Annotated in this window: 36 protein-coding genes and 1 tRNA gene (2 of these 37 running past the window's edge); 12 read left to right on the forward strand and 25 right to left on the reverse strand. The window is 70.1% G+C overall.

The window, feature by feature from the left end:
* Both IFU11_RS14270 and IFU11_RS14275 read left to right on the forward strand, forming a co-directional pair.
* Nucleotides 1-2,357: the 3' portion of a transglycosylase domain-containing protein gene (locus IFU11_RS14270; RefSeq protein ID WP_191941637.1), read on the forward strand. It extends 196 nt beyond the left edge of the window; 2,357 of the gene's 2,553 nt are visible here — the last part of the coding sequence; its start codon lies beyond the left edge, outside the window; it ends in the stop codon at nt 2,355-2,357.
* 148 nt (nt 2,358-2,505) lie between these two features.
* The gene (locus IFU11_RS14275) at nt 2,506-3,480 is read left to right on the forward strand and encodes a metallophosphoesterase (protein WP_244631813.1); all 975 of its coding nucleotides are present in this window, start codon (nt 2,506-2,508) and stop codon (nt 3,478-3,480) included.
* Between the two features lie 455 nt (nt 3,481-3,935).
* On the opposite strand, the gene IFU11_RS14280 is transcribed toward IFU11_RS14275, so the two are convergent.
* The 4 genes from IFU11_RS14280 to IFU11_RS14295 all read right to left on the reverse strand — a co-directional run bounded on the left by IFU11_RS14280 (nt 3,936) and on the right by IFU11_RS14295 (nt 7,449).
* Nucleotides 3,936-4,009, reverse strand: a tRNA-Pro gene (locus tag IFU11_RS14280).
* A gap of 123 nt (nt 4,010-4,132) precedes the next feature.
* Nucleotides 4,133-4,672 carry a hypothetical protein gene (locus IFU11_RS14285; RefSeq protein ID WP_137243715.1) on the reverse strand — a complete coding sequence of 180 codons (540 nt, stop codon included), beginning with the start codon at nt 4,670-4,672 and terminating at the stop codon, nt 4,133-4,135.
* Between the two features lie 308 nt (nt 4,673-4,980).
* Nucleotides 4,981-5,526, reverse strand: a complete 546-nt coding sequence (locus IFU11_RS14290) for a hypothetical protein (RefSeq protein ID WP_137243716.1) — start codon at nt 5,524-5,526, stop codon at nt 4,981-4,983.
* Between the two features lie 123 nt (nt 5,527-5,649).
* Complete coding sequence (locus IFU11_RS14295) at nt 5,650-7,449, reverse strand: DUF4012 domain-containing protein (RefSeq protein WP_192019358.1); 1,800 nt, start codon at nt 7,447-7,449, stop codon at nt 5,650-5,652.
* A 179-nt stretch (nt 7,450-7,628) separates the two neighbouring features.
* Between IFU11_RS14295 and IFU11_RS14300 the strand changes: the two genes are divergently transcribed.
* A complete protein-coding gene (locus tag IFU11_RS14300; protein WP_192019359.1) occupies nt 7,629-8,066 on the forward strand; it encodes a VanZ family protein in 438 nt (145 codons plus the stop codon).
* Here the strand turns inward: IFU11_RS14300 and IFU11_RS14305 are convergent.
* From IFU11_RS14305 to IFU11_RS14330, 6 genes are all read right to left on the reverse strand, one after another.
* Nucleotides 8,042-9,352, reverse strand: coding sequence for a UDP-glucose dehydrogenase family protein (locus tag IFU11_RS14305; protein WP_079003131.1), 1,311 nt, complete (start codon nt 9,350-9,352; stop codon nt 8,042-8,044). The genes IFU11_RS14300 and IFU11_RS14305 overlap by 25 nt on opposite strands.
* Nucleotides 9,349-9,996, reverse strand: coding sequence for a thymidine kinase (locus IFU11_RS14310; protein WP_191941641.1), 648 nt, complete (start codon nt 9,994-9,996; stop codon nt 9,349-9,351). Before IFU11_RS14310 ends, IFU11_RS14305 begins: the two co-directional genes overlap by 4 nt.
* 72 nt (nt 9,997-10,068) lie before the next feature.
* Nucleotides 10,069-11,535, reverse strand: a complete 1,467-nt coding sequence (locus tag IFU11_RS14315) for a malate:quinone oxidoreductase (RefSeq protein ID WP_192019360.1) — start codon at nt 11,533-11,535, stop codon at nt 10,069-10,071.
* Between the two features lie 115 nt (nt 11,536-11,650).
* Nucleotides 11,651-12,382, reverse strand: coding sequence for an SGNH/GDSL hydrolase family protein (locus IFU11_RS14320; protein WP_192019361.1), 732 nt, complete (start codon nt 12,380-12,382; stop codon nt 11,651-11,653).
* A gap of 34 nt (nt 12,383-12,416) precedes the next feature.
* Nucleotides 12,417-13,484, reverse strand: coding sequence for an aspartate-semialdehyde dehydrogenase (locus tag IFU11_RS14325; protein ID WP_192005618.1), 1,068 nt, complete (start codon nt 13,482-13,484; stop codon nt 12,417-12,419).
* 115 nt (nt 13,485-13,599) lie between these two features.
* The gene (locus tag IFU11_RS14330; protein WP_079706865.1) at nt 13,600-14,886 is read right to left on the reverse strand and encodes an aspartate kinase; all 1,287 of its coding nucleotides are present in this window, start codon (nt 14,884-14,886) and stop codon (nt 13,600-13,602) included.
* 212 nt (nt 14,887-15,098) lie between these two features.
* Here IFU11_RS14330 and IFU11_RS14335 point away from each other — a divergent pair, with 212 nt between their 5' ends.
* Nucleotides 15,099-15,851 (forward strand): GNAT family N-acetyltransferase, encoded by a 753-nt coding sequence (locus IFU11_RS14335; protein WP_137243723.1) that lies wholly within the window; start codon nt 15,099-15,101, stop codon nt 15,849-15,851.
* A 261-nt stretch (nt 15,852-16,112) separates the two neighbouring features.
* Here the strand turns inward: IFU11_RS14335 and recR are convergent, their stop codons facing one another.
* The 7 genes from recR to IFU11_RS14370 form a co-directional block, all read right to left on the reverse strand.
* Complete coding sequence (recR, locus tag IFU11_RS14340) at nt 16,113-16,712, reverse strand: recombination mediator RecR (RefSeq protein ID WP_056014479.1); 600 nt, start codon at nt 16,710-16,712, stop codon at nt 16,113-16,115.
* A gap of 3 nt (nt 16,713-16,715) precedes the next feature.
* Nucleotides 16,716-19,538: a DNA polymerase III subunit gamma and tau gene (locus IFU11_RS14345; RefSeq protein ID WP_137243724.1), complete on the reverse strand. Its 2,823-nt coding sequence runs from the start codon at nt 19,536-19,538 to the stop codon at nt 16,716-16,718.
* Between the two features lie 134 nt (nt 19,539-19,672).
* Entirely contained in the window at nt 19,673-23,656 is a 3,984-nt protein-coding gene (locus tag IFU11_RS14350) for a family 43 glycosylhydrolase (protein ID WP_192019362.1), read from the reverse strand.
* Between the two features lie 195 nt (nt 23,657-23,851).
* Complete coding sequence (locus tag IFU11_RS14355; RefSeq protein ID WP_192019363.1) at nt 23,852-25,609, reverse strand: glycoside hydrolase family 35 protein; 1,758 nt, start codon at nt 25,607-25,609, stop codon at nt 23,852-23,854.
* Nucleotides 25,610-25,726: 117 nt separating this feature from the next.
* The gene (locus tag IFU11_RS14360; protein WP_191941649.1) at nt 25,727-27,079 is read right to left on the reverse strand and encodes an ABC transporter substrate-binding protein; all 1,353 of its coding nucleotides are present in this window, start codon (nt 27,077-27,079) and stop codon (nt 25,727-25,729) included.
* 134 nt (nt 27,080-27,213) lie between these two features.
* The gene (locus IFU11_RS14365) at nt 27,214-28,164 is read right to left on the reverse strand and encodes a carbohydrate ABC transporter permease (protein ID WP_085512471.1); all 951 of its coding nucleotides are present in this window, start codon (nt 28,162-28,164) and stop codon (nt 27,214-27,216) included.
* Entirely contained in the window at nt 28,164-29,087 is a 924-nt protein-coding gene (locus IFU11_RS14370; RefSeq protein WP_064296050.1) for a carbohydrate ABC transporter permease, read from the reverse strand. Before IFU11_RS14370 ends, IFU11_RS14365 begins: the two co-directional genes overlap by 1 nt.
* Before the next feature lie 150 nt (nt 29,088-29,237).
* Between IFU11_RS14370 and IFU11_RS14375 the strand changes: the two genes are divergently transcribed.
* Together IFU11_RS14375 and IFU11_RS14380 are read left to right on the forward strand one after the other, a co-directional pair.
* Nucleotides 29,238-30,278 (forward strand): LacI family DNA-binding transcriptional regulator, encoded by a 1,041-nt coding sequence (locus IFU11_RS14375; protein ID WP_229940350.1) that lies wholly within the window; start codon nt 29,238-29,240, stop codon nt 30,276-30,278.
* A 384-nt stretch (nt 30,279-30,662) separates the two neighbouring features.
* On the forward strand, nt 30,663-34,571 hold the full coding sequence (locus IFU11_RS14380) for a glycoside hydrolase (protein WP_192019364.1): 3,909 nt from the start codon (nt 30,663-30,665) through the stop codon (nt 34,569-34,571).
* Nucleotides 34,572-34,657: 86 nt separating this feature from the next.
* Here IFU11_RS14380 and IFU11_RS14385 read toward each other — a convergent pair whose 3' ends face one another.
* The gene (locus tag IFU11_RS14385; RefSeq protein ID WP_192019365.1) at nt 34,658-35,224 is read right to left on the reverse strand and encodes a GlcG/HbpS family heme-binding protein; all 567 of its coding nucleotides are present in this window, start codon (nt 35,222-35,224) and stop codon (nt 34,658-34,660) included.
* Between the two features lie 192 nt (nt 35,225-35,416).
* On the opposite strand from IFU11_RS14385, the gene IFU11_RS14390 reads away from it, so the two are divergent.
* Both IFU11_RS14390 and IFU11_RS14395 read left to right on the forward strand, forming a co-directional pair.
* Nucleotides 35,417-36,613: a sensor histidine kinase gene (locus IFU11_RS14390; protein WP_192019366.1), complete on the forward strand. Its 1,197-nt coding sequence runs from the start codon at nt 35,417-35,419 to the stop codon at nt 36,611-36,613.
* A complete protein-coding gene (locus IFU11_RS14395; protein ID WP_192019367.1) occupies nt 36,607-37,242 on the forward strand; it encodes a response regulator in 636 nt (211 codons plus the stop codon). Before IFU11_RS14390 ends, IFU11_RS14395 begins: the two co-directional genes overlap by 7 nt.
* 234 nt (nt 37,243-37,476) lie before the next feature.
* Here IFU11_RS14395 and IFU11_RS14400 read toward each other — a convergent pair whose 3' ends face one another.
* From IFU11_RS14400 to IFU11_RS14430, 7 genes are all read right to left on the reverse strand, one after another.
* Entirely contained in the window at nt 37,477-37,746 is a 270-nt protein-coding gene (locus IFU11_RS14400; RefSeq protein WP_056014456.1) for an HPr family phosphocarrier protein, read from the reverse strand.
* Nucleotides 37,747-37,825: 79 nt separating this feature from the next.
* On the reverse strand, nt 37,826-39,868 hold the full coding sequence (locus tag IFU11_RS14405; RefSeq protein ID WP_192019368.1) for a PTS fructose transporter subunit IIABC: 2,043 nt from the start codon (nt 39,866-39,868) through the stop codon (nt 37,826-37,828).
* Nucleotides 39,869-39,990: 122 nt separating this feature from the next.
* Nucleotides 39,991-40,992 carry a 1-phosphofructokinase family hexose kinase gene (locus IFU11_RS14410; protein WP_192019369.1) on the reverse strand — a complete coding sequence of 334 codons (1,002 nt, stop codon included), beginning with the start codon at nt 40,990-40,992 and terminating at the stop codon, nt 39,991-39,993.
* On the reverse strand, nt 40,989-41,777 hold the full coding sequence (locus IFU11_RS14415; RefSeq protein WP_192019370.1) for a DeoR/GlpR family DNA-binding transcription regulator: 789 nt from the start codon (nt 41,775-41,777) through the stop codon (nt 40,989-40,991). Before IFU11_RS14415 ends, IFU11_RS14410 begins: the two co-directional genes overlap by 4 nt.
* Before the next feature lie 399 nt (nt 41,778-42,176).
* A complete protein-coding gene (locus IFU11_RS14420; protein WP_192019371.1) occupies nt 42,177-43,202 on the reverse strand; it encodes an HTTM domain-containing protein in 1,026 nt (341 codons plus the stop codon).
* Nucleotides 43,199-44,167 (reverse strand): DUF5819 family protein, encoded by a 969-nt coding sequence (locus tag IFU11_RS20305; RefSeq protein WP_192019372.1) that lies wholly within the window; start codon nt 44,165-44,167, stop codon nt 43,199-43,201. The genes IFU11_RS14420 and IFU11_RS20305 overlap by 4 nt, the downstream gene beginning before the upstream one ends.
* A 117-nt stretch (nt 44,168-44,284) precedes the next feature.
* On the reverse strand, nt 44,285-52,546 hold the full coding sequence (locus tag IFU11_RS14430; protein WP_192019373.1) for a hypothetical protein: 8,262 nt from the start codon (nt 52,544-52,546) through the stop codon (nt 44,285-44,287).
* Between the two features lie 514 nt (nt 52,547-53,060).
* Between IFU11_RS14430 and IFU11_RS20650 the strand changes: the two genes are divergently transcribed.
* The 4 genes from IFU11_RS20650 to IFU11_RS20010 form a co-directional block, all read left to right on the forward strand.
* The gene (locus tag IFU11_RS20650; protein WP_192019374.1) at nt 53,061-55,949 is read left to right on the forward strand and encodes a helix-turn-helix transcriptional regulator; all 2,889 of its coding nucleotides are present in this window, start codon (nt 53,061-53,063) and stop codon (nt 55,947-55,949) included.
* Nucleotides 55,950-56,146: 197 nt separating this feature from the next.
* A complete protein-coding gene (locus IFU11_RS14440) occupies nt 56,147-56,791 on the forward strand; it encodes a SipW-dependent-type signal peptide-containing protein (protein ID WP_199862311.1) in 645 nt (214 codons plus the stop codon).
* 20 nt (nt 56,792-56,811) lie between these two features.
* On the forward strand, nt 56,812-57,459 hold the full coding sequence (locus IFU11_RS14445) for a SipW-dependent-type signal peptide-containing protein (protein WP_192019375.1): 648 nt from the start codon (nt 56,812-56,814) through the stop codon (nt 57,457-57,459).
* A 10-nt stretch (nt 57,460-57,469) separates the two neighbouring features.
* Nucleotides 57,470-57,671, forward strand: partial view of a signal peptidase I gene (locus tag IFU11_RS20010; protein WP_371742791.1) — the beginning only. The gene runs 1,112 nt beyond the window's last position; only the first 202 of its 1,314 coding nucleotides appear in the window; it begins with the start codon at nt 57,470-57,472; its stop codon lies off the right edge, out of view.

A 57,671-nucleotide genomic window follows, 5' to 3' on the forward strand; every position in this document is an offset into this window, starting at 1 on the left:
AGTCCAGCATCTACGCGACCGACAGCGCCGGCAACCCGCAGCTGCTCGCGTCCTTCTACCAGCAGAACCGCATCGAGGTCGGCTGGGACCAGATCAACCAGTTCGTCAAGGACGCGGCGGTCTCGGCTGAGGACCCGCGCTTCTACGAGCACGGCGGTGTCGACCTCACGGGTACGATCCGAGCCGTCGCGATCAGCGCGACGGGCCGCGACCTGCAGGGTGGTTCGTCCATCACGCAGCAGTACGTGAAGAACGTGCTCGTCCAGAAGGCCGAGGCCATCACCGACGAGGCCAAGATGAAGGCCGCGTACGAAGAGGCGACGAAGGCGACCCCTGAGCGCAAGCTCAAGGAGATGCGCATGGCCATCGGCCTCGAAAAGCGCTACGGCAAGCAGGACATCCTGCGCGGCTACCTCAACATCGCCGGCTTCGGCGGCCGCACCTACGGCATCGAGGCTGCGGCCAACTACTACTTCGCAACCTCCGCCGCCAATCTCAACCTCGAGCAGGCCGCGGCGCTCATGGCGATCGTCAACAACCCGGAGACCCTGCGTCTCGACCGTCCCGAGAGTGAGACCAACGGCGCAGCGAACGGGTACGCGCTCACCCTCGACCGGCGGAACTACGTCCTCGATCAGATGATCAAAGAGGGCAAGATCACGCAGGAGCAGTACGACGTCGCCATCGCGACGGCCATCACGCCCACCATCAACCCGGCGAGCACGGGTTGCCAGACGGCCGTCAACGTCGTCGCGGGCGCCGGGTTCTTCTGCGACTACGTCACCCGCGTGTTCCAGAACAACCCGATCTTCGGAGCGACCGAAGACGAGCGCTGGGCCGCGTTCAACCGTGGCGGTTACAGCGTGTTCACGACGCTCGACATCGAGGTCCAGAGCGCTGCACAGGCGGCGATCGACGAGCTCATCCCGCGGGTGAGCGACCAGCTCGACATCGGCGCGGTCGCCGTGACGGTCGCGCCCGGCTCGGGTCGCATCCTCGCGATGGCGCAGAACAAGGACTATTCCAACGACCCCGACGTCCTGGCGACCGGAGCGAACTACTCCGCGGTCAACTACAACACCGACGTCGATTACGGCGGTTCCACCGGCTTCCAACCCGGATCGACGTACAAGACCTTCACCCTCGCCGAGTGGCTCAAGGAAGGCCACGGGCTGAACGAAGGTGTCGACGGCCGGAAGCGCTCGCCTTGGGGAACCTTCAAGGACTCCTGTGCCGACGGTGGCACCGTGTACGCCGGTTCCGACTGGAACCCCGGTAACGACGAGGGCGGCAACGGTGGCCAGTACACCGCACTGCAATCGACGAAGCAATCCATCAACACCGGGTTCATCGCGATGGCGAAGCAGCTCGACCTCTGCGGCATCCGCAAGACCGCAGAGTCCATGGGCGTGCACCGCGCCGATGGCGGTCCCCTCCTGCAGTCTCCTGCGACGGTCCTCGGTACGAACGAGGTCGCGCCGCTCAGCATGGCGACGGCCTTCGCGACCTTCGCCTCGGGCGGCACCACGTGCGACCCGATCGCGATCGACCGGGTCGTAAAGCCCGACGGCACCGACATCCCAGTTCCCTCGGCGAACTGCCGGGTCGGACTCGAGGCCAATGTCGCCGCCACGGCGAACGTCGCACTTCAGGCGACCTTCAACGGCGGTACGACGAGCTCGTCCCGCATCGGCGACGGCATCCCGCTCATCGGCAAGACGGGTACCACCGACAACAACGAGGCCACCTGGATGAGCGGCGCGAGCACGAAGGCGGCGACCGTCGTCGGCGTGTTCAACGCGACCGGCCACGTCAACCTCCGCCGCACCTACTTCGACGCCGGTCAAGCCGCGACGATCCGACACAAGATCTGGCCGCGGGTGATGGAAGTCGCCAACGCCAAGTTCGGTGGCGAAGCGTTCGGCGACCCCGACCCGTCGCTCATCAACGGTCAGTCGATCCAGGTGCCCGATGTGGCAGGGAAGACGATCGAGGAAGCGCAGAAACTCCTCGAGGACGCGGGCTTCGGCTTCGCGAACGGTGGCGCGGCCGACTCGGTGCTGCCCGCGGGGCAGGCGGCGAGCACCAACCCGGCCGGCACTGTCCCGAAGGGTTCGATCATCACCGTCTACACGAGCAATGGGCTGCTTGCTGCCGTGCCTGACGTGAGTGCTGCTGCGAGCTATGAGGACGCGAGGGCGGCGATACAAGGCGCCGGGTTCGCGAACGTCGGACAGAAGTGTGTGGTCGACCCTGCGGCGGCGACGCCGAAGGTCACCGGGGTCGACCCCCCGGCAGGGACGGCGGCTCGCAAGGACGGCAAGATCACGGTGACGGTCTCCAAGACCAGCTGTTAGCGTCCTGACGCCAGCACGGAGGGCCCGATCGGATTCGATCGGGCCCTCCGTCGTCTGCGCGGGGCCCGCTCCGGGCGTCTTCGGAGGGGCCAGCGGGTACGCTCGTGGGACGGTCGGCACCACTCGGCGACCGAGAAGGAGACGAGCGATGGCGGCACCCATGAGCACCGGCGGCAGACTCGGAACGGCAGCGGCCGTCGTGGCAGGCCTCGGGGCCCTCACCTTCGGGTACGCGTCGGTGATCGAGCGCAACGCCTTCGCGCTGCGCAGGGTGACCGCTCCGGTCCTCCCGCCCGATGCTGAGCCGATCACCATGCTGCACCTCTCCGACCTCCACATGGCGCCCTGGCAGCGCCGGAAGCAGGCCTGGCTGCGGTCACTGGCTGATCTCCGGCCGGACGTCGTGATCAACACGGGCGACAACCTGGGACATGAGCAGGGCATCGACGGGATCCGGGCTGCGCTCTCGGTGTTCGCCGGGGTTCCGGGGGCGTTCGTGCACGGCTCGAACGACTACTACGGCCCGACCGCGAAGAACCCGTTCAAGTACTTCACGCAGACCTCCTCCAAGCACGTCTCCCCGACGACGCTCGACACGGGCGCGCTCGAGCGGTTCTTCATGGACGAACTCGGCTGGATCGACCTCAACAACGCGGTCGGTGAGATCTCGGTCCGCGGGACCCGCCTCGACCTGTTCGGAGTCGACGACCCACACAAGCACTTCGACCGCCTGGACACCTTGACGGCGCTCATCGACGAACGGCTGGACGCTGAGACGCTGGAGACCGACGACCCGTCGCTGGCGCACACGGTGACGGTGGGCGTGATGCACGCTCCGTATCGTCGGGTGCTCGACGCGTTCGTGACGCAGGGTGCGCAGTTCATCTTCGCGGGGCACACCCACGGCGGTCAGGTCTGCGTGCCGGGCTACGGTGCGCTCGTGACGAACTGCGACATCCCTCGCAAACAGGTGAAGGGGCTCAGCGTCTGGCGCCACGCCCTCCGCTCGGCGTACCTGAACGTGTCGGCTGGGATCGGGACCTCCATCTACGCGCCAGTGCGATTCGCCTGCCGGCCGGAAGCGTCGCTCGTGACGCTCCTTCCCCGTCGCACGGTGGTCTGACCGGGCCCGACTGCCCTTCGACAGGCTCAGGGACCAGGACTCTCTGGACCAAGCACCCTCCGCCGGTCGCTGAGTGCCATCCGCCGGTCACTGAGCTTGTCGAAGTGCGCCCTTCGACAGGCTCAGGGACCAGGACCCTCTGGACCGAGCACCCTCCGCCGGTACCGAGCACCGTCCGCTGGTCCCGAGCGCCCTCCGCCGGTCACTGAGCTTGTCGAAGTGCTGCCCTTCGACAGGCTCAGGGACCGGGAATCTCCGGGCTTTGCTGTCGGGGTAGCGGGATGTGCAAACCGCCAGCCCGGGGAAACAGAGAAGCCCGGCCAGACGATTTCTCGTCTGACCGGGCTTTGCTGTCGGGGTAGCGGGATGTGCAACCCGCCAGCCCAGCAGACCGCCAGCCCGGGGAAACAGAGAAGCCCGGCCAGACGATTTCTCGTCTGACCGGGCTTGTACTGTCGGGGTAGCGGGATTTGAACCCACGACCTCTTCGTCCCGAACGAAGCGCGCTACCAAACTGCGCCACACCCCGATGGCCCGAAGGCCTTGTCTAGGATAGCCGATTTTTCAGCGGCTGTTCGCCACTTCCTGGAATCGGTTGATCCCGGACCGGATCAGCCGGGCGCCGCCATCGCCGCCCGGCCGATCCGTGATCTCACGCCTGCTGGCGGCGACGCACGACCACGGTACCGAGCGCGGCAGCACCGACGGCGAGGAGCCCTCCGGCCACCCACGGGAGGGCGGTTCCGGCGAACCCGGTGTCGGCGAGGGCGTTGCCCCCGGCAGACGGGTCGGATGCCGATGCGGCGGCCGCAGCGGCGTCCGCGGGGTCCAGGACGGTGAAGTCGGACGAGTCGGTCACGGCACCCTGGGTCGCGGTCAGCGTGTAGGTGCCCGCGGGGTCAGCAGCCGTGTCGATGGAGACCTGGATGTCGCCGGTCTCGCCCGCGACGGTCGACAGCGTGCGAGCGGAGACACCGGCTGCGGAGGACTCGATGGTGATCGACACCGTCTGGTTCGCCGCCCAGAAGTCCGAGCACGAGTACGAGACGGCCGCGCCGCGCGCGACGCTCGCCGGCGTGATCGAGTTGCAGCTGCCAGGACCGTAGCTGTCGCCCTCGAGCGCGTTGGCTGCGGTGGGCAGCGCGACGACGGCGAGGAGGACGAGTGCGGCGGCGGAGAGAGTTCGTTTCATGTGCGGGCCCCTAGGTGTGCGGATGGCGCATGCGCTGCGTGATGCGACATGCGGACACGGCCTGGAGCCGAGCGCTGATCACTCGTGGCCTCCATGGCCGTCATCATGCTAGGGCAGCCGCCATCTCGCCAGGGCTGGAAAACCGCGGAATTCCGCGGATGTGACCACCTTTGGGGGTACGACCTGTCCGCCTGACGCCAAGCCGGGCGAGGACCGTGCCACGCCGAAGCCCAGGAGGGTGAGATGCCCTCCGGTCAGGCCGTGGTCCGAGCGGACGACCGCTCGGACCACGGATCCCGACTGACGGATCAGGCCGTCTTGCGGCGACGGATCGCCATCGCACCGATGACGCCGACACCCACGACGAGGAGGCCTCCGCCGATCCACGGCAGGGCTCCACCGTCGAAGCCGGTCGAGGCGAACTCGCGCTCCGAGACCTGGAACGAGGCGCTCTCGGTGGTCGCGCCCTGGGTCGCCGTGACCATGCAGGTGCCGGAGGCGGTCTTGCTGGTCTCGATCGTCACCGCGAATGCACGGGCGGCGTCGGTGTTGAACGTGCCGGACGTCGGCACGGCGCTCTGCTCGGCGGCCTGCTCGGTCGCGCCGGCGGTGTTGGGCTTCGCTGCGGGAATGCTGCAGCCGGGCCCGGCGACGGTGACCGTCACCGGAGTGCCGGGATCGAAGGTGCCGTCGCAGCGGAAGACGGTCGACTCCCCCTGGGTCACCGACACCGGTGTGAGGGTCGCACAGCCGGCAGGGCCGTAAGTGGACGAGTCGGTCGCTGCACTCGCGGCGGTCGGGGCCGCGAAGACTGCCAGGAGGCAGAGCGATGCTAGGGCAAGGGTGCGCTTCATGTTGATATCCCCAAGGAACGTCGAATACCCCCTGCGTCCGCCGATTTCGGGTGGGCGTCCGCGCGAGGTTCCCCAGGGTCACGAATTCGGGTGCGTGGCTTCCTGCGGTGTTGTCATGCTATGTCAGGAGCCGCACCGAGGGAAGGCTGAAATGGTCGTTTTGCCCGTGATTCCGGGGGTTGTGACCAGGTTTGGGGGTACGTCGGAGGCCTTCGGAGCGAGCACCGTGAAGACGAGTTCCGTTGTCGCCCCCGGAGTGAGGGTCACGTCGGTCTGGGCGTAGAGACGACCGTTCGGGTCGGTCACGGCCTTGACCGGCAGGTCCTCGCCGTCGCTCGCACCGAGCAGGGTTGCGCCCAGCGGACCGTGGATCACGACGCGCGTCGCGATGTCTCCCGCGGGGGTGCCGAAACGCCCGCCCGCGGTCACGTAGTCCGGCAGGGAGGTCGCGGCATCCGCCGGCGCAGTGGACGTCAGGGTGACGGCGACGACGTATTCGGCGCCGTGCTTCGTGCACCGGGCGTCGCGGATGTCGACGTTCGTCTCCAGGTAGTAGTCCATCTTCGCGCGGGTCAGGTCCTCGAGGTAGACCCCGGTGTAGACGGCCGCGTCGTCGGTCGTCGGCGGGATCCCGGCGAGGCTCGTCTGGGCGATCAACGCCTGTTCGGCGGGGACCGCACTCCAGACGTGGAGACGGTTCTCCGCGCCGGACTCGGACAGGGCCTGGACGAGCGCGGCGGGGTCGGGCGAGCGGGAGATCATGCCCTCGAACACCGCACCCGAGACCGCGGCGAAGAACGCGTCCTGCACGAGCCGGTCCGGGAACCGGGCGTAGACGTCGCTCAGCAGCGTCTTCGCCGCGTTGTCGGCGGTGAGCTCGGTGCCGTCCGGGAGGGCGACGGGCCCGGTCGCCTCCAGCAGGTGCGCGAGGACGTAGGGATCGACGGCGACCACGGTGTCGATGGGCACGCCGAACACCTGGGTCCCCATGGCTGCGGCGAGTTCCCCGGTGCGACTGAAGTCGACCGTGAGGTTGGTGTCCTGGATGTACCGGCCGAGGTTGTCGGTGTAGACGTTCTGCTCGAACGGGGTGAGCGGCAGCACGGGGGCCGGGAAGCCGGAGAAGTCGTCGCTCCCCCGGGTACCGACGAAGGAGATGACGCCCTTCTCCGCGTGGATGAGGGCCACCGCCCCGGCGATGCCGCCACTCGAGCGCAACTCCGCGTTGTTCTGGATCATCACCATGATGTTCCGAGGCCCGGCCCCGCCCGCCATGTCCGGCAGGAGCGCCGTGGCCCGCGCGGCGGTGTCGAGCATCGTGGACGCACCGGTGATCGTCCGGGTGAGCTTCTCGACGGCGTCGGCGACCACCGGCAGCGCACCGTCCGTGCCGATCGTGTCCACACGCCCGGCGATGGCGTCAGCCGCTACAGCCGCCTCGGCCACGGTCGGCGCGACGGCGCGGAGCGGCTCCGTCGCGATCGAGCCGTCCCCGGGGAGCAGGGACGACAGGTTGACGTGATCCGCGATCTCGACGACCTTCGGCACGACATCGACCGCGACGTCATCGGTCGCAGCGGCAGCCTGTCGCACCGCGGAGAAGTTCACGCCGAGGAACGGGACCGCCTCGGCCGCCCGCCAGATGGGATCACTCGTCAGCGACACCGCCTCGCCGGTGTGCTTCGTGAGGGCACGCTGCGTTGCCTCGGTGCCGCTCGCGTCACCCTTGAGTACGGCCGACTGGAGCGACTTCGCCTCCGACTGGGCGGCTTCGAGCGCGTTCTTCGCCAGGGATGCCCGGATGCCGAGCCAGGCTCCGAGCGCGAGGACGACGAGGAGGACGGCGAGTGCGATCCACCACAGACGCGAACGCCGATGGCCGGGCAGGCGGATGCCGGCCGTCGCCGGGCGTGGGTCAGCCAAGAGTGCTCCTTGTTCGGGTAGGCACAGCCTAACCGCCGGATGACGGCCTCCGAGGGTCGGTGCACGCCCCCTTTCAGGGGTGGACGGCGCATGCGCCGACCGGGCTCCCGGCCACTCATGGCCTACGATTGCGGGATGCCGTCAGCACGCTCGTCGACCGATCTGGAGCCGCACCGCAGATGACCCGCACGCCGCGCATCGTGATCGGGATCCTGCTGCTGCTCTGCCTGTGCGTCATGCTCGGCATCGCGTTCTGGCCGACACCCGTCGACGCCGACGGCCGGACGACACTGCTGGCGATCCTCGATCGCTTGCAGGCCGCTGGCGCGCCGCCCTGGTTCGACTACCGCTTCGTCGAGTCGGCCGCGAACGTCGTGCTGTTCATCCCGCTCGGCACCTTGCTCGCTCTGGAGCTGCCGTTGCGGCTCTGGTGGATCGCACCGCTGACGACGACCCTGTTCTCGGTCGCGATCGAGCTCGGACAGACCCTGCTCCCCGAACGCGTCGCGACGATCGCCGACGTCTACGCCAATGCGGCCGGAGGGCTGCTCGGCGCGACGATCGTGCTCGTCGTCCGGCTACTCGTCACCGGTCACGGACGACCGAGACCGACGTAACGCCACCCGGCGCCCCGCCAGGCGTCCACGTCGAGGCAGTTGCGTCCGTCCACGATCGTCTTGCCCGCGGTCAGCTCGGCGACGGCCGAGGGGTCCAGGGCGCGGAACGCCTTCCACTCGGTCACGACCACGACGATGTCCGCGTCCGTCACGGCCTCTTCCGCCGAGTCAGCGAACGTCAGCTGCGGGTGGAGCCGACGCGCGTTGGGGACGGCTTCCGGATCGAAGGCGAGCACCTTCGCACCCAGTCCGTTGAGGCCGACGGCGACGTCGAGGGCCGGCGAGTCTCGGACGTCGTCGCTGTCGGGCTTGAACGCGAGCCCGAGCACCGCGACCCGCTTCTGGTAGGCGCTCCCGCCGAGCTCCTCGACGACGAGGTCGATGACGCGCTGACGACGACGCAGGTTGATCGCGTCGACCTCCTTGAGGAAGGCCACCGACTCCCCACGACCGAGCTCCTCGGCGCGAGCGGTGAAGGCGCGGATGTCCTTCGGCAGGCAGCCGCCGCCGAACCCGACACCGGCGTTGAGGAAGCGGCGACCGATCCGGGCGTCGTAACCGATCGCGTCGGCGAGCTCCGTGACGTCGGCGTCGGTGACCTCGGCGATCTCCGCCATCGCGTTGATGAAGGAGATCTTCGTGGCGAGGAACGCGTTCGCGGCGACCTTCACGAGCTCCGCGGTCGAGTACCCGGTGGCGACGAGCGGCGTGCCGGTCGAGAGTGCCTGGGCGTAGACCTCGTCGAAGGCGGCTCGCGCGACGGCGGCGTCCTCGGGAGCCGGCGGCAGCCCGTACACGAGTCGGTCGGGCGCGATGGTGTCCTGCACGGCGAAGCCCTCCCGCAGGAACTCGGGGTTCCAGGCGAGCACGGCGCCGGTCGGGGCGACGAGTTCCGCCAGGCGCGCAGCGGTGCCGACGGGGACGGTCGACTTGCCGACGACGACGTCGCCTGCCGACAGGTGCGGCAGGAGGGCCGTCACCGCGGCGTCCACATAGCGCAGGTCGGCCGCGTTGGAACCGGCCTTCTGCGGCGTGCCGACCGCGACGAAGTGCATGGTCGCCCCGGCCGCGTCGGCCATGTCCGTGCTGAACCGCAGGCGGCCCGACTCGACGCCAGCCAGCAGCAGCTCCGGCAGGCCGGGCTCGAAGATCGGCGAGCGTCCGGCGGCGAGCGCCTCGATCTTGGCCGGATCGACGTCGATGCCGACGACCTCGTGCCCGATCGATGCCATGGCGGCCGCGTGCACGGCCCCCAGGTAGCCGCAGCCGATGACGGAGAGCTTCATGCGTGTGATCCTTCGCTGATGGGAGGTGCGGTTGGCGTGCTGGACAGGCGACCGCCGGACTCCTGCAGGTAGCAGACGCCGCAGAGCGATTCATAGGTGACGGTGGTGCCGTCGATGGCGACCTGGTCGCCGTCGAACACGAAGGTGTCGCCGAACCGACGGCCGTTGAAGATCGCCTTCCGACCGCACCGACAGATCGTCTTGAGCTCCTCGAGGCTGTGGGCCACCTCGAGGAGGCGGCGGCTCCCGGGGAACGCGACGGTCTGGAAGTCGGTCCGGATGCCGTAGGCGAGCACCGGGATGCCCTCGAGCAGCGCGATGCGGAGGAGGTCGTCGACCTGTTCCCCGTGGAGGAACTGGGCTTCGTCGACGAGGAGGCAGCTGACGTCCTCGCCGGTCTCCTGCACGACGCGGCGACGGTGCTCCGCGAACACCCGGACGGCGTCGTCGTCAGGACCGAGCAGGAAGTCGGCGTCGCGGGTCACACCGAGGCGACTGACGATGGCGGCGTCGCCCTTCGTGTCGAGCGAGGGCTTGGCGAGGAGGACGCGGTGGCCGCGCTCCTCGTAGTTGAACGCCGCCTGGAGCAAGGCGGTGCTCTTGCCGGAGTTCATCGCCCCGTATCGGAAGTACAGTTTCGCCACCAGGCAAGCTTAGGGTTCCAGGGCTGCACCTGTCGCATCCGACGAGGGGCCGGGCGAGCACCCGTGCGGCGGCTACAGCGAGATGTCGAGGGCCTCGGCGGTGCTCTCGAGGACCTTCGCGGCCGTCTCGGGGACGTCGTTCAGCGTCGAGCCGTAGGTCGGGATCATCTCGCGGAGCCTCGGTTCCCACGCGGCCATCCGGTCGGGGAAGCACTTGCGCAGGACGTCGAGCATGATCGGCACGGCCGTCGACGCGCCGGGGGAAGCGCCCAGCAGTCCCGCGATTGTGCCGTCCGCACCCGTGATGACCTCGGTGCCGAACTGCAGGACCCCGCCCTTTGCCTTGTCCTTCTTCATCACTTGGGCGCGCTGCCCGGCCTCGATGAGGTACCAGTCCTCGTCCTTCGCCGTCGGCAGGAACTCGCGGAGGCTGTCCATCTTCTGCTTGCGGGACTGCAGGAGCTGCCCAACGAGGTACGTGATGAGGCTCGGGTTGTCCTTCGCGACCGCCAGCATCGGGAGGAGGTTGTGCGGGCGCACCTGGGTGACGAGGTCGAGCATCGATCCGCGCTTGAGGAACTTCGGGCTGAACGTCGCGTACGGGCCGAAGAGGAGGCTCGCCTGGCCGTCGACGACGCGGGTGTCGAGGTGCGGGACCGACATCGGCGGGGCACCGACCGAGGCCTGGCTGTAGACCTTGGCCTGGTGCTTCGAGACCACCGCGGGGTTGTCGGTGCGGAGGAACTGCCCGCCGATGGGGAAGACGCCGTAGCCCTTGATCTCGGGGATCCCGGACTTCTGCAGCAGCTTGAGCGCCCATCCGCCGGCGCCGACGAAGACGAAGCGGGCGTTGATCTCCATCGGTGATCGTCCGAGCGTCTGGCGGCCTCGGATGCGCCAGGTGCCGTCCTTCAGCCGCTTGAGCGACCGGACCTCGTGATTGGTGCGGACGTGCGTGTTCGGAGCTGCGCCGAAGAGCTTGTGCGTCAGCGAACCGAAGTCGACGTCGGTGCCTGCGGTGATCCGGGTGGCCGCGATGCGTTCGCCGACGGCACGACGGTTGATGAGCAGTGGAGCCCACTCGGCGATGACGGCCGGGTCCTCCGAGAACTCGATGCCGGCGAAGAGCGGCTGATCCTTCAGCGCCTCGTAGCGCTTCCGCAGGTATTCGACGTCCTTGTCGCCGCGCACGAACGTCATGTGCGGAGTCGGGTTGATGAAGGTGTCGGGTGCGCCGAGCAGGCCCTCCTCGACGAGGTGCGACCAGAACTGACGGCTGAGCTGGAACTGCTCGTTGATGCCGATGGCCTTCGCCGGGTCGACGTGGCCGTGGGCGTCCTGCGGCATGTAGTTGAGCTCACACAGCGCGGCGTGGCCCGTCCCGGCGTTGTTCCAGGGGTTGGAGCTCTCGAGTGCGACGTCGCTCAGGCGCTCGTACACCTCGACCTTCCAGTCAGGCTGCACCTGGTGGATGAGGGCGGCGAGCGTGGCGCTCATGATGCCACCACCAATGAGGGCTACGTCGATGGTTTCGGTCACCAGAGCAGTCTAGTCGCGGCGAGGCCCGAGCTCTCCACCCGCGTGCTGTCGCTGATCGCGTGCTGTGAGATCGCTCGATGTCGAGACACTTCGCCCCGACTGTCTGCCCGCCGGCTCAGCGTCCGGGGAGCGCGGGGGTGAGGGCGTCGAGCTCCTCGAGCATGCGCTGCGCGAGGTGCGCGTACCCGGCGTCGCTCGGGTGGAGGCCGTCGGCGGAGATCCACGTCGCCGGGTCCTCGTCCAGCCAGTGCGACGCCCCGGAGATGTAGTCGGCCCCGATGGTGTCGGCGGCGTCGTGCACCCAGCCGATGATCTGTTCGACGGACGCCGGTCGCTCAGCGGTGTACCACCAGGGCTCCACCACGATGATGCGGGTGCCGGGCAGCCCGTCGCGCAGCCGCTGGAACTCCGGCAGGATCGCGTCCTGGATCGCCTGCTCGTTGCCGGTCCACTCGAAGTTGTCGTTGATGCCGAGCGCGACGATGAGGACCTCGGGGTGCTGCGCGATGACGTCGGCCGTGACATCGCCGACCTTGTCGCGCTTGCGGACGAAGCCGAGACCCGGGTAGCCGGCGTTGTACTCCGTCCAGCCCTCGGCCTTCGCGACGAGCGAGGACCAGCGGGCGGCCGGCGACGATGCGGCCGAACCCTTCGTGTACGAGTCGCCGTAGAACGCGACGAGTGGTCCGACCGCGACCTCGGAGCCGGCCGTGTCGGCGCGGGCGACCGTCGTCTGCTGGACGTCGGCACGCAGGCCACTCACGGTGATCACCGCGGTGACGGCGATGGCCGCCGCGATGAACGCGGCCAACCACCGTCGGCGCAGGCGTGGTCGCTGGCGGGCCATGTCGTCGTCCCCGATCGGGTGGAGGGAGGGCCGGTCAGACCGCTGCGGGCTGTGCGAGCAGCTCGGCGGCGACGATCTCGGCGATCTGCACCGCGTTGAGGGCGGCACCCTTGCGGAGGTTGTCGTTCGAGATGAACAGCGCGAGGCCCTTGCCGGCCGGGGCGCTCTGATCCGGACGGATGCGCCCGACGAACGACGGGTCTGCACCGGCGGCCTCGAGCGGCGTCGGCACGTCCGACAACTGGACGCCCGGTGCGTCGCTGAGCAGCTCGATCGCGCGTTCCGGCGACAGGTCGCGCGAGAACTCGGCGTTGATGGAGAGCGAGTGGCCGGTGAAGACGGGCACGCGTACGCAGGTGCCCGACACGAGCAGCTCGGGGAGTTCGAGGATCTTCCGGCTCTCGTTGCGGAGCTTCTTCTCCTCGTCGGTCTCGCCCAGACCGTCGTCGACGATCGAGCCGGCGAGCGGGATGACGTCGAAGGCGATCGGGGCGACGTACTTCTCGGGAGCCGGGAAGTCGATCGCCGAACCGTCGTGGACGAGTCGGGTGAGGTCGCCCTGGGCGACCGCGGCCTCGATCTGGCCGGCGAGTTCAGCCGCACCGGCGAGCCCGGACCCGGAGACCGCCTGGTAGGTGTTGACGATGAGGCGCGTGAGCCCGGCCTCGGCGTCGAGGACCTTGAGGACCGGCATGGCCGCCATGGTCGTGCAGTTGGGGTTCGCGACGATGCCCTTGACCGCGTCCTTGATGGCGTGCGGGTTCACCTCGCTGACGACGAGCGGGACCTCGGGGTCCATCCGCCACGCGCTCGAGTTGTCGATGACGAGCGCACCCGCAGCGGCGAACCGCGGAGCCTGCGTGCGGGAGCCGGTCGCGCCGGCCGAGAACAGGGCGATGTCGATGCCGCTCGGGTCGGCCGTCTCGACGTCCTCGACCACGATGTCCTGGCCACGGAACGGGAGCGTCGTGCCCGCCGAGCGAGCCGTCGCGAAGAAGCGGATCTCGCTGATCGGGAACTCGCGTTCCTCCAGCAGGCGGCGCATGACCTTGCCGACCTGACCGGTCGCTCCGACGACACCGACACGTACACCGTTGCTCATGGGGATTCCTCTGGTTTCAGGGGGGGTTGTTGTGAACCATCTTGCATCAGGATCGGCGGGGCTGCGCCCGTCGGTCCTTGGTCGGCTTGGTCCCGGAGCCTGTGGACGAGTCGGCTCAGCGGCCGGTGCCGCCGTGGACGACGGCTTCGTCCTCGCCGTCGAGACCGAACGCGGAGTGGACCACGTTGGCGGCCTTGTTGAGGGTGTCGGCACGCGTCACGACCGAGATGCGGATCTCGCTGGTCGAGATCATCTCGATGTTGATGCCCGCTGCGCTGAGCGCCTCGAAGAGCTTCGCCGAGACGCCGGTGTTCGTGCGCATGCCGGCCCCGACGAGGGCGAGCTTGCCGATCTGGTCGTCGTGCTGGATGGCCGAGAAGCCCACCCGCTCCTGCTCGGCTGCGAGCGCGCGGAGGACCTGCTGCGCCTCGGGCTTCGGCAGGGTGAACGAGATGTCGGTGACGCCGGAGACGGCGGTCGACACGTTCTGGACGATCATGTCGACGTTGCCGCCCGACTTCGCGACGATCGTGAAGATCTCCGCCGCCTTGCCCGGCAGGTCGGGGACACCGACGACGGTGATCTTCGCTTCGCTGAGGTCGGTCGCGACTCCGGCGACGATGGGCTGCTCCATGGGTGCCTCACCTGCTCCTGGGTTGTTGCGGCTCGCGTCGTTGAGGACGAGCGTGCCTTCGTTGTTGTTGAAGGACGACCGGACGTGGAGCGTCACGCCGTGGCGGCGTGCGTACTCGACGGCGCGGATGTAGAGGACCTTGGCGCCCGAGGCCGCGAGCTCCAGCATCTCCTCGCTGGAGATGCGGTCGATCTTTCTGGCTTTCGGGACGACGCGGGGGTCGGAGGTGAAGATGCCGTCGACGTCGGTGTAGATCTCGCAGACGTCGGCGTCGAGGGCGGCGGCGAGCGCGACGGCCGTGGTGTCGGAGCCGCCGCGACCGAGCGTGGTGATGTCGCGGGTGTCGCGGTTGAAGCCTTGGAAGCCGGCGACGATGACGATCGCGCCGTCGTCGAGGGCCTCGCGCAGGCGCACGGGGGTGACGTCGACGATGCGCGCGGCGCCGTGCTGGGCGTCGGTGATCATGCCGGCCTGGCTGCCGGTGAAGGATCGCGCGACGTAGCCCATGCTGCTGATCGCCATCGCGAGGAGCGCCATCGAGATGCGCTCGCCGCTGGACAGCAGCATGTCGAGTTCGCGGGGCGCCGGGATGGGCGTCACCTCGTGGGCGAGGTCGAGCAGTTCGTCGGTCGTGTCGCCCATCGCCGAGACGGCGACGACGACCTCGTTGCCCGCTTTGCGGGTCTCCACGATGCGCTTCGCCACGCGCTTGATGCTCTCGGCGTCCGCGACGGAGGACCCGCCGAACTTCTGCACGATCAATGCCATCGGATCTCCTGGGGAAGTCGGTGCGGGCACGAGCGGCCCAGCGATCATCCTACCCATCCGGGCATTCCGCGCCGTTCATGTGACGAAGGGCACCCTCACCCGCTCCGGGGCAGGAGATCCGCCCCGCAACAGGACGCTTCGGCCCGTTCGGTCCTGCTGTCGCGCCGATCTCCTGCGGTGGGGAGGCGAGTGGGCCTCGGTAGGGTTGGCCTATGCAGCAGGAAGACGCGCGGGTGCTCGCGACGGTGCGACGCCTCTGGCAGGGGCTCGCCTCGCCGACCGCGCGATTCTCCGCCGGCCGCGTCGCCGTCGTCGTGAACGCCGGCTCGATGGCGTGCCCGCCCGGATGGATCGGCGTCGTCGAGATCGACGGGAGCGCCCTCGCGATCGTGCCCGACGAGGACACCGCCAGGCGACTCGCCATCGAGGACGAATCACCGAGGAGCGTCGGGACGGTCGGGTTCCTCCGCTCGCGCGTGCAGGTCGCCGAGGTCCTCGGGCCGGCGACGCTCGACTACCTGCTGCCCGGGCGGTTCCGACCGGCCGAGGAGATCGACGTGGTGGCGAGTAAGGCGAGTGACCCCGCCATCGAGTCGCTGCTGTCGAAGGTGGGCGACGACGAGGCCTCGGAGAGCGGGATCTTCGGCATCACCTCGCCGCTGTTCTCGGTGCGCGAGCACGGTCGGGTCCTCGCCGTCGCCGGCTACCGGTCGTGGCCGTTGGGCGTCGCGCACGTGACAGCGTTGACCGCCCCGGAGGCTCGCGGGACCGGTCTCGCGACCCGACTGGCCTCGACCGCGGTCGAGCATGCCCTCGCGGCCGGACTCCTCCCCCAGTGGCGGGCCGCCGACACGAACCCCGGCTCTCGCGCCGTCGCCCGCAAGCTCGGCTTCTCCGCGATCGGCCGGCAGCTGTCGGCCCGCCCGGTGGTCGCCGAGTGGCCGGCGCCCTCCGCCGACGCCTGAGGCGCGCCCGGCTGCCCCAACTCAGGAGTCCCTCGGCACGGCGGAACCCACCAGCCCCGACACACCGGACGACTCCTGAGAAAGGACCGATCGGGAGCAGACCCCTCGCCCGGCAAACAGACCCGCGCCTGACCCCGGCCGTGCTGCCCCAACTCAGGAGTCCGTCGGCGCGGCGGAACCCACCAGCCCCGACACACCGGACGACTCCTGAGAAAGGGCCGATGGCAAAAGGGGTGGGGGGCGGGCGACGAGGCGGGGTGGTCAGCCGCTGACGACGGTGCGACCCTCGAAGGCACGACCGAGGGTGACCTCGTCGGCGTACTCGAGGTCGCCGCCGACGGGGAGACCGGAGGCGAGGCGCGTGATGCGGATGCCCATCGGCAGGAGCAGCCGGCTGAGGTAGGTCGCGGTCGCCTCCCCCTCGAGGTTCGGGTCGGTCGCGATGATGACCTCGGTGACGGTGCCGTCGGCGAGGCGCTGCATGAGGCGACGGATGTTCAGGTCGTCGGGGCCGACGCCGTCGATCGGACTGATCGCGCCGCCGAGCACATGGTAGAAGCCGCGGAACTCACGCGTGCGCTCGATGGCGACGACGTCCTTCGGCTCCTCGACGACGCAGATCAGAGCCGGGTTACGGCGCGGGTCGCGGCACACACTGCAGAGGTTCTGCTCGGAGATGTTGCCGCAGATCTCGCAGAACTTGACCTTCTCGCGGACGACGGTGAGCAACTCGGCGAGCTTCGACACGTCGAACGACTCCGTCTGGAGGATGTGGAACGCGATGCGCTGCGCCGACTTCGGACCGATACCGGGCAGCCGCCCGAACTCGTCGATCAGATCTTGGACGATTCCCTCGTACATGGCCTACCGCCCTCCGGAGCGCGGCTCGTGCGGCTGCTCCTCGATGAATGTGGCACCGAGGAGCTCGCGGACGACGCTCTCGCCGTACCGGTTGTCGCCCGCGGGGTGGGTGGTCGGCACCGGAGGCGCCTGGCGCATCCGGACCGGGGGCTGCGGGCGCTGCTCGGCGACGGGCGCCGCAGGCGGTGCGGCCTGCGGGGAGCCGGCCGGAGCTGCTGATGGCGCGCCGGCAGCAGGGGATGGAGCAGGGGCCGACGACTCGAACGGGTCGGGGTAGGGCGGCTCGTCGTCCGGCGGCGGTGCGTCGTCGTCGGACGGGATCGAGACGACGTCCCAGGTGACGGTGCGCGAGCCGAGCGCGTCACCGTTGGACGGGCCTCGGGCGGGTGCCTGCTGGCGCGGCGGGGTCGACGGCTGGCGCTGCGCGGGTGAGCCGGCCGGCGTCCCGGGGGCTCCGGATCCGGCGGGTCGCCCGGGCTGCCCTTCGACAGGCTCAGGGACCGGAGACGGCCGGGTCGACGAGGCAGGCGCAGAAGACGGGGTGGGCCCTTCGACAGGCTCAGGGACCGAGGAGGGCTGCGTCGACGAGGCAGGCGTGGGAGACGACGTGGGCCCTTCGACGGGCTCAGGGGCCGGAGACGGCCGGGTCGACAAGGCAGGCTCGGGCGATGACGTAGGCCCCTCGACAGGCTCAGGGACGGGAGACGGCTGCGTCGACGAGGCAGGCTCGGGCGATGACGCGGGCCCTTCGACAGGCTCAGGGACCGAGGACGGGCGGGTCGCCGAGGCAGGCTCCGGCCCTTCGACAGGCTCAGGGACCGAGGACGGCTCGGGCTCGTCGGCCGGCGGCGCGACCGTCGCCCACGAGGAAGCGGACACGGAGGTCTGCTTCTCGACCGGGGCGGTGACCGACGACGCAGCAGCCGACGGATCGGCGTTCGTCGGCTCGGCCGCTGGGGACTCGCCGCCGGCTGGTGCGACGGTGGGCCACGAGGAGCGGGATGCCGACCCGCCGCTGATGTCTGCCGACGACGGGGCTGCAGGGGCGGGGACGGTCTGCGGCAGGCTCGGGGTCGACCAAGCGGACGACTCCGATGACGGAGCACTGGTGGCGGGCGCAGAGGCCCGCGGTGCCGGCGGCTCGTCGGCACCGGCGACCTTGGCGAGGTACTTCACCCGCACGCCGAGGACGTCGAGGACCGCCGTGCGCAAGACCTCCGCGACACCGGTGCCGGGCGCGTGCCGTGCCTTGAAGTCGTTGAGGTCGCTGTTGTTCGCGAAGACGAGCGTGAGGACGTCGTCGTCCGAGTACCCGCCGACCTGGGTGTTGACGACGATCATCCAGGCCTTGCGGTCGGCCTTCTCGACCCGCGCCACGATCTCAGGCCAGGCGTCGCGGATGTGCTGCAGGGTGACCGGGCCGACGCGGGGGGCGGCGGGGGTCGGTGCGGTGGTCTGCGCCGGGTCGGACTCCTGCGCCGGTCGACGGTCGGGGGCCGCGGACGGGCCGGAAGCTGCGGACGGGGCGGCAGCCGGGGCGGAGCTCGCCGCCGTGCTCGCGGGGGCCGCGCTGGCGGGGACCACGGTGGCGGGGGCCGGAGCGCGGTCGGCGACCACGGGCTGCGCCGAGACCGCGGCCTGACCGCCCTCGGCGGCAGCACCGTCGACACCGATGCGACGCTCGAGCCGCTCCACCCGGGCCAATGCACCACGAGCGGAGTCGTCGGCTGCGGGCACGAGGATGCGCGCCATCATGAGCTCGAGGTGGAGCCTGGGCGACGTCGCGCCCGTCATCTGGGTGAGCGCCTCGTTCACGACGTCGGCCGTGCGCGACAGCTCGGCGATGCCGAACGCCCGCGCCTGGGCGAGCATCTTGTCGAGTTCGTCCTGCGGGAGCCCACGGAGGACCGCCGCCGCGTTCTCGCCCGTGGCGGCCACGACGATGAGGTCGCGGAGTCGCTCGAGCAGGTCGTCGACGAAGCGGCGTGGGTCTTGGCCGGTCTGGATGACGCGGTCGACGGTACTGAAGGCTGCACCGGAGTCGCGGGCGGCCAGGGCGTCGACCACTTCGTCGAGCAGGGCCGTGTGGGTGTAGCCGAGCAGGGCGACCGCGCGCTCGTAGTCGACGGAGTCGCCCTCGGACCCGGCCATCAGTTGGTCGAGCAGGGACAGCGTGTCGCGGGCGGAACCGCCACCGGCCCGGACGACGAGCGGCAGCACGCCGGCCTCGACACCCACGTGCTCGCTCTCGCACAGCTGCTGGACGTAGTCGAGCATCTGCGCAGGCGGAATGAGCCGGAACGGGTAGTGGTGGGTGCGGGAGCGGATCGTGCCGATCACCTTGTCGGGCTCGGTCGTCGCGAAGATGAACTTCACGTGCTCCGGCGGCTCCTCGACGATCTTCAGCAGGGCGTTGAAGCCCTGCGGGGTGACCATGTGCGCCTCGTCGAGGATGAAGATCTTGTAGCGGTCGCGCGCGGGCGCGAAGATCGCGCGCTCGCGGAGGTCGCGGGCGTCGTCGACACCGTTGTGGCTGGCCGCGTCGATCTCGACGACGTCGAGCGAGCCGGAGCCGTCGCGGGAGAGGTCGACGCAGCTCGCGCAGACGCCACACGGGGTGTCGGTCGGGCCCTCGGCGCAGTTGAGGCAGCGGGCGAGGATGCGCGCGGACGTCGTCTTGCCGCAACCGCGTGGACCACTGAACAAATACGCGTGGTTGACGCGGTTGGTGCGCAGGGCCGTCATGAGGGGATCGGTCACCTGCGCCTGACCGATCAAGTCGGCGAACGTCTCGGGCCGATACCGGCGATACAGAGCTGTGACCACCCACCAATGGTAGCCGTCGCCCCCGACATCGGAGTCGGGGATCGGACTCCCCCGTTCGTTCGCCCATTCCTGGGCGAACGAAGGTTCCCTCGCCCAGGAATGGGCGAGGGAACGTGTGCCTCAGGCGGAAGCCGTCAGCGTCGGACGATCATGATCCAGGAGAGCTGCACGTCCGTGCCACCGCCCGAACCGACCGGATCGAGGGTGATCGACAGACGGCCGTCCGCATCCGGCTGCACCGACGACAGCGTCGCCACGGTCGGGGTGCCGGTGATCGGTTGCGCACTGAGCAGCGTCGCCCCGTTCGCCCCGATGTCCGCGCGCCGGTTGTCCGCCCACTGCGACCACGGGTCGTACAGCCCGACGTACACGTCGTAGCTCCCTGCGTCGAGGGAGTCGAACGCGTACTCCAGCGTGCGGTCGGTCGCGGAACTCGCGACGTAGCGGAGCGACTCCGAGAACGGCCCGTCGGTCGTTCCCGTCTCCGCGCCGACGACGCCCCAGTTCGCGCCGGTGGCCGCGTCGGCCCCGAGCGTCCGGTCGAACGTCGAGTTGAGCAGGGTGCCGTCGGCCTCCGCCACCGAGCGGATCGCGTCGTACTCAGGCGACGCCGATCCCCCCGCGTCGACGAGGTAGACGAGGTCCTTCGGGACGACCGTGACCTGACGGGTCACCGGCCGGGAGACGCCCTCGACGGTGCCGGTGAGCGAGACCGGACCGGGGACGGCGAGTGCCGCGGTGTCCCACGTGATCGTCCGGGTGGTCGTCGTGCCACCCTCCGTGACCTGCGCCTCGCTCGGCAGGGTGCTCGCGTCGCCGAGCCGGACGGTGGCCGGCACGTCGACGTCGACCGCGACCTTGCCCTTCCCCTCGAGGTCCGCGAGCGTCCACTCGTCGTACCACTTCAGGGACAGGGATCCGTCGTCGCCGAACTCGAGCGGGAGCCAGACGGCCGGCGCGTTGCGGAGGTCGGACGGCGTCCAGCGATCACCCATGTAGATGAACTTGCCGGCGGCCGCGTCGATGGGGATCACGGACGTGCTCTGGCTGCCGTGGGTCGTCGACGCACCGGAGCGGCTCACCGGGTTGCCGTGGTCGGTCCACTCCCCCAGCATCGAGTCGGCGGTGGCGTACTTGGCCGGATTGGGGTTCCAGCCGGTCGCGCCCGAGGTGATGAGGTAGTACGTGCCGTCGCAGACGAACACGGCCGGAGCTTCCCGCTGCCCACCGATGTAGGTGCGGGTGAAGTCCTCGCCCTTCACGGCGCGGTCGACGGGTGCCGACAGGAACATGAAGTTCGACGACAGCTTGGAGATGAAGAGGGTCAGGTTCTCCTCGCTCGCGTAGATGATGTAGCCGGTGCCGTCGACGTCGGTGAAGAGGTTCATGTCGCGCGCCATACCGGGGCTGTCGGGCTGGTAGTTCGGCTCGCCCTCAGGCGCGACGTTCAGGCGGTAGCTGTCCACGTAGCGGAACGGGCCGGTCGGCGAGTCGGAGACCGCGACCCCGGCGGTCGCCTTCGCGTACTGCGCGTCGGAGGTCGCACTCGGGCCGTCGGTGTGGATCCACATGACCCACTGTTCCGTTGCGGCGTTGTACATGACCTTCGGCCGCTCGAGGATCGCCGCGGGGACGACCGGATCGCTCGGGACCGTCAGGAGGTCGCGGACGACCACCGCGCGTTGCTGCGCCGTGTAGTCGGCGTACAGCTCGGCTGCGACCGGATCGGTCGTGAGCTGGTCGGCGGTCGACAGGGCCTGCAGCGCGAGGCCCTCGTCGGTCCAGTTGTACAGGTCGCGCGAGGAGTACACGTGCACCCCGCGGCTGCTCGCGTAGCCGTTCCACCGGTCTTCGCCGTACCAGTAGTAGATCGGCTGGCCGTCGGCGTCGGTCGACGGCACGACCTGCCCGCCGTGCGCCTGGATCGGGTTGCCCTGGTCGTCGACCCAGGCCTGGCCCGGGCGGAAGGAGTCGTAGGTGACGATCGGCCGGAGTGCGGTGAGTGCGGCCCCGAGCGCGTCGTAGGCGGCCGTGAGTGCCGCGGTGTCGGCCGACCCGGCGTCCACGAGCGCCTGGGCGTCGGCGATCGCGGCGTCGAGGACGGCGAGCGAGTCGGCGACGTACCCGGCGCGCTGCCCCTCGTCGAGCGTGACAGCTCGGATCTTCGCCGCGAGCACCTCGGTGGACGCCGTGTGCGGCGCTCGGATGACGAGGTAGTTGACCGCGGGATCGGTGTAGGTGTTGGTCCGGCCCGCCGGGCTGTGGACCTCGAGGTCGAGGGTGCCGTCGTCGACGCTCACCGTGAGCTGCTGCTCGAGGAGCGCACCGGCCGGCGCGGTGACCTGGGCGAGCGTCTCGCCCTCGGCCCTGAGGTCGAGCGGTCGTGCCGCCCAACCGCTCGGCAGGTTGAACCCGAGGGTGACCTCGTACTCGCCGGCCGGGAGGTCGAAGGCGTAGTCGACCGACCGCGTCGGGAGGGAGCTGCCCGCGGGCGGTGCGTCGTACCGGAGGGAGGCGGTCTTCTCCGTCCCGGAGGAGCTGTTGGCCGTCGGGTTGCTGTTCGCGTCGGCGACGAATCCCCAGGACGCGCCGGTTGCGGCGTCGACCCCGTAGGACTGGTCGGTGCGTGACTGGTACAGCCCGATGTGGTCGCCGGCGGAGACCGCGTCGGTCACCGTGCTGCCGGCGTTCGCGAAGTAGAGGACGAAGTCGTTGGCGACGAGCTCGTCGACCGTCGGGCTCGGGTAGCTCGGTGCGGCCTCGGCGCGTGGTGCGTCCGCCGTGACGAGGGCGCCGGAGAGACCGAGGACGAGCACGACGGCGCCCGCGACGCCACTGCGTCCGACACCGCCGCTGGAGGAGGCGTCTTCGGCGGCGTTCGAGGCGGCGACCCGACGACGGCGGAGGATGAGCAGTGCACCCGCGAGCAGGAGCACCGCAGCCACGATCACCGCTGCGGTGATCGAAACACCCGACACGGCGAGCCCACCGTCACCGCCCGCATTCGTGCCCGAGCCCGGCTGACCGCCCCCTGGGTCCGCCCCGGGCTCGCCGCCCGGCCCGGTTCCGGGATCGGTGCCGCCGGGCAGGGAATCGACGGTGTTGCCAGGGCCGCCGTTCGTGCCACCGGCGACGGGGACCGCACCGGCCGCGGCGACGGCACCCGTCTCGCCGAGCGCGACGCCGGCGGCCAGGAGACCGTCGGGCAGCGCCGAACGGGCGTCGTCGGCACCCCAGACGGTGACCGATCCGTCGGCGGCGATCGCCCCGGACAGGTACGGACCCGCGAAGACACGGACGACGTCGACCCCGTCGAGGGACGCCGGCACCTCGGTCTGGCCGGAGCCGTCCGCACCCCAGGCGAGGACGGTGCCGTCGTCGGCGAGGGCGAGCGCGTGGTCGGTGCCGGCGGCGAGCTGCACGACGTCCTCGTCGGCGAGCGCCGTCGGGAGCTCGAGCTGTCCGGCGTCGCTCCGGCCCCAGGGGACGACGTCACCGTCGTCGGTGAGGGCGACGGTGAAGCCGGAACCGATGGCGACGTCGGTCACGCGTGCACCGTCGAGCGCGGTCGGGAGGTCGTTCTGTCCGAACGCGTCGTCACCCCAGAGCGCGAGCGTGCCGTCGGCGCGGACGGCGGCCGAGTTCGGTCCGCCGGCGGCGATGCGGAGGACCCGGTCGAGTCCTGCCGGGACCGTGGCCTGGCCGTCGGCGTCGCGGCCCCAGGCGGTGACGGTGCCGTCGGCGGCGAGCGCGAGCGAGTGGTTCGTGCCGGCCGCGACCTGGGTGATCGTCCCGGTGACGCTCGGGACGGTCGCCTGGCCGAAGCCGTCGGCGCCCCACGCGAGCTCGGTGCCGTCCGCGCCGAGCGCGACGGCGTGGCCCAGACCGGCGGCGACACCGGTCACCGGGGTGCCGACGAGCTCCGCGGGAGCCGCCGGGTCGCCCCAGCTGAGCAGGGTCGCCGCGGGCGCCTCGGCAGCGGTCGCGCTCCCGGCCGTCAGGGCGGTGGCTCCGACGATCGCGACCGTCAGGAGGCCGGCGGCGAGACCGCCCCGCCGCAGGACGGCGGCACCTCCATCCGGTGTCGGTCGGTCGGGTCGTCTCGTCGCTCGTCGCATGCTGCGGCGTCCTTTCACGTCATCGTGGGGTGCTGCGGAGGTGGTACTCAGGTGCTGCGGCCCTTCGACAAGCTCAGGGACCGGGGTTGAGGTCAGGGACCGGGGTTGAGGTCAGGGACCGGGACAGGGGTCAGGGACCGGGTGGTGCGGTCGGCGCCGCGTCTGTGCGGGCGACGCCGACCGGATCGTGGGCGGCTAGAACTCGGTCGGGCCGAGGGAGGGGCGGGCGAGGAAGGAGAGCGTCGGCGTCGTGAGCGCATGGAACTCGAACACCGTGAAGCGGTTCTCCCCGGCACGGAGCTGGCCGCCGGGGACGTACAGCGTGTGCTGCGGCCCCCGCGACCAGTAGCGGCCGAGCAGGAAGCCGTTCACCCAGACGAGCCCCTTGCCCCAGGCCGCGGTGTCGAGGAACAGGTCGGTGGGCGCGTCGAGCGTGACGGTGGCGGTGAGCAGGACCGGCCCGGCACCGCTGATCGTGGCGCCGGACGTCCGCGTGGCTGCGGCGTCCACGACGGCGTCGAGGCGGTCGAGGGCCACGGGCGCGATGCCCCACGACGTGAGTTCCACGTCGTCGAGCGACACGGGCCCGATGATCCCCTTCGGCTCCCCCAGGCGCTTGCCGTAGTTCACGCGGCCCTGGTTCTCGAGGAGGAGTTCGAGCGTCTCACCCGCCGGGATCACGATCGACCGCTCCTTGAACTCGCGGGTGAGCGCGCCGACCGGCACGCCGTCGACGGAGACGACCACGCGGTCGCGCACCTCGGCGAACCGGAGCACCCCGCCGCGTCCACCGAGCGACGCCCGGTAGCGCGCCAGACCGCTGAACGCTCCGAGTTCGTCCATCGTGGGGATCCGGTCGAACGCCTGGAGCGGCGCGATCCCGTCGGCCACGTCCGCGAACGGGACCTCCTGCTCGAAGGACGCGGTGAACGCCGGGGCGTCCGTCGCCGCCGGTGGGATCTCGGTCGGCACCTCGGCGTACTTCGCGATCACGTCGCGGAAGGCGAAGAACTTCTCCGTCGCGTGGCCCGCCTCGTCGAGGGGCGCGTCGTAGTCGTAGGAGGTGACGTGCGAGCGGTACTGCCCCTTGTCGTTCGCGCCCCCGGTGAACCCGAAGTTCGTGCCGCCGTGGAACATGTAGACGTTCACGGACGCGCCGGCCGCGAGGAGCGCGTCGAGGTCGGCAGCCGTCTCCGCGACGGGCGTCGTGTGGTGGTGCTCGCCCCAGTGGTCGAACCAGCCGTCCCAGAACTCCGAGCACATGAGCGGCCCGGTCGGCTGGTGTTCCCGCAGGGTCGCCAGGCGTTCGAGCGAGCGGCTGCCGAACGAGCCGGTCTTGTGGAGTTCGGGGATGCTGCCGTCCTCGAGCATCTGAGCCGTGGGCTGGTCGACGGTCGTCAGCGGCACCGTGATGCCGAGCTCGCGGGTCCACGCGGTGAGCGTGCGCAGGTAGTCGTGGTCGTCGCCGTAGGCGCCGTACTCGTTCTCGACCTGCACGAGGATGACGGGACCGCCGCGGTCGATCTGCAGCGGGGCGACGATCGGCAGCAGCGCCTCGAAGTACTCGCGGACGGCGGCCAGGTAGCGCGGTTCACTGCGACGGAGGCCGAGTTCGGGGTCGTGCAGCAGCCAGCCGGGCAAGCCGCCGTTGTCCCACTCGGCGCAGATGTAGGGGCCGGGACGCACGATCGCGTACATGCCGGCGTCGGCGATGAGGCCGAGGAAGCGTTCGAGGTCGTTCACGCCCGTGGTGTCGAACACGCCGCGCTCGGGGCTGTGCTGGTTCCACGCGACGTAGGTCTCGATGGTGTTGAGGCCCATGAGCTTCGCCTTCGCGATGCGGTCCGCCCACTGCTCGGGGTGCACCCGGAAGTAGTGGAGGGCTCCGGAGAGGATCCGGAACGGCTGACCGTCGAGCAGGAAGTCGTCGTCGCCGATGGAGAAGGTGGGCATGCTGGGGCTCCGTGATGAAGGGGTGCGGATGGAGCGACCACGGCCGGCCGGAGCGGATCCCGGAGGACCCTCCGACCGGCCGCGGTCGATGGTGCTGGTGCTGCAGGTGCCGTTCGGCTACTTCTCGGTGACCGTGAAGCCCTGCGTGTTGCCGTACTCGACGAGCTGCTTCTGCCAGTCGGCGAGGCCGTCGTTCAGGTCGGCCTTGTTCGCGTAGGACTGTCCGACGGTGTCGGCGAAGATGCTGTTCGCGTAGACCTGGTACGGCAGGTACTGCCACCCGGTCGACACGTCCTTCGCGCCCTGCACGAGGACCTCGTTGATCTTCTGGCCACCGAAGTACTCGGGAGCCGCGGAGAGGAACTCGTCGGAGTTCAGGTCGGCGGTCGTCGCCGGGAAGCCACCGTTGTCGAGGAAGACCTTGACGCTGTCCTCGTCATTGTTCAGCCACTTGAGGAAGCCCGCGGCGAGCGCCGGGTTCTTGCTCTGCTTCAGCACGACCTGGCCACCGCCACCGTTCTCGGCGTTGGCGGGCTTGCCGTCGTAGGTCGGGATCGGGGCGACGCGCCACTGGCCGGAGCCCTCGGCGACGGACGACTCGAGCACGCCGGGCATCCAGGCGCCCGCGATGAGCGTCGCGATGCTGCCGTTGCCGAGCGACTTGTACCAGTCGTCGCTCCACCCGGGGACGTCGGAGAGCAGGCCGCCTTCGACGAGCGGGTTCCAGGTGTCGGCCCACTTCTTGGCGCCCTCGTCGGCGAGGTTGACACTCACCTTGGTGCCGTCGGCGGTGAACGGACGTCCACCGGCCTGCCAGATCATGCTGGTCGCGAAGCCGGAGTCACCGGAGTCGTTGGTGATGTACTTCGACGGATCGGCCGTGTGCAGCTGTGCGGCTGCCGCGACGTACTCGTCCCACGTGGTCGGCACGGCGATGCCGTACTGGTCGAACACCGTCTTGTTGTAGAACATGGCCATGGGGCCGGAGTCCTGCGGGAGGGCGTAGAGGCCGTCGCCGATGTTGACGGAGCTCCACGGGCCGGGGCTGTAGTCGTCCTTCAGGTCGCCGAAGCCGTAGGCGTTGAGGTCGACGAGGGAGTCGCTGAGCGCGAACTGCGGAATGGCGTAGTACTCGACCTGCGCGACGTCGGGGGCACCCTTACCGGCCTTGATCGCGTTCTGCAGCTTCGTGTACTCGGTGGTGTTGGTGCCGGCGTTGACGAGGTTGACCTTGACCTTGGGGTAGGCCTTCTCGAACGCGGCGACCTGCGCCTCGGCCGAGGGCGTCCAGGACCAGTAGGTGATCTCGCCACCGGCTTCGAGGGCGGACTCGATGTCCTTGGCGTCGCCCGAGGCGGTGCTGCCGCCGCCGGACGAGCAGGCGACGAGCGAGGCTCCGATCATCGCGGACGCGACGGCCGCCGTGGCCGCGCGGCGCAGAACCGTGCGAGACGGTGAGATGCGCTTCATGGGTGTTTCCTTTCACTGCGTTGGGAGGAGGAGGTGATGCGGGTGGCCCTTCGACAAGCTCAGGGACCGGTGGGAAAGCGGGTTGGGTGCGGGTGGCCCTTCGACAAGCTCAGGAACCGAGACCGCAGGAAGGATCAGCCCTTGACGCTGCCGGCGCTGAGGCCCGACTGCCAGAAGCGCTGCAGGAAGAGGAACGCGATGACGATCGGGACGATGGTCAGGAGCGATCCGGTGATCACGAGGTTGAAGATCGGCTGCGCGGCGACACCGGTGGCCTGGGCGCTCCACTGGCTGAGACCGACGGTGAGCGGATACCAGGTGGGCTCCGACAGCATGATGAGCGGCAGGAAGTAGTTGTTCCAGGTCGCGACGATCGCGAAGAGGAGCACCGTGACGATGCCGGGGCCGAGGAGTCGCAACGAGATCGTGAAGAAGGTGCGGAACTCCCCCGCGCCGTCCATGCGGGCGGCCTCGAGCAGTTCGGTCGGGACCGCGTCCACCGCGTACGTCCAGATGAGGTACAGACCGAACGGGCTGACGAGCGAGGGCAGGATGACCGCCCACGGCGTGTTCGTGAGGCCGAGCTGGCTGAACATCAGGAAGGTCGGGACGGCGAGGGCCGTGCCCGGCACCGCGATGGAGCCGAGGATGATCGCGAACACGGCGCGCTTGCCGGGGAACCGGAACTTCGCGAGGCCGTAGCCGCCGATCGTCGCGAGGAGCGTCGCCCCGCCGGCGCCGACCACCACGTAGAGCAGCGTGTTGCCGAACCAGCCGACGAACTGCCCGTCGCGGTAGGTCAGGGTGTCGACGATGTTCTGCCAGAGGTTGAACCCGCCGTCGCCGAACCAGAGACCAAAGGAGGAGAAGAGGTCGGGCTGGGACTTCGTCGCGTTGATGACGAGCCACAGGATCGGGACGACCGAGTAGATGAGGAAGACGGCCATGACGATCGTGAGGACGATCGAGCGCTTGCGGCGCGGGTCGTGGCGCTTCCGGGTGGGCCGGTCGAAGGCACGCGGGTTGCGGGCGGTCCGGGTCGACACGGTCTGCGGGCGGACGGTCGGGTTCGAGACGGTGGCCATCAGCTGTTCTCCTGTCGGGAGCCGCGCACCTGCACGACGTAGGCGATGACGGCGGTGATGACGCCCATGATGATCGCGACCGTCGCCGCGAGGTTGAACTGCTGACCGGCGAAGGACAGGTTGTAGGCGTACATGTTCGGGGTGAAGTTGCTCGTGATCACGTTGGGCGCGAGGTTCTTCAGCAGGTTCGGCTCGTTGAAGAGCTGGAAGGACCCGATGACGGAGAAGATCGTCGCGATGACGAGCGCTCCGCGGAGGGCGGGGATCTTGATGCTGAAGACGGTGCGGAACTGTCCGGCCCCGTCGATCTCGGCCGCCTCGTAGATCTCACCGGGCACGACGCGGAGGGCGGCGTAGAAGATGAGCATGTTGTAGCCCATGAACTCCCACGTCACGATGTTGCCGATGGACGCGAGGACGGCCTGGGAGCTGAACGGCTCGAGGATCTGTGCACCGACGAGGTCGTTGAAGCTGCCGGCGAGACCGAACTGGTCGCCGTAGATGAAGCCCCAGATGAGCGCCGCGACGACGCCCGGGACGGCGTACGGCAGGAAGAGCGCGATACGGAAGAAGGCGGCGCCGTGGAGCCTGGCGCTGTCGAGCGCGAGTGCGGCGGTGAGCGACAGGGCGAGCATGATCGGCACCTGCACGACGAAGAACAGTGCGACGCGACCGAACGGCTCCCAGAACTTCGGGTCCTGGAGGACCTGGGCGTAGTTCTCGAAACCGACGAAGGCGTTGCCGCCGATGAGCTTCTCCTGGAAGAAGCTGAGGTACAGCGCGTAGACGAGCGGGGCGATGATCATCAGCGCGAAGACGATCATGAAGGGGGCGATGAACGCCCAGCCCTTCCAATCCCGGCGGTCGCGTCGGTGGACACGGACCGCTGGTGGCCGGCCGGTGCGAGCGGTCGTGGTGGTCATGGGCAGCTTCCTTGCTGTGATTCGGGCGGAACCGTCGTGCGGTGGAGCCGTGCGGGGGAGGGATCGCGGTGGATGTTTACGTCAACATCTGATCGGTACCATAGCATGTTCACGTCAACATGCAAGGATGGATGCGACGATAGGGAGACCATGACGGACACCACCCGGAGAGCGCCTGGCCGCGCCAGGCGAGCACCGTCGATGGCGGACGTCGCCGCGCACGCCGGCGTCTCCTCCCAGACCGTCTCCCGCGTCGCGAACGGGCTGACCAACGTGGACGACGGCACCCGCGACCGCGTGCTGGAGGCCATGACCGAGCTCGGCTACCGCCCGAACAAGGCCGCTCGGGCGTTGCGGTCGGGGCGCACCCGCAGCATCGGGATCACGATGTTCACGCTCTCCTCCTACGGCAACATGCGCACGCTCGACGCGATCACGGTCCAGGCCGCACGGGCCGGCTACTCGGTCACGGTCGTCCCCGTCGAGTACCCGACGCAACGCGATGTCGCGGTCGCGCTCGACAGCCTCCGCGAGCAGGACGTCGACGGCCTCATCATCGTCATCGAGTCGCACATCGTCGACGGCGCCGACGTCGAACTGCCCTCCGGCCTGCCCGTCGTGGTCATCGACTCCGCGGCACGCACCGACTACCCGGTCGTCGACAACGACCAGGCACAGGGTGCGGCACTCGCCACCCAGCACCTCCTCGACCTCGGACACCAGGGCGTCTGGCACATCGCCGGCCCCCGTACCTCCTACTCGGCGGCTCGTCGTGAGCAGAGCTGGGCCGACACCCTGCGAGAGGCCGGCATCACACCGCCGCCGGCGTTCCGTGGCGACTGGTCGACGACCTCGGGCTACGAGATCGGCCTCGAGATCGCCGAACGCCCGGAGATCACGGCCGTGTTCGCCTCGAACGACCAGATGGCGCTCGGACTCCTCCGCGCCCTGCACGAGCGCGGGCGCGCCGTGCCGGAGTCGATCAGCGTCGTCGGCTTCGACGACACCCCGGAGTCGGACTCGTTCTGGCCACCACTCACGACGGTGCATCAGGACTTCGACGAGATCGGACGTCGGGCGATCACCACGCTCCTCCGCGAGATCGAGGAGGGCCCGCAGCTCTCCACCGAGCCCCTCACGCCGACGTCCCTCGTCGTCCGCGCGAGCACGGCTCCCCCGCCCGCGCGCTGAGGCGAGCGAGACACTCCACGCGGTCATTGAGCCTGTCGAAATGCCCACGGCGACACCTCGACCAGCTCGGCGAACGAAGCCCCGGTCATTGAGCCTGTCGAAATGCCAGCTCCGCACTTCGACAGGCTCAGTGACCGGCGTAGGGGCCTCAGTGACCGGCGTAGGGGCCTCAGTGACCGGCGTAGGGGCCTCAGTGACCGGCGTAGGGGCCTCAGTGACCGGAACGGACCGGAACGGGGACCTCAGTGACCGGGCCAGCCTTGACACCCGAGCGAGGGGTCGCCCATACTCGTCGGAAATGTTGACGTGAACACGGTGGTTCGACGCCGCCGAATGTTCACGTGAACATCCCCTGCACCACGGCCTCCAACGAAGGAACCACCGATGACACTGCCGTCACCAGTCCGCCGACGAACGATCGGAGCGACCGTCGCCGTCGCCCTCGGCATCGCCGCGATCGCACCAGCACTCGCCACCGTGGACGCCGCACCTGCGGCCGCCGCGGAGAGCACTCCCCTCACCATCACCCCGAACCCGGCCTACCAGAACGAGGCGTTCGAAGGCTGGGGCACGAGCCTCGTCTGGTTCGCCAACGCGACCGGCGACTACCCGGCGGACGTCCGCCAGGACCTCTTCGACAAGGTGTTCGGTGAGGACGGTCTCAACCTCAACATCGCCCGCTACAACATCGGTGGCGGCAACGCCAGCGACGTCCCGCCCTACCTGCGGGCCGGCGGCGCGGTCGACGGCTGGTGGAACCCGGACCTCGGCGCGAGCGACGCCGACGGCCCCATCACCTCCGACTACGCCGACCGCGACCGATACGCCGCCGCCTGGGACGCCGACGACCCGGCCTCCTACGACTTCGACGCCGACGAGACCCAGCGCTGGTGGCTCACGGCCCTCAAGGACAAGATCACCAAGTGGGAGGCGTTCAGCAACTCCCCGCCGTACTTCATGACCGAGAGCGGCTACGCCTCGGGCAACTTCAACGCGGCCGACGAGCAGCTGAAGCCCGAGAGCGTCGACGACTTCGTCGCGTACCTCACCACCGTCGTCGACCACCTCGAGGCCGACACCGGTATCGACTTCGACACCATCGACCCCTTCAACGAGCCGAACACGAACTACTGGGGCACCCAGATCGACGAGGCCACCGGTTGGCCGAAGGGCGGACGCCAGGAGGGTGCGCACATCGGCCCGGCCATGCAGGACACCGTCATCAAGGCCCTCGCCGAGCGCCTCGCCGCCGAGGGCACCTCGACCGAAGCCGTCATCGCGGCCATGGACGAGACCAACCCGGGCATCTTCGCGACGAACTGGAACGGCTGGTCGCAGACCGCCAAGGACCTCGTCACGCAGCTCAACGTCCACAGCTACGGCCAGGGCGGCAGCGTCGTCGCGCGCGACATCGCGAAGACCGTCGGCAAGCCGCTGTGGATGAGCGAGGTCGAGGGCAACTGGGACTCCAGCGGCAAGCACAACCTCACGAACATCGACAACGGCATCGGTATGGCGACGCACCTCATCGACGACCTCCGCAACCTGGAGCCGACCGCGTGGGTGCTCTGGCAGCCCGTCGAGGACCTCTACAACATGGAGAAGGTCGAGAAGCTCAACTGGGGCAGCGTCCTCATCGACTTCGACTGCAACGCCGAGGGCGACTCCGAGCGACGCATCGCCGACGGCGACGCCGACCCGAGCTGCTCCGTGAAGACGAACGCGAAGTACAACACGCTCCGCAACTTCACCCACTACGTGCAGCCCGGTGACCACCTCATCCCGTCCACCGACGCGCAGACCACCACGGCGCTCCGTGCCGACGGCACCGGTGCGACCCTCGTGCACGCCAACCCGTCGACCTCAGCTCGGACGATCACCATCGACCTGTCGAAGTTCGCGGACATCGCTCCCGGCGCGACGGTCACGCCGATCGTGACGACGGAGTCCCCCGCGGACGACGTCACCGCCAACGCACTCGTGCAGGGCGACGCCGTGTCGATCGACCCGGTGACCAAGCAGGCGACGCTCACCGTCCCGGCGAAGTCGGTCACCACCTTCCTCGTCGACGGTGCGACCGGTGTCGCAGCGGACGCGGCACCGTTCCAGGACGGACACGCCTACCAGCTCGTCGGCAAGCAGAGCGCGAAGGCGTTCACCGCCGCAGCCACGACCGGGACCGTCCCGGCCGGCACGATCACCCCGCGTGCCTCCGACGCCACGACCGGTGCCGCACAGGTGTGGACCGCCGAGCTCCTCTCGGGTGGCGGCACGAACACCGACCGCTACGCCGTCCGCAGCTCGTCCGGAGCACTCCTCTCCGCGAACTCCGCCGGCACCTCGCTCGTCGCTGCGACGCGGGAACAGGCTGCGGCCGACCCCTCGCTGCAGTGGATCCCGACGACGACCAACGGCTCCGAGTGGAGCCTCGTGAACGTCGGCACCAGCCAGGCCCTCGAGGTCGGCGGGCAGTCCACCACCACGGGCGCCGCCGTCGGCGTCTACCAGTCGAACAACGGCGCGAACCAGACCTGGAACTTCGTCGACACCGCCCTCACGGGGGTGCAGCCGGTCACGGTGCAGACCGTCGCCGGTGTTCCGGCAGCACTGCCCGCGACCGTTGTCCCGCTGTACGGCGCGGTCCAGGGCGCGCCGGTTCCGGTCACCTGGGACACCTCGGCTGTGGACTGGAACACGCCGGGCACGATCATCGTGAACGGTTCCGGCACCGACGGGTGGGGTGCGGCGTTCACCGCGCAGGCCACCGTCGACATCGGCGGCTTCACCACCACCGAGCCGGTCTCCCTGACAGTCGCGGCAGGGTCTCCGGCGAGCGCCGTCATCGCTGCGGCGCCGACCACGGTCCCGGCACAGATCGGCGCGAGCACCAACCGCTTCGACACGCCCGTCACCTGGGACTTCAGCACCCTCGACGACGCCGACCTCGCCGACACCGGTGTGGTGCAGGTGCGCGGCGCGGCTGCGTCGAACGACCCGGCCGCGGCACCGATCGACGCCCTCCTGTCGATCATCGTCACGGCGCCCGGTGAGCGGAACATCGCGCCGGACGCCACGACCGTCGCGAGTGCGACGTCCACCGAGTCCGGCTACCCCGCGAGCAACACGAAGAACGGTGTGCGGAACGACAAGGGCTGGTCGAACTGGCGCTCGTCGAACAAGCCGGCGAGCGACACCCTGAGTTACGAGCTCGGCGGTGAGCACACGATCGAGCACGTCACCTTCTACGCCTACAAGGACGGGAGCACCAACAGCTGGCCGAGTGCACTGACCGTGCAGTTCCGCGACGCCGACGGCGCGTGGATCGACGCTCCGGGTGGGGCGGTCGCCGTGCCGGTCCCGACCGATGGGACGGCTCCGGTCGTCGACGTCGACCTCGGTGGCGTCACGACGAGTGCGGTGCGTGTCGTGATGACGGCGTACGCGAACACCCACATGGTCGTCTCGGAGGTCGAGATCTACGCGCTCGCACCGTCGGTCGCCACCGAGGCGAGCCTCGCCGCGCTGCGGGTGAACGGCACGCCGGTCGAGGGCTTCGACGCAGGCGTCCTCGAGTACGAGGTGCCGCTGGCCGGGTCCGCCGATCCGGTGGTCGACGCCATCCCGGCCGACCGCGACGCGACGGTGACGATCGAGGCGCTCGAAGCGGCACCGGCGGCTGCAGCCCGTGCTGCGGCTGACGCGAGCGACGGTGTCGTCATCACGGTGACGGCGGCCGACGGGGTGACCACGCAGTCGACGACCATCACCTTCGCCCGGACGGCGGTCGCGACCGCGACGCTGTCGAGCGTGGCCCGCGAGGGTGTCCCGACGACCGCGGCGGTCGTCGTGGACCCGGAGGACGCGGCGGGGGTCTACGCCTGGCTGCTCGACGACGAGGTCGTGGACGGTGCCGAGACGGCGACGTTCACGCCACCCACCGGCAGTGCTGGTGCCGCGCTCGCGGTGCGAGTCACGGTCTCGGCCGAGGGCTTCGCGCCGGTGGAGAAGACGTCCACGCCGGTGACGGTGCTCGCCGCCGCGGTGGACCCGGGCACCGATCCCGGCACCGATCCGGGGACGAACCCCGGTACCGGTCCTGGCGGGGGCTCCGGCGGTGGCGCGGTCGGCGGTGGTGACGGCACGAGCTCGCCCTCGGGCGGTTCGGCTGCCGGAACCGACTCGCTGTCGCGCACGGGTGTGGACGTGTCGAGCATCGGGCTCGTCGCGTTGCTCCTCGGCCTCGTCGGCTTCGCCTCGGTGCTGCTCGCGCGTCGTCGTCGCACAGCGAGCTAGCCCTCCGTTCGCCCATCTTCGGGCGACGCAACGCCCGTTCGCCCAAACGTGGGCGAACGGGCGTTCGCGTTCTGCCGAGCCGACCGTCAGCTCGCCGCATCCTCCGCCAGCACCGCAGCGCCCGCCGCCGCACAACCCTCGTCGACCATGCCGTCCGGGGCCCCACCGACGCCGATACCCGCGATCGTCGCCGTACCGACCTTGATCGGCGCCCCGCCTGCCAGGAACAGGGTCCCCTCGAGGTCGCGGAGGGTCGCCCCGCCACCCTCCGGCAGGCGCTCCGTCAGCTCGGAGGTGTTCGCTCCGAACGCCGCCGCCGTGTACCCCTTCTCGGCCGACGCCGAGAGGGTGTGCTCCGCAGCGCCGTCACCGCGGACCACTGCCTGCACCTGCCCGAAGCGGTCGACGACGGAGACGGTGACGAACCCGACCCCGCTCGCTCGACACGACTCGAGTGCCGCGGTCGCAGCTTGCATCGCTGCGTCGGCGGACAGTCGCGGAAGCTCGACGGTCCGGGATTCCGCGGCCTCGGCCACCGGCGATGCCGAGGTCGCGGTCGTCGACGAGGCGGGGCCGGTGCAGGCGGTCAGGGTCCCAAGGACGGCGAGCCCGGCGACGATGGTGCCGAGGCGTGCGGTGCGTGACTGTTTCATGGTGTTCCTCTGGGTTGTTCGTGCTTCAGCATCGGACGATGCGCTCCGACAACTCTCGTCCGGCGGCGCTTCCTCCACCTCGTCCGCGCCGCCCGGATCCGGTCGGGCCAACGGCCGACCGGCCCTCATCCCTTCGGATGAGGCCGGCCCTCGGAGGCTCGCCTAGCATGGAGGGATCGCCGGAAGGGTCCCATGTCAGACGATCGAACATCAGTCCACGCGACCCCGCTCTCTCGCCCGTACCGCCGAGCCGCAGCCCTCGGCGCGACGCCCCTCGACGTCGTGCTCAACCTCACCTTCTTCGCACTGCTCGTGACCTCGGCCGTGCGATACGTCATGAGCCACGGGGTCGAGGCGGTGAACTGGACCGTCGGGGCGCTGACCGTCGCGACCGCGTCCGCCTACCTCCTCGCCACGCGGAAGACGGGCGTCCGACACCGGATCCTCGTCGTGATCCTCCTCGCACTGTGGACGCTGCTCGTACTCATCGCCCCGAGCTTCTGGTGGACGGCGTTCTCGGTCTACTTCCTCGCACGCCGCGCCTTCCCGACCGCGTGGGTCGCCGTCGGTCTCGCCGCGGTCTGCGCTCGCTCGCTCCTCGTCCTCACCGGCGGCTTCGACTGGACGATCGTGGTGGGTACAGCGGTGGTGGCTGCGCTCGTGAGCGTCGTCACCTCACGGATCGAGTCCGACAACCGGACGCAGGCGGCGCTCATCCGTCGACTGACGGAAGCCCAGGCGCGACTCGCCGCGACCGAACGACAAGCCGGGATCGCTCAGGAGCGAGCGCGGGTGTCGAGCGAACTCCACGACTCCGTGACCCAAGGACTCGCGAGTTCGCTCCTCATCATGGAGGCCACCGCGCAGACGATCGACACGTCTCCGGCCACCGGCCGCGCCCGTCTGCGCGAGGCGGTCGAGCTGATCCGCTCGACGCTCGGCGAAGCACGGAACCTCGTCCACGACCTCGGTTCACCCCGGCTCGACGGCATCAGTCTCGCCTCCGCGCTCGAACATCTGGTGGCGGAGACCCCCGCCGCCCAGCTGCGCATCGACGGCGAGCCGAGCCCCTATCCGCCTGAGATCGCCCACGCGATCCTGCGCGTCTGCCAGAGTGCCGTGCAGAACGCCGATCTCCATGCCGGCGCATCGGCGATCCATGTCACCCTCACGTGTCTGACCGACCAGGTCGTCGTCGACATCGCCGACGACGGCGTCGGATTCGATGCGTCGGCGGTCCCCGAACCGTCGAGCACCGGCGGCTACGGACTGCGCGCGATGCGGCAGCGGATCGAGCAGCTCGGCGGTCGGTTCACGGTGGAGAGCGCCCCCGGTGACGGCACCGTGATCGTCGCCCAGCTCCCGACCGATGCGGGGTCGACGTGCTGAGCCTCGTCCTGGTCGACGACCATGCCGTCGTGCGCGCGGGTCTGCGCCTGATCCTGCAGACCCAACCCGACCTCGAGATCGTGGGTGAGGCGTCGTCTGGCGAGAGCGCGGTTCCACTGGTCACCGAGGTGCAGCCGGACCTCGTGGTCGTCGATCTCGCCATGGGCGACGGGATCGGCGGGATCGAGACGACCAGGCGTCTCCGCGCGCTCAGCCCGGCACCGCAGGTGCTGATCTTCACAACCTACGACACGGATGCCGACATCGTCCGGGCCGTCGATGCGGGAGCCGTCGGGTATGTGCTCAAGACGTCCTCGCCCGAGGAGATCTTCCGCGCGGTGCGAACAGCCGCGATGGGACAGAGCGCGCTGAGCACACCGGTGGCATCACGGCTCATGCATCACCTGCAACATCGTCAGGAAGCGCTGACCCCGCGCGAGGCCGAGATCCTGGAGTTGCTCACGGACGGTCTCGGCAACCGCGAACTCGCACGTCGGCTGTTCATCAGCGAGACGACCGTCAAGACCCACCTCGCGCACATCTACACGAAACTCGGGGTGGACGGTCGCGGCGCCGCCATCGCCGCGGCTCGACAGCGCGGCATCGTCCGACCGCCCGAGCACCGCTGAACCTGGGTTTCCCGGGGCACTTCGACAAGCTCAGTGACCGGAACGGTTCCACGCTCCCTGAGCCTGTCGAATGGCCCACGAGCACCCACACCCGAGCGAGGCGGTTCCCCTGGGGCACTTCGACAAGCTCAGTGACCGGAACGGTTCCACGCTCCCTGAGCCTGTCGGAGGGCCCACGACGAAACCCCGCCGTCCGAGATGACTCGGGCGGCGGGGCTTCGTGGTGCGGGGTGACTACTCGGCGTCGAGGTCCGTCTCGAGGAGACCGGCGAGCTCGGCGAGCGCCTCGTCGGCACCCTCGCCCTCAGCGCGGAGGGTGACGACGTCGCCGTTGGTGGCGCCGAGGCTCATGATCGTGAGGATGCTCGAGGCGTCGAGCGGGCCCGAGTCTCCCAGCTCGATCGTGACGGGCACCGGCTGGCGCTTGACCGTCTCGATGAAGAGCTTGGCGGGGCGGGCGTGCAGCCCGACGCGGCTGGCGATGGTGGCTTGGCGTTCGGCCATGATGATGCTCCTTCTGCGGTTCGGTTGGTGCCGGCCGGACCAGTGGATCAGGTCAGGCTGTGGATCGGACGGGTACGGATCAGACGGTCGCGGGCTCGGTGGCGACCGCGGGGGCTGCCGAGTCGGCAGCCTCCACCGGCCGACGACGGGCGAACCGCTTGAGCAGGATGACGGCGACCGCGGTGATGACGGTGCCGACGGCGACCGACAGGATGAACATCCCGATGTTGCCGATGGCGAAGAACACGAAGATGCCACCGTGCGGTGCCTGCGAGGTGACGCCGGTCGCCATGATGAGCGCACCGGTGGCGGCACCACCGAGGATCGACGCCGGGATGACGCGGAACAGGTCGGCCGCGGCGAACGGGATCGCACCCTCGCTGATGAACGCGGCACCGAGCAGCCAGGCGGCCTTGCCGTTCTCCCGCTCGACCGCGGTGAACGAACGACGGCTGAGGACGGTCGAGGCGAGCGCCATCGCGAGCGGCGGCACCATGCCGGCGGCCATCACGGCGGCCATGATCTGCCACGGCGCCTGGTTGGCGAGCGTTCCCGCACCGAGACCGGCGACGGCGAACGAGTACGCGACCTTGTTGACGGGGCCACCGAGGTCGAACGCCATCATCGTGCCGAGGATCACGCCGAGCAGGATCGCGGAGACACCGGTGAGGCCGGAGAGCCAGGAGTTGAGCCCGCCCATGAGTGCGGCGATCGGGCCGCCGAGGACGAGGATCATGAGGCCGGACGCGACGATCGAGCCGATCAGCGGGATGATCACGACGGGCATCAGCCCACGCAGCCACCGCGGCACGTTCAGGCGACCGAGGCCGTAGGCGACACCACCGGCGAGCAGACCACCGACGAGTCCGCCGAGGAAGCCGGCGCTCATGAGGAGGGCGACCGCACCGGCGACGAACCCGGGCGCGATGCCCGGTCGGTCGGCGATGGCGTAGGCGATGTAGCCGGCGAGGGCCGGGACGAGGAACGCCATCGAGGCGTTGCCGATGGAGAACGCGACGGCACCGAGGTAGGCGCCGAGTCCGCCGGCCGGCAGGTTCACGAGGCTGTTCTCGACGATGATCTTGCCGGCGTTCTCGGTGATGTCGTAGCCGCCGAGGAGGAAGCCGAGGGCAATGAGCAGACCGCCACCGGCGACGAACGGGATCATGTAGCTGACGCCGGTGAGCAGCCAGCGCTTGATCGACTGACCGACGTTGGCATCCTTCTTGTCAGACGTCGACGCGGAGGCGTCGCCGGCCGCTGCGGCGACCCGCGGGGCGTTCGGGTTCGAGATCGCGGCGACCGCGTCGTTGATGAGCTGTTCCGGGGCGTCGATGCCGCGCTTCACGGGAGCCTTGATGACGGGCTTCCCGGCGAAGCGGGTGACGTCGCGGACGTCCACGTCGACGGCGAAGATGACGGCCTGCGCCTTCGCGACGACGTCGGCGGGCAGCGGGGTCGCACCGGAGGCGCCCTGCGTCTCGACGTGCAGCTCGACACCGAGGCGCTTCGCGGTGGCGGCGAGCGAGTCGGCCGCCATGTAGGTGTGGGCGATGCCCGTCGCACACGAGGTGACCGCGATGAGCACGGGCCGTGCGGCCTGGTCGCCGGCCTCGACGGGAGCCGTCGCGGCGCGCTCGGCTGCAGGAGCCGACGCCGGCTTGGGCGCGTCGCTGAGTGCACCATCGACGAGTGCGACCACCGCGGCGGCGTCGGGCGCCTCACGCAGTGAGGTCACGAACTCGGGCTTGATGAGCGAGCGGGCGAGCTTCGACAGGAGGGCGAGGTGCGCCTGGTCGGCGCCGTCCGGGGCCGCGATGAAGAAGAGGAGGTCGGCCGGGCCGTCGTCGGAACCGAAGTCGACGAGCGGCGAGACACGGGCCATCGCGAGCGTCGGCTCGGTGACGGCGGCTGAACGGCAGTGCGGGATCGCGATGCCGCCGGGGATGCCGGTGTCGGTCTTGCTCTCCCGCGCCCAGGCGTCGGCGAAGAGGGCCTCGGTGTCGGTGGCACGGCCGGCGCGGACGACGAGCTCGGCGAGCGCGCGGATGACACCCGCGCGATCGGTGCCGAGGTCGGCGTCGAGGGCGACGAGCCCTGGGGTGATGAGTGGGGTGGACATCTGGGTTCTCCTTCGAAACGGATGCTGGTGCTTCGGGTGGTCGGGGCGGCCCTTCGACAAGCTCAGGGACCGGGGTGGGCGGTCAGGGACCGGGGTGGGCGGTCAGGGACCGGGGTGGGCGGTCAGGGGGCGGAGGGGATCCGCTGCGGGAGCTGGACGACGTCGATGGCGGCGGCGTCCGTCCCGCTGAGCGCCGGTACGTCGCTGCCGGGGAGTGCCGCGGCTGCGGCTCCGTGGGCGACGGCCTGCGCGAGGCGTGCTGCAGGTGCGAGACCTGCGGTTCGGGCGATCAGGTAGCCGGCGAGGGAGGAGTCCCCCGCACCGACGGTGCTGCGCGCGACGATCTTCGGGGCCCGGGCCGACCAGGCGGTGTCACCCTCCACCAGCACGGCACCTCGGGAGCCGAGCGTGACGAGGACGGCGGCGACCGGACCGGGTCGGTCCGCGGAGCCGACGAGCGTGGCGGCGACGGACGCGGCGAGCGCCGGGTCCGCCTCGATCTCGTCGCCGGACGCCGTGCCGGTGAGTTCGGCGAGTTCGGCACCGTTCGGCTTGATGAGGTCGACGCGTTCCCCGGTGGCGGCGAAGGCGGCGAGGAGGGCGGCGAGCGGCTCCCCCGAGCTGTCGACGGCGACGAGCGGGCGGGTGCCGTCGGTGCGGGCGCGAGCGGCCCGGACGATCCGTGCGTAGAAGTCGGCCGGCAGCCCGGGTGGCAGCGAACCGGCGATGACGAGCCACTCGGCACTCGCGGCGGCACGCGCGGTCGCGTCGACGAGGCGTGCCGCGTCGTCCTCGGTGAGGAGCGGACCCGGCTCGTTGATCTTGGTCGTGGTGCCGTCGGGCTCGGTGAGCGTGATGTTGCGACGCACGGGCTGCCCGGTGGGGACGGCGAGGACGTCGATGCCCTGCGCGCGGAGCGACTCGATCATCGGGTCGGTCGATTCGCCGGGGAGGACGGCGATGGTCGCCAACTCGGCGGCGGCGATGGCCCGCGAGACGTTGACGCCCTTGCCGCCCGGCTGCTCCCGGCTGGCGAGGGCGCGGAGGACCTCGCCGCGCTCGACGACACCGGGGAGCTCCACCGTGTGGTCGAGCGAGGGGTTGGCGGTCAGGGTGATGATCATGCGACAACCACCTCGACACCCGCAGCCTCGAGGGCGTCCCCGAGCGTCGTCGGAACGACCTCGTCGGTGATGACGGTGTCGATCTCGTCGAGGGCGGCGAAGCGGATGAGCGCTTCCTCACCGAGCTTGGCGGCGTCGGCGAGGACGACGGCCCGGCGCGAACCGCGGACGATCGCCGACTTCACGGCACCCTCGAGTTCGTCGGGCGTGCTGAGGCCGAAGTCGGCGCTGACCCCGTTGGCGCCGACGAAGGCGATGTCGGGGCGGAAGCGGCCGAGCTCGTCGACGGTCGTGCTGCCGACCGCCGCGCTGGTGATGCCACGGACGCGGCCACCGAGCAGGTGCAGTTCGACATGGTCGCAGTGGTGGAGCGTCGCGGCGATCGGGACGGAGTTGGTGATGACCGTGAGCGCCTGGCCGGCGGTGGCCGGGCGCCAGGTCACGAGGAGGTCGGCGAGGTGGGCCGTGGTCGTCCCGGCGTCGATGACGATCGAGCCGCTGAACGTCGCCGGGATGAGCCGGAGGGCCGCACGGGCGATCGTCGCTTTCGCGTCGCTCCGCTGACCCTGGCGATCGGCGAGGCTGGCCTCGGCGACGGAAGCACGTGCTGCGGACACGGCGCCGCCGTGGACGCGGCGCAGGACACCGGAGGTTTCGAGCTGGTCGAGGTCGCGACGGATCGTCTCAGCGGTGACGCCCAGCTCACGGGAGACGTCCGCGACGGAGACCCGTCCGCTCGTCTTCACCCGGCTGGTGATGTGCTCGTGCCGCTCCGTCGCGTACATGCGTCGTCCTTGACCTTCGTTTCCGGTGTTGCAGGCTTGCAGTGCGAAGAAAGTATCACACAAACACAGAGAAACACAGATCCACTTCTACGCCGGACCCTGAGCTTGTCGCAGGGCAGCTACCATCCCCGGTCCCTGAGCCTGTCGAAGGGCAGCAACCACCCCCGGTCCCTGAGCCTGTCGAAGGGCAGCAACCACCCCCGGTCCCTGAGCCTGTCGAAGGGCGCACTTCGACAGGCTCAGTGGCCGATGAGGTGGGCGGCTCAGTGACCGATCAGCGAGGTCGGTCGGCAGCGGGTCAGGGCGCGAGGGCCGGGACCGGCAAAGGGGTGGCGGTCGGCGCAACCGTGGCGCCGACCGCCGGTTCGTCTCGCACCCGAACGCGCGAGACGGCTGGTGTCACGACGGCGAACCGGCCGACGTCGTGACAGGTCTCTCCGCTGCTTCGCGCTCCGGCAGCAGTTGGCGGAGCACTCCCCCGGCGTGCGACGCCCACCGACCGACGGCGACCCAGCTGCGGTCGCGGACGAACAGCAGGTCGAGCGCGATCATCGCGAGCGAGAACGGCCACAGTCCGAGGAACAGGCCGATGCCGAGGTGCATCAGGATCGTGAAGCCGAGCGCGAGGATCCGCGTCGGCCGCCACAGGATCAGCACCGGGAACAGCAACTGCACCCAGACGGACAGGAACGTCGCCACCCAGACGAACGGGCCGAGCTGCCAGGCGAGGTCGCTCAGCACCGGGAACGGGCGGAACACGTCGAGGACGAGCGAGTAGTAGAACGCCGTGCCCTCGCGCCACTCGGGACCCATGAGCTTGTAGATGCCGGAGTTCACGTAGACGAGCATGATCTGGTACGCGCAGAGGAGGACCGCGGTGTTGTTGGCGGCGTTCGCGAGCCACGACGGGATCGCGAACCGACCGCGCAGGATCGGCCGCAGCGCTCGACCCCGCCGCTTGGTGAGCCAGGCGTCGACCGACCAGTGACGCGACAGGTCCGCGAACACCAGGAACAGCAGCGTGATGCGGATGATCGTGTCGCCGCCGTTGGTCAGCACCGTGCTGTTGGTCGCGAGCCCCACCCAGAACACGAGCAGGACGGGCGTGACGAACCTGGTCTGCCAGCCGATGAGGAACAGCAGGCCGAGCACGATGAGCACCCCGTAGGCGAGGTCGAAGACGAAGGCGCTGTCCTTCGTGAAGACGAGCTCGAACAGCGGGAACCAGGCGCGGCGGTTCGCCTCCGGGTCGACCCACTTCGATGCGACGCCCCAGAGGTAGTGGCGGTCGGCGAGACTCGTGAGGAGGAAGCTGACGATCGCGACACCGTAGAGGATCCGCAGGGCGGAGAGGCTGTAGCCGGCGTGCTTGGCACCCGTGACCCAGCCGGCGAAACGGTCGAACCAGGCACGGACGGCGTTCATCGTGCACCCCCGTACCGGGTGATGACGTCCCGGTAGACGGCGAGGGTCTCCGCGTCGATGACGTCGTCGACGTGCCGCCAGCCGAAGGTGACGGCGGTGTCGTCGAACTGCTGCTCCTCGGAGAAGCGGTTGTCGAAGTCGTTCGGGCGGGTGCGGTCGATCCGCCACCGGACGCGCTCGACGTCCTGGTCGAAGTACGCCGTGGAGAACGCGGTCGCGTACTCCTTGAGCATGTAGTCGTAGCGGAGGAACCGGACGATGTCGCCCTGCCCTGAGCCCGGAGTCTTGCTGACGGCGTCGAGGTCGGCGATGAGCGACTCGGCCGACTGGGCGCGATACCCGCCACCATCGGCCCGCTGGATGAAGGTGTCGCGCACGATCTCGCGCTGCTGGGCGTCGAGCGCGAGGTACCGGGTGTTGTAGGCGAGCATCGCGTTCCACGAGGACTTCTGGATCCGCGAGGGCTCGGCGTGGCCGGGGACCGCCTGCTGCTCGAGCTTCGTGACGTTGACCCAGTCGGACTTCACGAGGGTCCCGTCGGCGTCACGCCACTGGGCTTGGACGGAGAATGTGATGTTCGTCTTCATGATGCTCGGCGCGAAGACGTTCCACTTCTGCGTGAAGTACGGGCCCGCCGCGGCGACGACGGCACCACGGACGGGTGTGGTCGGCGAGACGATGACGAGGGTGCCGGCGACGTAGACACCGACGAGGGCGATCGAGACCGCGGCCGCGATGCGCGCGGCCCGCTTCGGCGGGGCGGCTCCATCCCGAGGCGATCCCGCTCCCCGGTCCTGCCGAGCGGCCGCCGGTGCCTGATCGCCGTCCGGAACCTCGGCGCCGTCCGGTCCCTCAGCGCCTTCCGGTCCCTGAGCCCCTTCCGGTCCCTGAGCCCCTTCCGGTCCCTGAGCCTGTCGAAGGGCGTCAGGACGCCCCCCGACGGGTGTGCGTGTGATCGGAGTCACGGTTCCTCCTTGGTGCTGGGTGGTGATGAACCGCGGGGGCACCCGTTCGGTGGTGCCGTCCGCGGGGGAAGGAGTGGGCCGCGCCGACCCGAATACGGCGCGGCCCACTCGGCGGGGTCACTCCATACGCGCCCGTCGCGTAGCCACGAAGGCACCTCCGAGGAGGAGCATCGTGGCGCCGAGTCCCCCGAGCCACAGGCCGTCGAAGCCGGTGCTCGGCAGACCGGGGCGTGACCCCGGTGCGGCGGCGGCCACCGCGGTGACCGTGAAGGCGGTCGCCTCGCGGTCGAGCGGCAGGTCGCCGGTCACGGATCCGGAGAGCTCCACCCGGTGGGCACCCAGCTCGATCGACGAGTCGACCGGGAAGGTGAGGGTGGCGTTGCCGGAGGCGTCTGCGACGACGGGCATCAGTGCGAACGGCGTCGAGAAGACGGTCGCCGAGACGGTCTCGCCGGGCTCGAAGCCGGTGGCGTAGACCTCCTGGATCACGCCCGTGTCGCGGACGATCGTCGAGTACTTGACGGTCGCCTGACGCTCGTCGCCGGCGTCGGTGTCACCATCGGCGTCAGCTGCCGTGTCGGCGTCAGCTGCGGTGTCGGCGTCCGTCGCGGTGTCTGCGTCCACATCGGCGTCGGTCGCCGTGTCAGCGTCCACGTCAGCGTCGGCGTCGGTGGCCGTGTCTGCGTCCACGTCAGCGTCGGTCGCCGTGTCAGCGTCCGCGTCCACGTCAGCATCAGTGGCCGTGTCAGCGTCCACGTCAGCGTCGGTGGCCGTGTCAGCGTCCACGTCTGCATCGGTCGCGGTGTCAACGTCCACATCAGCGTCAGTCGCCGTGTCAACATCCGCGTCCACGTCAGCGTCGGTGGCCGTGTCAGCGTCCACATCAGCGTCAGTCGCCGTGTCAGCGTCAACGTCAGCGTCGGTCGCCGTGTCGGCATCCACATCGGCATCGGTCGCCGTGTCAGCGTCCACATCGGCGTCAGTCGCCGTGTCAGCGTCGACGTCGGCGTCGGTCGCCGTGTCAGCATCCACGTCAGCGTCAGTCGCCGTGTCAGCATCCACGTCAGCGTCGGTAGCGGTGTCGGCGTCCACATCTGCGTCGACGTCAGCGTCGGTGGCCGTGTCAGCGTCCACATCGGCGTCAGTCGCCGTGTCAGCATCCACATCTGCGTCGACGTCCGCATCGGTCGCGGTGTCAGCATCCACATCGGCATCAGTCGCCGTGTCAGCGTCAGCGTCCACATCGGCATCAGTCGCGGTGTCAGCGTCCACATCTGCGTCCACATCGGCGTCAGTCGCCGTGTCAGCATCCACATCTGCGTCGACGTCCGCATCGGTCGCGGTGTCAGCATCCACATCGGCATCAGTCGCCGTGTCAGCGTCAGCGTCCACATCGGCATCAGTCGCGGTGTCAGCGTCCACATCTGCGTCCACATCGGCGTCGGTCGCCGTGTCAGCGTCCACGTCAGCATCCGTCGCGGTGTCAGCGTCCACATCGGTGTCCACGTCCGTGTCGGTATCCACGTCGACGTCGACGTCGGCATCCGTGTCCACATCGACCGCAGCGGCGTCGGTGTCGACGTCGACCGCTCCGTCCTCGATGGTGACGTCGGCCTCGGCCGGCGTCTCGGAGACGTCGCCCTCGGCGGTCACCGTGACCGGTCCGGGCGTGTAGTCGTCCGGGATCGGCAGGTCCACGGTGAAGGAACCGTCAGGGTTCGTCACCACGGTGACGGACGGTGCGCCCGGGATGGACACCGTGACGGTCTCCCCTCCGGCGAAGCCCGTCCCGTCGACCCTGACCGTCTCACCCGGCAGCACCGAGGACGGGTCGACCGTGATGGCCGTGTCGTACGCGAGGATCTCGACGATCGTCGTCGCCGGCTCGTTGGATGCAGCACCGAGTGCCGTGACCGTGACGTCGCCGAGCGCGTAACCGTCGGGGACCGGCAGGGTCACCGTGAAGCCGCCGCCGGCGTTCGTCACCTGCGTGACGACCGGGGCGCCCGGGATGGACACCGTCACCGTCTCGTTGGCTGCGAAGCCCGATCCGGTGATGACCGTCGTGTTGCCGGCGATCAGCGCGTCCGGGGAGGCGGTGATGATGGGCGAGAACACGACGGCGGTGACCGTGACAGTGGTGGTGGCGGGTGTCTGCGACACCGCTCCCTCGGCCGTCACGACGAGCGGGCCGGCGGTGGCAGCCGCGGGGATCGTGATGCCGACCGAGAACTCACCGGCGCCGTTCGTCGTCGCCGGGACAGCGGTGCCGCCCGGGACCGAGACCGTGACGGACTCGTTCGCGGCGAAGCCGGTACCTGTGACGAGTGTCGCTCCGCCGGCCGTGACCGTGCTCGGGTCGGCGGTGATCGCCGTCTCGTAGGCCTCGACCGTGAGCTCCGCCTCGGCGGGCGTCGCCGAGGTCTCGCCGACCGCGGTCACCGTGACGGGCCCGGCGGGCATTCCGGGCGGCACCGGCAGGTTCGCGGTGAAGCCGCCGTCGCCGTCAGCCGTGACCACGACGGGGTCGCCGCCGGGGATCGAGACGCTGACCGACTCGTTCGGCTGGAAGCCGGTACCGGTGACCGTGGTGGTCTGGCCCGGGTTCACCGTGTCCGGTGTGAGGGTGATCGCCGTGTCGTAGACCGTGGCCTCGACCGTGACGGCGGTGGTCGCCTCGGTCGCCGAGACGACGCCGAGTGCGGTGACCGTGACCGGACCGGTCGCGAAGCCCTGCGGGACGGCGAACGTCGTGGTGATCTCACCGTCGGCGTTCGAGGTGACCGTCACCGGCGCGAGACCGGGGAAGGTGACCGTGACGCTCTCGGTCGGAGCGAAGCCGCTCCCCGAGATCTCCGTCGAGGTGCCGCCGGGGACCGTCGCCGGGTCGGCGGTGATCGTCGGCGTGTAGACCACGTCGACCGTGAGGTTCGTCGTCGCAGGGGTGTCGGACGTCGCACCGAGCGCGGTCACGACGACCGTGCCTTCGGCGTAGTCGGCCGGCACGGGCAGCGACACCGAGATGGTGCCGGTCGCCGTCGCCGTGGTGGTCACCGGGTCGGCGCCGGGGAACGAGACCGTGACGCTCTCGTTCGGTGCGAAGCCGGTGCCGGTGACGAGGGTGCTGGCACCCGCGACGACGGTGGTCGGGTCAGCCGTGATGGCCGTGACGTAGGTCGTGGCCTCGACGGTGAGCGTCGCCGTGGCGGGGGTCGCCGAGACGGCCCCCGTGGCGGTGACGGTCACGGGTCCGAGCGGGAAGTCCGCCGGGAGGTTGACGCTCACGGAGATCTCACCGTTGCCGTTCGACGTGGTGGGGATCGGCGTCGCGATGCCCGGGACGGTGACGCTCACCGCCTCGTTCGGCGCGAAGCCGTCACCGGTGACCGTGGTGCTGCCGCCAGGGGCGACCGTCGTCGGGTCGAGGGCGATCGTGGTCTCGTAGGCCTCGACGGTGACCGTCGCGGTCGCGTCCGTCGCCGAGACGGCGCCCGTTGCGGTGACGACCAGCGGTCCGGCCTCCGTGCCCGACGGGATCGGCAGGGCGGCGGTGAAGCCGCCGTCACCGTTCGCCGTCACGACGACCGGCGTGCCACCGGGGATGGAGACCGAGACGGACTCGTTCGGCGCGAAGCCGGTACCGGTGATCGTGGTCGACGTGCCGGGGAGCAGCGTGTCGGGGTCCGCGGTGATCGCGGTCTCGTACGGAACCACGGTCACGTCGGCGTCGGCGGGCGTGTTCGACGTGTCACCGGTCGCGGTGATCGTCAGTGGCCCAGCAGGCGTTCCGGCCGGGATCGTCACGGCCTGGGTGAAGTCGCCGTCACCGTTCGTCGTCACGGTGACGGGGTCGCCGCCCGGGATCGTGATGGTGACGGTCTCGTTCGGTGCGAAGCCGGTGCCCGTGACGGTGGTGGTGCCGCCCGGGTTGACCGTCGTCGGATCCACCGTGATCGCCGTGTCGTACACGACCGCTTCGACGAGGACCGAGGTCTGCGCCGGCGTGAGCGACAGGGCGCCCGTGGCCGTGAACGTCACGGTCGCGGGGACGAAGTCCGCGGGGAAGGCGACCACCTGGCTGATCTCACCGAGCCCGTTCGCCGTGGTCACGACGTCGTCGAAGCCGGGAGCCGAGATGGTCACCGACTCGTTCGCGACGTAGCCGGTGCCGGACAGGATCGTCGAGTCACCGGGGTTCAGTGTGGACGGCGTCGCGGCGAGGGTCGTGTCGAACGCCTCGACGGTGATCGTCGCAGTGGCGGGCGTGTTCGACACTGCTCCGACGGCCGTCACGACGACGGGGCCGGCGGGGGTGCCGGGCAGGATCGGCAGGATGGCGGTGATGTCACCGTCCGGGCCGGCCTCCACCACGACGGGCGTGCCGCCGGGGATGGAGACGGAGACGGACTCGCCGGGCAGGAAGCCCGTTCCGGTGACGGTGGTGCTGCCGCCGGGGAGGAGCGTGTCGGGGTCGGCGGTGATCGCCGTGTCGTAGACCGTCGCCTCGACCGTGACCGTGGTCGTCGCCTCGGTCGCGGAGACGACGCCGAGGGCTGTGACCGTGACCGGACCGACCGCGAAGTCCTGCGGGACGTCGATTGTGGTCGTGATCTCGCCCGCCGCGTTCGACGTGACCGTGATCGGGTCGAGGCCCGGGAAGGTGACCGTGACGCTCTCGCTCGGCGCGAAGCCGGTGCCCGAGATCTCGGTGCTGGTGCCGCCGGGGACCGTGGCCGGGTCGGCGGTGATCGTCGGGGTGTAGACGACGTCGACCGCGAGGTTCGTGGTGGCCGGGGTCTCGGAGACCTCACCGAGCGCGGTCACGACGACCGCGCCCTCCGCGTAGTCCGCCGGAACCGGGAGCGACACGGAGATGGTTCCGGTCGCCGACGCCTGCGTGGTGACCGCGGGCGCACCGGGGATGGAGACCGTGACGGTCTCGTCGGGCTCGAAGCCGGTACCGGTGACGAGCGTGCTCTCTCCCGCGACGACGGTCGTCGGGTCGACGGTGATGGCCGTGACGTAGGTGGTCGCCTCGACGGTGAGCGTCGCCGTGGCAGGGGTGGCCGAGACGGCGCCGGTGGCGGTGACGGTGACGTCGCCGAGCGGGAAGTCCGCGGGGAGCGTGACACTGACCGTGATCTCACCGTCGCCGTTCGCCGTGGTCGTCACGGGCGTGGCGAGGCCGGGGATGGTGATCGTGACGGTCTCCTGAGGAACGAAGCCCGAGCCGGTCACGACCGTGCTGCCGCCAGGGGCGACGGTCTGTGGGTCGACCGCGATCGCGGTGTCGTACGCCTCGACGGTGATGACCGTCTCGGCCGGCGTGGCGGAGATCGCGCCGGTGGCGGTGACCGTGAGCTGGCCGGCGGGCGTACCGGAGGGGATCGGCAGGACGGCCGTGAAGCCGCCATCGCCGTCAGCCGTCACGACGACGGGCGTGCCGTCCGGGTAGGAGACGGAGACCGACTCGTTCGCGGCGAAGCCGGTGCCGGTGATGGTGGTCGAGTTGCCGGGGAGGAGGGAGGCCGGGTCGGCGGTGATGGCCGTGTCGTACGGCAGCACCTCGAGGTCGGCGGTCGCCGGGGTTGCGGAGGTCTCGCCGGTCGCGGTGACGACGAGCGTGCCGGCCGGCGTGCCGTCGGGGACGGGCAGGTCGACGGTGAAGCCGCCGTCGCCGTCCGCCTCGACGGTCACTGGGGTGCCGCCCGGGTAACCGACGGTGACCGTCTCGCCGGGCAGGTAGCCGGTGCCGGTGACGGTCGTGGTGTTCCCAGGGATGAGCGACGTCGGGTCGAGCGTGATGGCGGTGTCGTAGACCGTCGCGGTGACGGTGACGACGGTGGTCGCTTCGGTCGCGGACACAGCGCCGAGGGCGGTGACCGTGACGTCACCGACCGCGAAGTTCTGCGGGACCGCGACGGGGGTGCCGATCGCGCCGAGTGCCGTGGCGGTGACGGTGATCGGCTCGAGGCCGGGGAACGTCACGACGACGTCCTCGCCGGGCGCGAAGCCGGCGCCGTTGATGATCGTGGTCGTGCCACCCGCGACCGTGGCCGGGACGGCGACGATCGAGGTCTCGTAGACCACGGTGAGGTTGGTCGTGGCCGGGGTGTCGGACGTCTCGCCGAGCGCGGTCACGACGACCGGGCCCGCGGCGAAGTCCGCCGGGACGTCGAGCTCGACCGAGATCGTGCCGGTTCCGGTGGCCGTCGTGGTGACCGGGTCGACGCCGGGGATCGAGACGGCGACGGTCTCGCCCGAGGCGAAGCCGGTGCCGGTGATCGTCGTGGTCCCACCAGCGACGACACTGGCCGGGTCGGCGGTGATGGCGGTGACAAACTGCGTCGCCTCGACGGTGACCGTCGTGGTCGCGGGGCTGGCCGATGAGGCACCGGTCGCCGTGACCGTCACGGGGCCGAGCGGGAAGTCCGCCGGGAGCGTGAGGCTCGTGGAGATCGTGCCGGTACCCGTCGCGGTGGTGATGATCGGGTCGGTGAGGCCGGGGACGGTGATCGACACCGACTCGCCGGGCAGGAACCCGGTGCCGGTGATCGTGGTGCTGCCGCCCGGAGCGATCGTCGCCGGGTCGGCGGTGATGGCGGTCACGAAGGGCGCGACGACGAGGTCGGTGGTGGCCGGGGTGGCGGAGGTCGCACCGGTGGCGGTGAACGTCAGGGTCGCCGGGGTGAAACCGGCGGGGATCGCGACGCTCTGGCTGATCACACCGGCGGCGTCCGACGTCGTGATGACCGGGTCGAGGCCAGGCGCGATGATGGTGACCTGCTCGTTCGCCGCGAAGCCGGTGCCGTCGATCACGGTGGACTGGCCTGGGTTGACGGTCGCCGGTGTGGCGGTGATCGCCGTGTCGTACACGACGAGCGTGCCGCGCACGGAGGACGACGCGAGGTTGACCGTCGCCAACGAGATCGCCGGGACGAGGGAGATCTGCACCGCGCGGACGGTGGCTGACCCGTCTCCGAGGTCGCCGGTGGCCGGCTGCACGTTCGCGGTCACGTCGGCGACGAGGGTGACGATGTTGAGGATCGGCCCGACGACGTTCGCGGCGAGGCCGCCGGTGATGCCGTCGACCGTCGATTCGGCTGTCTCGAGGACCGTGAACACTCCGCCGACGACCCCGAGCACCAGGTTGAGCAGGTTCGAGATGATCTGGTCGAGGCTGAGACCGAGGACGCCGAGCACCGTGTTCAGCACACCGGTGACGAGTCCGGAGGTGACGAAGGTCGCCGACCCGTCCTCGATGGCGGACAGCGGCGCGTTCAGCGTCAGGGTGACCGCGTTCTGGCCGAGTGCTCGGACCTGGACCACGGCGTTGACGTTGGTGGCCTCGACGGCAGTGCGCAGGCCGGTGACGACCGCCGTCACCTGATCGGTGATGGCCTGCGTGATGCCGTCAGCGATCGCAGCGGCGATCGGACCGGACAGCAGCGAGGTGTTGGGCGGCAGCTCGTTGAGATCCGGCAGGTCAGGGTCAGCTGCGAGCAGTGTCTCGATGTCGACCGTGACGGCACCCGTGGTGAGGTCGACCGTGACGCCGCTCGCGGAGCCGACCGGACCGGTGGGGAGCAGGGCGTTGAGGTTCGGAGGAGTGACGGCCACGGAGGTCGTCGAGGTCACGATGCCCAGGTTGATCGCTCCGGTGAGCGCCTGGTTGAGTGCGGTCTGCAGACCGTTGAGCGAGGTCTGGACACTCCCGACCGTGGTCTGGAGGTTCGTGTAGACGTTCTGCACGAGCGGGCTCTGGAGCGTGAGCGTCGCACCGGAGATCTGGTAGTCGGGAACGGCCGTGGCGCCGCCCGTCTGCGAGATCGTGGAGGCGAGGGCGCCGAGGCTGAGGGAGAGGTCGCTGAGGATGCCACCGGTCGGGGTCCCGACCCGGCCCAGCAGACCGGTCAGGTCGAGTTCGGCGTCCGCCGGCGGGGCGTCTGGCCCGCCGATCGAGACGCCGCCCTGGTCGGTGACCGCGCCTGAGCCGGCGATCGCGTCGCCGTTGGCGGCGGCGGACCCGTACTGGGCGACCGCGCCGAGCTCGATGACGCCATTGGCACCGAACAGTTGGAGCGAGCTGCCGAGATCGACGCCGAGGGTGTTGAGCACGTCGGCCGACAGCGGGTTCGCGGCGACGGGGTGGACACCACTCGGGTTCTCGGCGCGGGCACCGGCGACCGCGGCGAGGGCGTCGAGGTTGATCCCGGCCGCCTGTCCTCCGAGGAACCGGCCGAAGCCGTCGGAGACATCGGTCGGGGCCGCTGTGGCCGCCGTCGTCGATCCCATGGCGATGACCGTGCCGACCACGGCCATAGCCGCGACCTTCCACGCACGGCCTCGGCCGAGGATGCTTCGCTGCTGTTCCCCCACGGTGGAACCCTTTCTTCGGTGCACGGGCGAACCCGCGACTGGCGTCGATCCCGGCCAATCTATGGGCGGGCTTCCCTGTCCCCCAGAGGAGGGACCCCAACCTCCGTAGTGCCGGATCGAAAACCGGTACTGGTCTCGGCAGTGCGAGGCGGCGACGCGGGACGCCGGGTTTCGAACGGTCCCGGAGCGGCGTCGACACGTGTTCAGTGGCGGCGGTCCAGCGCAGTTGATTCCCAGCGCGTCATGTCATCGATGACGATTGAGGGATAACCCTCACCGGCCGGGGGTTTACCCCCGAGTGGGGTGCGTAGTTTCTACTGAGAACGCTCAGTTAGGGCTGCGGAAGCACTCAGGGATTACGGATAATGGGGCATCCGACGGAGTATTCGCAGCATCCCTAGTGATGCGGATCCCGTCGTCCTGACGGAGCTTGAGGGGGCTGCGATATGGAAGAACCGTTTGCGACGGCAGTGGGGCGAAATCCACATCCGGCTTCGACCGAGCAGGTCGTCCCATGAACCCGGGCGCGCATCGGTTCAGCGGCGGAGCGCGGTCCGCCGCATCGCCCACCCGTCGCTCCGGCGAGTTCCGCCAATCCGCCACCCGCGCTCCCGCCCAGCCGAGCGGCCGCTCGGCGGCGATCGCCCGGATGACGGCGCTCATCGCGAACCGGGTCAGCACGCTCCTCGTCGGACCACACGGCTACGGCAAGACCTTCACCGCGGACGCGATCGGGCGCCGGATGCAGGAGGACGGACGCCCGGTCATCCACGTGTCGGGTGCGTCACGGGAGGCCTCGCATGCGCTGAGCGACTGGCGCACGGCACCGAGCGGTGCCGTCTTCATCATCGACGACGGGGCGAACCTCCACCCGGCGAGCCTGGCCGACATCATCGAACTCTCGCGGTCGCGTGAGCAGGTCGCCCTGGTGACCTTGGAGCAGGAGCTTGCCGGACTGCAGGGGCGCGGCGACGATTCCGCCGATCGGCTCCTCGCCGTCTGGCGGACCGGGTCGCTCACGCGGATCGACCTCCCGGCGCTCGACGGGTTCGAAGCCTCGGCGATGGTGGATGAGGCCGCCGACGACGCGGTCCTCGACGACATGGCCAAGGCCGTCATCGTGCGACTGAGCAACGGCTCGCCACGGCTCGTGCATGAGCTCACCAAGGACGCCCTCGAGACGGGCGGGGAGTTCTACCTGCCGCGCAGCATCCTCTCGCTCGGGGTCGCAGGGGTCTCACCACGGGTGCACGATCTCACGGAACCCCAACTCTCCCGGCTCGAGGACGAGGGTCGATACGCGCTGGTCATGCTGGCGAAGCTCGGCCCGGTCCCCTACTCGCGCGCGATCCGCCTGCTCGGCGAGCACCAGTTGCACGCGCTCCTCCGGCTCGGGCTCGCGCGGAACGACGGCTCGGGCCAGGACCGCATCGTCGCCGACGAACTGCACGCGTGGTCGGCACTCGCGGAGTGGCGCCACAGCGGACGACTGCACCGTCACGACCGCGTCCAACGGACGCTCATCTCGGACCTCCGTGGCGGTGCCCGTCTCACGCCGAACGAGTCCTTCATCCTCGGCCGGTACTGGCTGACGGCCCCGCACACCGAGCTGGACGAGGGGTTCGAGTCACTCACGATGGCCCGCACCTTCCTCGAGGCGGCGCACGTCGCGAACGTCTCCGGCCTCGCCGAGGACGGTCGTCTGCTCGCCGAACGCGCGTACACCTGGCGCCCGTCCGTGGCAGCGGCGCTCCAGTGGTCACGCTCGCTCGCCATGCTGGGCGACGGTGAAGGGGCTCAGCGGGTCCTCGAGGTCGATCCCGCGGCCGATTCCGACGAGGACATGCAGGCGGAGGTCGTGAGTTGGCGGGCGACCCTCGACCGCTGGTCCGAACGCACCTGTGCGCAGAAGCTGACCGAGCAGGAGGAGCACAGCCGTGTGCTGTCCCAGCGCATCCTGATGGTCGAGACCTGGCGCGACCAGGATCGGCAGGAATCGACCGCGAGCGACGCCGTCTTTTGGAAGGTCCTGCGCGACACCGACGCCGCGCAATCCTCGCGACTCTATGCCGCCGCTGCGCTCGTGACCCGACTCGGCCTCCGTCTGCCACCGTCCGAGCTGCGGGAGCTGCTCCAGCTGGGTGACGCCGTCTACCGGTCGGTGCCCTACAGCGCGGCACGGCCACTGTCGCACGCCTTGCGGGATGCAAGCGCCATGTATGTGCTGTCGGCCGGCACCATCCGCCTGCTCACGGGCCTCTCCTGGGCCGGCTTCGCGCGCTACATCGACGAGTTCGCCGCTCGTGCCGAGCGCGGGACCGGGCGCCTGGCGACGACGGACCAGTGCATCGTCGGGATCCTCGGAGCCCAGTTGGCGTTCTTCGACGGCCGCCCGGACCGAACTGTGGCCGACCTCCGGGTCGTCGAGCGACTCCTCGACTCGACCGTCCCTCCCGAGGTGCACATGCAGACCGCGCTCCTCCTCGTCGGTGCTCTCGCTCAGACGGGCGAGCTCGAGGAGGCGAAGGAACGGCGAGCTGCCGAGGACGAACGCCTCATCGCCGCCTCCACGGTCCTCTCCTACCTGGCGGACATCGCCGACTTCGGTCTGCTGATGGCAGGCGGTCGCGTCATGGACGCCCGGGATCACCTCCGTCGGCTCGCGCAGGACGTCCGGAAGCCGCTGACCGAGCGGGTCTACTCCGCGAGCCTGGCCGCCGCGGCCGGTGCCGACCTGTCCGAGACCCTCTCCTGGGTCGTGGACGCCCGAACGCAGGAGCTCACGCCACTGCAGGCGTCGCTCATGCTGCTCCTCGAAGCCGGCGCCGCCGGCGACGCAAGCCGCGTCGAAGAGGCCGCCTGTTCGCTCGAGGAGGTCGGAGCACGGCACCGGGCGATCGGAGGCCATCTGCTCGCAGAACGACTCCACGAGGCCCAGGGTCGACTGCAGCACGCTCGCCGTTGCGGGGAGCGGGCCGCCGAACTCGTGGGTCTCACGCCAGGCGCCGCTGCGGACGCGGAGGCCCGACGGACCCCGCTCGCGCATCCGTCACCGGTGTTCTCCACCTACCGGGCGGAGACGACCGAGGAGACGGTGCCGATGGAGCGCACCGTCCCAGTGGAGCCGCCCTCGACACATGCTCCGCTGGCCTACCTCTCCCGCGGGCAGACGGACACCGGCCAGGAGACCGCCGGGGCCGACTTGAGCGCGCTCACCCGGCGGGAGCTGGAGGTCGCCCTGCTCATCGCGCAAGGACTGAGCAACCAGGAGATCGCGACGCGGCTCTTCCTCAGTGTCCGCACCGTCGAGTCGCACGTGCTCCAAGCGCGGACGAAGCTGGGTGCGGGGAGACGGCGCGACCTGGGCCGCCTCGTCGCGCAGTCCTCGCAGCGTCATGCCTGACCCCCGGATCGGGCGACGCAGCGCGGTTCAGCAGTTTTCTCGGTAGCGTCCGGCGATCCCAGTACCCCACTACTGGTTACAACCGTCAGCCTGCTGCCTATCGTCCTGAGAGTGTCGTGAGACGCGCGGAGATCGTCTCCGCACGCCCGACACCAGTGGTGACGCGAGCCGTCACCGGCGGACTCCAGGGGGCTTCCATGACCATCGACACCAGCACCGAGGCCCCAGCGGCCACCGCCACCGACGCGCCCGTCCGCGGCCAGCGCAGCAAGCGGGCGAAGGCGATCCTCGCCGGCGGCCTGGTGCTCGGCGTCGGTGCGGCGATCACCCTCGCGGCCTGGAACGACTCCGAGTTCGCGACCGGGATCTTCGCCGGTGGTGGGTTCGGCATCGAGGGCAGCACGGACGGCACCGCGTTCACCGAGCACCCGACCGAGGCTGCGGCCGCCCCGCTCACCTTCGCGGTGGAGGCGGACAACCTGGCACCCGAGGAGCCCGTCTACGCCGGCTTCGCCGTCCAGCTGACCGCCGCGTCGACGTACGCCGGCACGGTCGACATCACCGCCACGAGCGGTGCCGCCATCGCTTCCTCGCTCACGTACTCGGTCGTGGAGACCACCACCTTCGGCTGCGACGCCGCGAGCTTCGCCGCCGGCGACCCGCTCGTGACGGACGCCGCAACGACGTCGAGCACGGCAGCGGACATCTTCACGCTCGGTGCGGTCACCACGCCAGTGTTCCTCTGCTTCGAGGTCACCCCGGCCGCGACGCTGCCGCAGTCATCGCCGAGCGGCACCGTGGTCTGGGAGTTCGCGGCCGAGTCCACCACCCCGCTGCCGTAACCCGCGGCGGGACGGCGATCATGGGACGACACACACCGGCGGCGGGGAGGCACCACCGCCCCGCTGAACGACGGAGCACGTCGCGCTACACGAAGGCCAGAGCGGCCCTCGCGGCAGCGCTCGTGCTGGGCGTCGGGACCTCGCTCACCCTCGCGGCCTGGAGCGACGACGAGTTCGGAACGGCGACCTTCGCGGCGAGCACCTTCGCCGTGGAGTCGCAGACCTCGTCGTCGACCTGGGCGGCGCACGAGGCGGCGAACCCGGCCACGCTGGTGTTCAACGCCACCGCCATGTCGCCAGGACTCTCCCAGTTCGCCTACATCGACATCCGCACGACCGCTGCGACGAACATCGGCGGGACGGCGGCGCTGTCCGCAGTCTCGGCGGCGACGGGCACCCTCCTGCCGCAGCTCGAGTACCGCGTGGTCACGACGGCGGCGGGCACGGCGTGCAACGCCGCCGCGTTCACCTCGGCGACCGTGCCCGCGTACACCGCGTCGCTCTCGACGGGCACGGCTCCGCCGACCGCGACCGGCGCGCTCACCGCGGCGGGCAACTCCACCGTGCGCTTCTGCTTCGACGTGCGGGTGAAGGCCGGCACCGCCTCCAGCTTCCAGGGCGGCACGGCGGCGGCGACCTGGGTGTTCACCAGCACCTCCAGTTCCTGATCGGAGCACCGTGACCCGACCCTCCACGGAAGCGATCGACGCCACCGAGCGGCAGCAACCCCGCCGCTCGGTGGCGTCGATCGTCGGCAGCACCCTGCTGAACCTCGCCGCCGTCGGCGGTGTGGTCTGCATCGTGCTCGTCATCCTCGCGACCTGCTTCAACATCACCCTCATCATGTTCAAGACCGGTTCCATGAGCCCGACGATCCCCA

It is taken from the genome of Plantibacter sp. CFBP 8804 (assembly GCF_014841225.1).
In the GTDB taxonomy this organism is placed as follows: domain Bacteria; phylum Actinomycetota; class Actinomycetes; order Actinomycetales; family Microbacteriaceae; genus Plantibacter; species Plantibacter auratus.

Bases quoted from the DNA above. Each gene is read 5' to 3' on its own strand.
- IFU11_RS14275 (WP_244631813.1), top strand. From the start codon at position 2,506: ATGGCGGCACCCATGAGCACCGGCGGCAGACTCGGAACGGCAGCGGCC.
- IFU11_RS14285 (WP_137243715.1), bottom strand. From the start codon at position 4,672: ATGAAACGAACTCTCTCCGCCGCCGCACTCGTCCTCCTCGCCGTCGTC.
- IFU11_RS14290 (WP_137243716.1), bottom strand. From the start codon at position 5,526: ATGAAGCGCACCCTTGCCCTAGCATCGCTCTGCCTCCTGGCAGTCTTC.
- IFU11_RS14300 (WP_192019359.1), top strand. From the start codon at position 7,629: ATGACCCGCACGCCGCGCATCGTGATCGGGATCCTGCTGCTGCTCTGC.
- IFU11_RS14305 (WP_079003131.1), bottom strand. From the start codon at position 9,352: ATGAAGCTCTCCGTCATCGGCTGCGGCTACCTGGGGGCCGTGCACGCG.
- IFU11_RS14320 (WP_192019361.1), bottom strand. From the start codon at position 12,382: ATGGCCCGCCAGCGACCACGCCTGCGCCGACGGTGGTTGGCCGCGTTC.
- IFU11_RS14325 (WP_192005618.1), bottom strand. From the start codon at position 13,484: ATGAGCAACGGTGTACGTGTCGGTGTCGTCGGAGCGACCGGTCAGGTC.
- IFU11_RS14330 (WP_079706865.1), bottom strand. From the start codon at position 14,886: ATGGCATTGATCGTGCAGAAGTTCGGCGGGTCCTCCGTCGCGGACGCC.
- IFU11_RS14335 (WP_137243723.1), top strand. From the start codon at position 15,099: ATGCAGCAGGAAGACGCGCGGGTGCTCGCGACGGTGCGACGCCTCTGG.
- recR (WP_056014479.1), bottom strand. From the start codon at position 16,712: ATGTACGAGGGAATCGTCCAAGATCTGATCGACGAGTTCGGGCGGCTG.
- IFU11_RS14350 (WP_192019362.1), bottom strand. From the start codon at position 23,656: ATGCGACGAGCGACGAGACGACCCGACCGACCGACACCGGATGGAGGT.
- IFU11_RS14355 (WP_192019363.1), bottom strand. From the start codon at position 25,609: ATGCCCACCTTCTCCATCGGCGACGACGACTTCCTGCTCGACGGTCAG.
- IFU11_RS14360 (WP_191941649.1), bottom strand. From the start codon at position 27,079: ATGAAGCGCATCTCACCGTCTCGCACGGTTCTGCGCCGCGCGGCCACG.
- IFU11_RS14365 (WP_085512471.1), bottom strand. From the start codon at position 28,164: ATGGCCACCGTCTCGAACCCGACCGTCCGCCCGCAGACCGTGTCGACC.
- IFU11_RS14370 (WP_064296050.1), bottom strand. From the start codon at position 29,087: ATGACCACCACGACCGCTCGCACCGGCCGGCCACCAGCGGTCCGTGTC.
- IFU11_RS14375 (WP_229940350.1), top strand. From the start codon at position 29,238: ATGACGGACACCACCCGGAGAGCGCCTGGCCGCGCCAGGCGAGCACCG.
- IFU11_RS14380 (WP_192019364.1), top strand. From the start codon at position 30,663: ATGACACTGCCGTCACCAGTCCGCCGACGAACGATCGGAGCGACCGTC.
- IFU11_RS14385 (WP_192019365.1), bottom strand. From the start codon at position 35,224: ATGAAACAGTCACGCACCGCACGCCTCGGCACCATCGTCGCCGGGCTC.
- IFU11_RS14390 (WP_192019366.1), top strand. From the start codon at position 35,417: ATGTCAGACGATCGAACATCAGTCCACGCGACCCCGCTCTCTCGCCCG.
- IFU11_RS14400 (WP_056014456.1), bottom strand. From the start codon at position 37,746: ATGGCCGAACGCCAAGCCACCATCGCCAGCCGCGTCGGGCTGCACGCC.
- IFU11_RS14405 (WP_192019368.1), bottom strand. From the start codon at position 39,868: ATGTCCACCCCACTCATCACCCCAGGGCTCGTCGCCCTCGACGCCGAC.
- IFU11_RS14410 (WP_192019369.1), bottom strand. From the start codon at position 40,992: ATGATCATCACCCTGACCGCCAACCCCTCGCTCGACCACACGGTGGAG.
- IFU11_RS14415 (WP_192019370.1), bottom strand. From the start codon at position 41,777: ATGTACGCGACGGAGCGGCACGAGCACATCACCAGCCGGGTGAAGACG.
- IFU11_RS14420 (WP_192019371.1), bottom strand. From the start codon at position 43,202: ATGAACGCCGTCCGTGCCTGGTTCGACCGTTTCGCCGGCTGGGTCACG.
- IFU11_RS20650 (WP_192019374.1), top strand. From the start codon at position 53,061: ATGAACCCGGGCGCGCATCGGTTCAGCGGCGGAGCGCGGTCCGCCGCA.
- IFU11_RS14440 (WP_199862311.1), top strand. From the start codon at position 56,147: ATGACCATCGACACCAGCACCGAGGCCCCAGCGGCCACCGCCACCGAC.
- IFU11_RS14445 (WP_192019375.1), top strand. From the start codon at position 56,812: ATGGGACGACACACACCGGCGGCGGGGAGGCACCACCGCCCCGCTGAA.